The organism is Amycolatopsis sp. lyj-109 (genome assembly GCF_046548995.1).
GTDB lineage: Bacteria > Actinomycetota > Actinomycetes > Mycobacteriales > Pseudonocardiaceae > Amycolatopsis.
In genome coordinates, this window is record NZ_JAJPWR010000032.1 from 54,941 (window position 1) to 105,219 (window position 50,279).

Consider the following 50,279-nt stretch of genomic DNA (forward strand, 5'->3'; position numbering starts at 1 on the left):
GTGACCTCCTTGCCCAGCCGGGACACCGCGAACGGGTCGAAGAGCTGGGCGTCCTCCGGCTCGTCCGGCGCGCCGGAATCCAGCCGGTGCAGGCACATGTAGTTGCGGCGGCCCTTGAGGATCGCGAAGGTCGGTTCGCGACCCAGCGGCTTCTTCAGCGCCTTCGCCAGGCGCGGCAGGTCGCGGTCGACGAGCTGGCGCTGCAGCGCGATCGTCGCCGTGGAGACGACGACCGTGGCTTCTTTCTCGACGGCGTGGCGGATCGCGGGCACGAGGTAGGCCAGTGACTTGCCGGTACCGGTGCCGGCCTGGACGGCCAGGTGCTCACCGGTGCGGATGGCGCGGCCGACGGCGTCGGCCATCTGGACCTGCCCCGGGCGCTCGGCACCACCGACGGACTCCACCGCGTGGGTGAGGAGTTCGAGGACGCCGGGGAAATCGGTTCGGGCGGGCACAGCGACACACATTAGCCGCCACCACCGACAGAGATCGGTGCTCCGTCGCGAACGGGCCACTCGCGTCGCGGGGGACCGCCTGCGCAGGAGGTCCCCCGCGGGCGGTCAGTCTTCGCGGCGGCCGGAGACCAGCTTCCAGGTCAGCGGCAGCAGACCTGCGGCCACGACGATCTTGATCGCGTCCCCGACCAGGAACGGCGTGACGCCCTTGGCGAACGCGGTGGACAGGTCGAACCCGGTCGACGCCATCAGCCACGGCACGCCGAACGCGTAGATCACCAGGTTGCCGAGCACCATGGTGCCCGCGGTGCGCACCGGCGTCCGGTCGCCGCCGCGGCCGGCGAGGGCGCCGACCAGGGCTCCGGCGAAGACGAACCCGACGATGTAACCGGCGCTCGCGCCGGACAGGCCCGAGGTGCCGTGCTGGAACCACGGCACGCCCACGGCGCCGACCAGCAGGTACACGAGCATCGACGCGGCACCGCGCGACATGCCGAGCGACGCGCCGACGAGCAGCGCGGCGAACGTCTGGCCGGTCATCGGCACCGGGCTGCCCGGCACCGGGATCGTCAGCTGCGCGGCGGCGCCGGTGAGCAAGGCACCGCCGGCGACCAGCGCGATGTCCCGGACGAGCGAGCCGGGCACGAGGTCGGCCAGCACGGGCCGCTTGCCGGCGAAGGACAGCGAAGACACGAAACCTCCCGAGAAGAACAGGCGACGCCCGAGGTTAACGCTCGTTACCGTCCCGTGGGCCCGCCGAGTTGCGTTCCTCACCGGCCACTCGTCCGGGTGGACCCGATCAGGGTGGGCGCCGGACCGGCCGATGACGAAGGGCATAGCTGCGATCTGTCACGGAACCGAGGAGGCCGGAGCATGCGGAACACCAGGAAGAGGACATATCGGTTGCTGGCCGTGACGACGCTGGCCGTTCCGCTCCTCGGCGCGGCGGCCCCGGTGACGTCCACCGGATGGGCGTCGTCCGGCTCGGTGGACGTGCTGATCGACAACGAGCACGTCGTCACCGGTGAACTGGCGAAGTGCACCGTCGACGGCCCGTACAAGGGCTGGACGCAGGGCGGCGCCACGGGCGACATCGCCGCGTTCGGGGCCGGCGACACCGGGTGCGGGCGATCCGGCGAGGTGTCGATCGCCCAGGCGGCCGGGCGCCGCTTCCGGGCGACCGTGCTGAAGCGCTACGGCGGCCCGGAACTCAGTGTCCGCACCTACTCGGTGAAGTGCGCGACGACCGCCACCGGCAGCCTCGGCGAGGTGGCCGTCGGCGCCGTCGAAGGGATCGCCGTGCCGGGGGAGATCCCGCCGAACTACCGGATCGTCATCCCCGGCGGCGCCGCCGGTACCGCGCTGGCGACGGTCGTCCTCAACGAGACGGTGACGCCCCAGCCGCCGGACGGCAGCCTGGTGACGCACGCGGTGCACATCAAGCTGTTCCCGCAGGGCGGCCCGGCGAGCGGCGACATCTACCTCGGCACAGCCGCCTGCGACCCCTACGGCAAGAACTAGCGCCCCAAGGCGGCCTTGGTTGCGTCTAGCGCACCGAAGGCCGCCTTGGGTGCGTCTGACGCACCGAAGGCCACATTGGGGCGCTTGGGGGCCGGGTCAGGCGGTGGTGAAGCGAGCGGCGGCGGCGACGAACTCGCCGGCGCGGGTGGCCAGGTCAGGCAGGCTGCCGCCGGAGGACAGCGCGTCGCCCAGCAACGGCGTCGCCGCGGCGACCGCGATCGCGCCCGAGCGCAGGTAACCCTCGACGTCGGCCAGGTGGACGCCGCCGGTCGGCACCAGCGGGACGTCCGGCAGCGGCGCCCGCACCGCGCGCAGGTAGGCGACGCCGCCGACGGCCGCGACCGGGAACACCTTCACCGCGGCCGCGCCCAGCCGCCAGGCCTGGTCGATCTCCGTCGGCGTCAGCGCGCCGCAGATCACCGGGGTGTCCAGGGCCGCGGCGCGCTCGAGGACCGCCGGGTTGACCGTCGGCGTGATCAGGTAAGCGGCACCGGCGTCGACCGCGACGTCCACATCGGACGGTTCGCGGACGCTGCCCGCGCCGATCAGCGCGTCGTCACCCAGCGCCAGGCGCAGCGCGGTGATGGCCGCGGGCGCGCCCGGCGTGGTCAGCGTCGCTTCGAGCAGGCGGATGCCCGCCGCGTGCAGCACCATCGCCGCGTCGGCGAACCGCGACGCATCGGCGGCGCGCAGGATCGCGACGAGCCGGTGTTCCGCCAGCGCCGCCTGCAGGTCCTTCACGCGGCCGGTGGCACGGGAGCGGTGCCGGTGTACGCGACGCCCGCCTCGTCGAAGTCCTTCAGCGTCGCGTCGACGGTCGGCTGCGAGCCGCCGACGGTCAGGTCCAGCAGCACCCGCACGCCGAAGCCCGCCTTCGCCGCGTCGAGGGCCGTCGCGCGGACGCAGAAGTCCGTCGCGATGCCGACGACGTCGACGTCGGTCACGTCGTGCTCACGCAGCCAGGCTTCCAGGGACTTTCCGTCGCGGGCCGCGCCTTCGAAGCCCGAGTACGCGGCGCTGTACTCGCCCTTGGAGAACACCTCGCCGATCGGGACGACGTCGAGCGCCGGGTGGAACGACGCGCCCGGCGTGCCGGCGACGCAGTGCACCGGCCAGCTGTCCTTGAAGTCCGGCGTCTCGCTGAAGTGGTCACCCGGGTCGACGTGGTTGTCCCGGGTGGCCACGACGTGGCTGTACCCGCCCTCGGCGGCCTGCTTCGAGATGCCGGCGGCCGCGGCGGCCCCGCCCGGCAGGCCGAGCGAACCCCCTTCGCAGAAGTCGTTCTGCACGTCCACCACGATCAGCGCGGTACCCATCGGTCGAACTCCCTCTCGGAGACAGCGTCGGTTACAAGAACTGCGTCGGGATAGCGGGTTCGCCGTGCGAGAGCTTGAGGCCCTCCCACGGCAGGCTCACCAGACCGCGGCGCAGCCGCTGCCTGGCGTCGTCGAGCGTAGGCAGGTCAGGCGCCGGGCGGCCAGCACGGATCAGCGGGATCTGCAGCGGCCGGTCGTTCGCCTCCGGCTCCGGCGCGCTCGAACCGGAAGCCCAGACGACCTCCTCGACCGCTGTGCCGGTGCCGCGGTGGCGACGCAGCGCGGACTTGCGCCCGCCGCGGGACTCCTTGTGCGCGCTGCGCTTGGCGACCGGCTTGCCGTCCACCTCGACCAGCTTGTAGACCATCCCGGCGGTCGGCGCGCCGGACCCGGTGACGACCGAGGTGCCGACGCCGTACGCGTCCACCGGCTCCGCGCGCAGTGCCGCGATGGCGTGCTCGTCCAGGTCACCGGACACCACGATCCGGGTGTCCTTGGCGCCGAGGGAGTCCAGCTGTTCACGGGCGCGGCGGGCGAGCGGGCCGACGTCGCCGGAGTCGATCCGGATCGCGCCGAGCTCGGGCCCGGCGACGCGGACCGCGGTCTCGATGCCGGCGGTGATGTCGTAGGTGTCGACCAGCAGGGTCGTGTCCGCGCCCATCTTGTCCACCTGGGCGCGGAAGGCCGCCTCTTCGCTGTCGTGCAGCAGCATGAAGGCGTGTGCGACGGTGCCGCGCGTCGGAATGCCGTAGCGGCGCCCGGCTTCCAGGTTGGACGTCGTCGCGAAGCCGGCCAGGTAGGCGGCGCGCGCGGCCGCGACCGCGGCGTACTCGTGCGTGCGGCGGCCGCCCATCTCGATGATCGGGCGGCCGTGCGCGGCACCCGACATCCGGGCCGCCGCCGACGCGATGGCGCTGTCGTGGTTGAGGATCGACAGCACCAGCGTCTCCAGCAGCACGCATTCGGCGAACGAGCCGGTGACGGTGAGGATCGGCGAGCCCGGGAAGTACAGCTCGCCCTCGGCGTAGCCGTCGATGTCACCCGCGAACTCGTAGTCCGCCAGCCAGGCGAGCGTCGCGTCGTCGACGACCGCGGTGGCCTCCAGCTGTGCCAGTTCGGCGTCGGTGAAGCGGAAGTCCGCGATGGCGTCGATCACCCGCGCGGTACCCGCGACGACTCCGTAGCGCCGCCCGTCCGGCAGTCTCCTGGCGAAAACTTCGAAAACGCAGGGCCGCGCGTGCGTCCCGTCGGCGAGCGCGCTGCCCAGCATGGTCAGCTCGTAGTGGTCGGTGAGCAGCGCAGTGCTGGCCGTGACCGGCTCCGGTGAACCCATGGGGTCAGCCTATTCACCCACATGGCCGGACCTGGCGCGGCGTACCCCGTCACCCCCGTGACACCATGGGGTGCATGTCCACGCCTGTCGCATCCGAACAGACGCAGGTCGAACCGGCCGGTGCGGAAGTCGCCGAGTCGGACACCCCCTGGCGGACCGTGGTCTGGAACGACCCGGTGAACCTGATGTCGTACGTGACGTACGTTTTCCAGAAGCTGTTCGGCTACAGCCGCGACCACGCCACCAAACTGATGCTGGACGTGCACCAGAAGGGCAAGGCGATCGTGTCGTCCGGCAGCAAGGAGAAGGTGGAGACGGACGTGGCGAAACTCCACGCGGCCGGCCTCTGGGCCACCATGGAGCAGCCCTCGTGAACGGTTGGCGGCGCAAGGGCGCGGTGATCCACGCGGGCTTCGAGCAGCAGGAAGCGGCCGTGCTGCGCGGGCTGGTCAGCCAGCTCGAGGACATGCTCACCGCGCGGGCCGAGGAGGCGCCGCAGGACGAGCTCGCCGAGCTCACCGGCATCCGGACCGGGCCCACCGAGTCCCCGGACGACCCGGTCCTGTCGCGGCTGCTCCCGGACTTCCACAAGCTCGACCCGGACAACCCCTCGCGGGAGGACATCGACTCGGTCGCGGCGATGCGGTCGCTGCACGAGCCGGAGCTGCTGGACGTGAAGGTCGGCGTGGCCAAGATCGTGCTCGACACGCTGCCCCGCGACGGCGGCCAGGTCCGGCTGACCGAGGAGCAGGCCGACGCGTGGCTGGGCGCGCTCAACGACGTCCGGCTGGCGCTCGGCACCGCGCTCGACGTCACCGAGGACATGCCCGACGAGCTGCCCGAGGACGACCCGCGGGCGCCCCACCTGGGTGTCTACCACTGGCTGACCTGGGTGCAGGAGACGCTGATCCAGGCGCTGACGGGATGATCACCGACGTGCCGGGTGTCCTGGTCGGGCACCACGAGCGGGTCGGCGACGGCTGGGCCACCGGGACGACGGTGGTGCTGGTGCCCGAGGGCGCGGTCGGCGCGGTGGACCAGCGCGGCGGCGCGCCCGGCACGCGGGAGACGAACCTGCTGGAGCCGGAGAACCTCGTGCAGCGGGTCAACGCGGTGTGCTTGTCGGGCGGGTCGGCGTACGGCCTCGCCGCGGCCGACGGCGTGCTGCGGTGGCTTTCGGAGCGCAACCTGGGCTTCCCGGTGGGCACGCAGCCGTACGAGGTGGTGCCGATCGTGCCCGCGGCCGTGCTGTTCGACCTGCCGCGCAGCGAGTGGGGCAACCGGCCCGACGCGTCCTTCGGCTACGCGGCGTGCGAAGCGGCTTCGGGTTCTTTCGCCCAGGGGACGGTCGGTGCGGGCGCGGGGGCGGCCGTGGGGTCCTTGAAGGGCGGGATCGGGTCAGCGAGCGAAGTCGTGGGCGAGTTCACCGTCGGCGCGCTGGCGGCGGTCAACGCCGCGGGCGAGGCCGTGGACCTCTCGACCGGCCGCGCGTACGCGGCCGACCACGGCGACTTCGGCGTGACGTGGCCTTCGCGGGCCGCTGACCTGCCGTCCCGGCGGACCGACCTCAACACGACCATCGGGGTCGTCGCGGTCGACGCGGCACTGTCGAAGGCCGAAGCGCGGCGGATCGCGGTCGCGGCGCAGGACGGGCTGGCGCGGGCGGTGCGTCCGGCGCACACGATGTTCGACGGCGACACGGTGTTCGCGCTGGCCACGGGCGCGCGGGAGCTGCCGGACGCGAGCGGCCCGTTCGGTGCGGTGGTGCGGCCGATGGCGCTGGACGCGCTGTGTTCGGCGGCGGCGCGGGTGTTCGCACGGGCGATGGTGCACGGGCTGCTGGCGGCGACCACGGCCGGCGGCGTACCTGCGTACCGGGATGTTTGGCCCGAAGCGTACGGCTGACCGCCCTGGTGAGGTGTTTCTCATCATCTGGACCGGCTCTGTCCACCACCTAAGATGTCGGTGTGCTCCGGATCCGCCGTGAACTCGTCGACGAGATCGTCGCCCATGCCCGTCGTGACCACCCCGACGAGGCCTGTGGGGTGATCGCCGGGCCCGAAGGTTCCGATTCCCCCGAGCGGTTCATCCCCATGCTCAACGCGGCCCGGTCGCCGACGTTCTACGAGTTCGACTCCGGCGACCTGCTGAAGCTCTACCGCGAGATGGCCGCGAACGACGAGGTGCCGGTGGTGATCTACCACTCGCACACCGCGACCGAGGCCTACCCGTCGCGGACCGACGCGAACATCGCGGCCGAGCCGGACGCGCACTACGTGCTCGTCTCCACCCGCGACCCCGAAGTGCACGAGTTCCGGTCGTACCGGATCGTGGACGCCGAGATCACCGAGGAGCCGGTCGAGATCGTCGACTGACCCGATCGGAATAAACCGCCGCGCCACCGGCGTCTGCGTTTAAGAACCCACCGGAGGTAAGAACCCATGGCCGTGACCGTCTCCATCCCGACGATCCTGCGCACCCACACCGGCGGCGAGAAGTCCGTCGAGGCCAAGGGCGCGACCGTCCTCGAGGTCATCGACGACGTCGAGTCCCGCCACGCGGGCATCAAGGGCCGCCTGGTGAAGGAGGAGAAGCTGCACCGCTTCATCAACGTCTACGTCAACGACGAGGACGTGCGCTTCGCCGGCGGGCTCGAGGCCGAGGTCAAGGACGGCGACACCCTGACCATCCTCCCCGCCGTGGCCGGTGGCTGATCGATGGCTCGCTTCGAGTCCCTGCTCGACGCGCTCGGCGGCACTCCGCTGGTCGGGCTGCCCCGGCTCTCCCCGACCCACGACGTGCGCCTGTGGGCGAAGCTGGAGGACCGCAACCCGACCGGCTCGATCAAGGACCGGCCCGCGCTGGCCATGATCGAAGCCGCCGAGCGCGAAGGCAAGCTCCGGCGCGGCTCCACGATCCTGGAGCCGACGTCGGGCAACACCGGTATCTCGCTGGCCATGGCCGCCAAGCTCAAGGGCTACGGGCTAGTCTGCGTGATGCCGGAGAACACCTCCACCGAGCGCAAGCAGCTGCTGCAGGCCTACGGCGCGCGGATCGTCTTCTCCCCGGCCGCGGGCGGCTCGAACGAGGCCGTCCGGCGGGCGAAGGAGCTGGCCGAGGCGAACCCCGAGTGGGTGATGCTCTACCAGTACGGCAACCCGGCCAACGCCGACGCGCACTACCGTGGCACCGGGCCCGAGCTGCTCAAGGACCTGCCGACGCTGACGCACTTCGTCGGCGGCCTCGGCACGACCGGGACGCTGGTGGGCGTCGGCCGCTACCTGCACGAGGCGAAGCCGGACGTCCAGATCATCGCGGCCGAGCCCCGCTACGGCGAGCTGGTGTACGGCCTGCGCAACCTCGACGAGGGGTTCGTGCCGGAGCTGTACGACGCTTCGGTGCTCAACGGCCGGTACTCCGTGGGGGCGTACGACGCTTTGCGACGCACCCGGGAGCTGCTGGAGCACGAAGGCATCTTCGCGGGCATCTCGACGGGCGCGGTCCTGCACGCGGCGCTGGCGGTGGCCGAGAAGGCCGCGGCCCGCGGCGAGCCCGCGGACGTCGCGTTCGTCGTGGCTGACGCGGGGTGGAAGTACCTGTCCACCGGGGCCTTCGCGGGGTCGCTCGACGAGGCGGCCGAGCGGCTCGACGGGCAGCTCTGGGCCTGAGCTACTCGAGCTTCCAGAGCTCGGGCAGGGCGAGGTCCACGCCGTCGGCCAGCCGCTCGAAGGTGGCCATGGTGGCGCCCAGGTCGTCGAACGCCTTCGGCAGGACCTTCAGCGGCTTGCTCAGGGGCCGCCAGAACGCGTCCCAGTGCACCGGCCGGACGGTCCGCGCGCCGACCGCCCCGGCGGTCTCCCGCCAGTACCGCTCCCGCCACTCGCCGGTCTGCTTCCCCGCCTGGCCGACGCCGAGGTAGACGACGTCGGCCCGATGGCCGGCCAGCGCGCCGGGCACGAAGTTCGCCGACGCGTGCACCAGCACGCTGCCCGCCGGGTGCGCGATGTGGAACGAGTAGCAGCGGCCGGTCTTGAAGGCTTTCGCCGTGGCCGGCAGCCGGACCGGCTCGGTGATCTCGCCGGGCACCCGGTCACCGGCGCTGTGCCGGGCGTCGATCGGCGTCACGGTGAAGGCGCCGAACTCCGCCGGTGTGCCGGGCACCAGCTCCTCGAAGGGTTCGGCGGCCAGGCCGTAGCCCTCCTGCACCTTCCGGGTCGACGGCGAGCCGGCCAGCGTGGCGCCGGTCAGCCGCGCGACGACCGGCGCGTCGAGTACGTGGTCGACGTGGGAGTGCGCCACCAGGACGGCGTCCAGCTTCGCGACACCGAGGCGCCGCAGGGCCTCGTCGATCCGGCCGCGGTCCGGTGCCACCCGCGTCGCCATCTTCAGCAGGGACGGCCGCGAGAAGAAGCCGTCGACCAGGACGGCCGAGGTGCCGTCGGTGACCAGGACGTTCGACACCCCGGCGAACGCCGTGCGCAATTCGGGCATGCTGTCTCCATGAAAGTCATCGGGCTGCTCGGCGGGATGAGCTGGGAATCCTCGATCGAGTACTACCGGCTCGTCAACGAGCGGGTGAAGGCGGTCCTCGGCGGGTTCCACTCGGCGCACACCGTGCTCTACTCCGTCGACTTCGCCGCCATCGAGCAGATGCAGGCCGAGGGCCGCTGGGACGACGCCGGGGCCGAGCTGAACCGGGCCGCCAAGGCCCTCGAAGCCGCCGGTGCCGACTTCGTCGTGCTCTGCACCAACACCATGCACAAGGTCGCTTCCCAGCTGGAAGCCGGCCTCGGCATCCCGCTGCTGCACCTCGGCGACGCCACCGCCGCGGCCATCAAGGCCGCCGGTGTCCGCCGCGCCGGGCTGCTCGGGACCGGGTTCACCATGGGGCAGCCCTTCTACCGCGACCGCCTCGCCGCGCACGGGCTCGACGTGCTCGTGCCGAGCGCCGAAGACCGCGACCTCGTGCACCGGATCATCTACGACGAGCTGGTGCTCGGCGTCGTGAAGCCCGAGTCCCGCGAGGCCTACCGCGGCGTGATCGCGCGGCTGGCCGAGGCGGGCGCCGAGGGTGTCATCTACGGCTGCACCGAGATCGAACTGCTCGTCGGCCCGGAGGACTGCCCGGTGCCGACGTTCCCCACGACGCGCCTGCACGCCGAGGCGGCGGTGGACTACGCGCTCGGCCGGACCCCGCTCCCGGTCCCGCCGGCCTGACGTCACACGCTGACCACCGCCTCGCCACCCGTGTGGGCTTCGTGCTGCGCGACGACCTGCCGCCACAGCCGCTCGCGCTCCTGCTCGGTGAACAGCGCCCGCGGGATGCCGAACACGTCCTCCGCCGCCGTCCACCAGTCCGCCGGTGACTCGACCAGCTCCTTGACGCCGTGGACGTTCAAGGTCAGCGCCCGCAGCGTGTCGACGCCGGCCGCGTCCCGCCGCTGGAGCACGCAGACCCGCACGAACCCGGACTCCGGCGCCGTCGACAGCCACGCGTGCTTCCCGGCGAAGTCGGCCATCTCCGCGGGGCCGGGCGCGAAGTCGAAGCCCGTGAAGCTGCCCGAAGGGTCGTGGTCGAAGCGCCAGCCGCCCGGCGCCACCTCCGACGGCCGGAGCCGGTAGGTGTGCGGGCCCTGGACGTAGGTGCCTTCCCGTAAGGGCAGCGGTTCGTGGATGCCGTCACCCAGCCCGGTATCCACCAGCCAGCTCGCCGCCGGGTCCTCGGGCAGGCCGGTGACGGTGAGAGCCAGGTGGTTGCGGTCGACGTTCGGCGCGTCCGCCGGGCTGCCCTGCACCCCACCGAGGTGGCGCGTGACCTGGTAGCCGAGCTCGCGCAGCAACGCCGAGAACGCCCCGTTCAGGTGGTAGCAGTACCCGCCGCGACCCTGCAGGATCCGCCCCAGCGAGGCCGGCGGTTCGAGCGGTGTCGTGCGCCCGAGCTGGATCTCCAGTGCCTCGTACGGCACCCGCTCCAGGTGTGCCGCGTGCAGCCGCCGCAGGGCGGCCGCACTCGGCGGCTCCGCGCCGAGGCCGAGCCGCTGCAGGTATCCGGTGACGTCGAAGTTCCCCATGCCCGCCACGCTAGCCGCGACCCCCGACAAAACCGCCGGATCAGGGATTTCACCCGAGGTGGAGGGCGCCGGCCCGTCGTAGCCTCGAAAGCGTGAGCACTGTGCACCCCGCCCCGGAAACCGACGCCGCCAAGCGCGTGCTGCCGCCGAAACCGGTGGCGGCCGCGATCGTCGCGCTGTCGTTCACCCTGCTGCTGTACCTGGTCGAGCTGGTCGACGTCATCCTCCCCGGTGACCTCGACCAGGGCGGCATCCACTCGCGGTCGCTGTCCGGGCTGGACGGCGTGCTGTTCGCGCCGGTCCTGCACGCCGGCTGGTCGCACCTGTTCGCGAACACCGTCCCGGTGCTGCTGTTCTCCTTCCTCGCGATGGCCGCAGGCATCGGCCGGTTCGCGCTGGTCACGGCCGTCATCTGGGTGGTCTCCGGGCTCGGCGTGTGGCTGATCGGGCCGGCGGACGGCGTCACCGTCGGCGCGTCCGGGCTGGCCTTCGGCTGGCTCGCCTACCTGCTGGTCCGCGGCCTGTTCAACCGCGCGGCCGGGCAGATCGTGGTCGCCGTCGTCCTGCTCGGCGTGTGGAGCGGCATGCTGGCCGGGCTGCTGCCGGGCAACCCCGGCGTGTCCTGGCAGGGCCACGTCTTCGGCGCGCTGGCCGGCGTCCTCGCGGCCTGGCTGACCACCCGGCGGTCCCGCAAGGCGGTCCCGGCGGCGCCGGGTAACCTCGAAGTGTGACGTCTCCGCCCGCTGATGCCCCGATCGGCGTGTTCGATTCCGGCGTCGGCGGGCTGACGGTCGCGAGGGCGATCCTCGAGCAGCTGCCCGCCGAGCAGCTCCGCTACGTCGGCGACACGGCGCACAACCCGTACGGCCCGCTCCCGATCGCCACCGCCCGCCGGTACGCCCTCGCGGCGCTCGACGAGCTGGTGGAGAGCGGCGTGAAGGCACTGGTGATCGCCTGCAACACGGCGTCCGCGGCCTGCCTGCGCGACGCCCGGGAGCGCTACGACGTCCCGGTGATCGAGGTCGTCCTGCCGGCCGCGCGCCGCGCCGTCGTGGCGACGCACACCCGCCGCGTCGGCGTGATCGGCACCGAGGGCACCGTGCGGTCGCGGGCCTACGAAGACGCCTTCGCCGCGGCGCCGGACATCACGCTCACCAGCGTCGCCTGCCCGCGGTTCGTCGACTTCGTCGAGCGCGGCATCACGACCGGGCGCCAGGTGCTCGGGCTGGCGCAGGGCTACCTCCAGCCGCTGCTCGACGCCCAGGTCGACACCCTCGTGCTCGGCTGCACGCACTACCCGCTGCTGCAGGGCGTGCTGCAGATCGTGATGGGCCAGGAAGTCACCCTGGTGAGCAGCGCCGAGGAGACCGCCAAGGACCTCGTCCGGGTGCTCACCGAGCGGGACCTGCTGACCACGCGGGACACGCCACCGCGGCACGAGTTCGTCGCCACCGGCTCGGCGGAACCGTTCACCCGGCTCGCCCAGCGGTTCATGGGGTTCGCGCCGGGTGTCCTCGCTCCCACCACCGCGTGATCGCGGCGGTGGACGCTTAGGGTGTCGTCGTGCGACTGACCATCCTCGGGTGCTCCGGCAGCATCCCCGGGCCGAACGCCGCCGCGTCCGGTTACCTGATCGAGGCCGAGGGCTTCCTGCTCGGCCTCGAACTCGGCAACGGCACGCTCGCGCAGCTGCAGGCCGTGGCCGACCCGTTCGACCTGGACGCGCTCGTGCTCACGCACCTGCACCCCGACCACTGCGCCGACGTCAGCGCGCTCACCGTCCTGCGGCGCTACCACCCGGCGCCGCCGTACCCGGCGCGCCCGCGGCTGCTGCCGCTGTACGCCCCGCCGGACGCCCCGACGCGCTTGGCGAACGCGTACGCGCCCAACGAGACCGAGCGGGCCGTCACCGACCTCACCGACGTCTACGCCTTCCACCCGCTGCGGCCCGAGCCGTTCCGGATCGGGCCGTTCGAGGTCGTCGCGGTCGAGGTCGACCACCCGACCCCGGCGTACGGCCTGCGCATCTCCTACGGTGGCCGGATCCTGGCGTTCACCGGCGACACCGGGCCGTGCTCGGCGCTGAACGAGCTGGCCGACGGCGTCGACCTGCTGCTCGCCGAGGCGTCCTGGACGGACTCGGCCGAACGCCCAGTCGGCGTGCACCTGTCCGGCAAGCAGGCGGGCGAGCTGGCGCGCGACGCCGGTGTCGGGCGGCTGCTGCTGACGCACATCGCGCCGTGGACCGACGCCGGTGCGGTGCTGGCCGAGGCCTCGGCGGGGTTCCCCGGCGCCGAGGTCGTCAAGCAGGGTGCCGTCTACGACGTCTGAGCGGGCGGTCATAGAGTGCACCTGTGGCTCGTAAAGATGGCAGGAACGACGACCAGCTCCGCGACATCAAGATCACCCGGGGGTTTCAGCAGTGGCCGGCCGGGTCGGTGCTGATCGAATTCGGCAACACGCGGGTGCTGTGCGCGGCCAGCGTCACCGAAGGGGTGCCGCGCTGGCGGGCCGGCTCCGGCCTCGGCTGGGTGACGGCCGAGTACGCGATGCTGCCGTCCGCGACCAACACGCGCGGCGACCGCGAGTCGGTGAAGGGCCGGATCGGCGGCCGCACGCACGAGATCTCCCGGCTGATCGGCCGGTCCCTGCGTGCCTGCATCGACCTGGCGGCGCTGGGCGAGAACACGATCGTCATCGACTGCGACGTCATCCAGGCCGACGGCGGCACCCGCACGGCCGCGGTGACCGGTGGTTACGTGGCCCTGGCGGACGCGATCACCTGGCTGAGCGCGGCGAACCGGCTGAACGACCCGCAGCCGCTGTCCTCCTCGGTGGCGGCGGTGAGCGTCGGCGTGGTCGACGGCCGTGTCCGGCTCGACCTGCCGTACGAAGAGGACTCGCGCGCCGAGGTCGACATGAACGTGGTGGCCACGGACGCGGGCACCCTGATCGAGGTCCAGGGCACCGGCGAGGGCGCGACCTTCGCGCGGTCCACTTTGGACACCATGCTGGACATGGCGCTGGCGGGCTGCGAGGAACTGACCCGCCTGCAGAACGAGGCCCTGGCGCTGCCGTACCCGGGCGAGCTGCCGGAGCCGCGTCCGGACAAGAAGAAAGGCTCGAAGTGACGAAGCTGCTGCTGGCGACGCGCAACGCGAAGAAGCTCGGCGAGCTGCGGCGGATCGTTGCGGCAGAAGGCCTTTCCGGCCTCGAGGTGATCGGTCTCGCCGACGTGCCTGCGTTCCCCGAGGCGCCCGAGACGGCGCCGGACTTCGAGGGCAACGCCGTGGCGAAGGCCCGCGACGCGGTGGCGGCGACGGGGTTGCCGTCCATTGCGGACGACTCGGGGATCGCGGTCGATGCGTTGAACGGGATGCCGGGCGTGCTGTCGGCTCGGTGGTCCGGCCGTCATGGGGACGACGACGCGAACCTCGACTTGGTGCTGGGGCAGCTTTCCGACGTGCCGGACGAGCGGCGCGGGGCACAGTTCGTGTGCGTGGCGGCGTTGGTGCTGCCGTCCGGGGAGGAGACGCTGGTGCGAGGCGAGTGGCGCGGGACCCTCGTGCGGGAGCGGCGTGGGGTGAACGGGTTCGGGTACGACCCGATCTTCCGGCCGGATGGGGAGAGCCGGACGTCGGCGGAGATGGAGCCGGCGGAGAAGGACGCCGTTTCGCACCGGGGGCTGGCTTTGCGGGCGCTGCTGCCGGCCCTGCGAGACTTGGCTTGACGGCTGGTCGTGAGTGGTAATTAGGGTTAGAACCCTAATTACCACTCACGACCAGCCGGCCACGGCAGACGGTGACTTTGTCAGGAAGCCAGGCCGAGGTCCCGGATCAGCTTCGCCACGTGGCCGGCCGCGCGGACGTTGTAGAAGGCGTGGGCGATCTTGCCGTCGGCGTCGACGACGAACGTCGAGCGGATCACGCCCATGTACGTCTTGCCGTAGTTCTTCTTCTCGCCGTACGCGGCCCACGCTTCGATGACGCCCTTGTCGGGGTCGCCGAGCAGCGGGAACGTGAGGCCTTCCTTTTCGACGAACTTGGCGAGCTTCGCCTGCTTGTCCGGCGAGATGCCGACGACCTGGTAGCCGGCGTCGTTCAGCTCGGCGAGGTTGTCGCGGAAGTCGCAGGCCTGCTTGGTGCAGCCCGGCGTGCTCGCCGCCGGGTAGAAGTACACGACGACGGACCGGCCGCGGAAGTCGCGCAGCGACACTTCCTTGCCCTCGCTGTCGGGCAGGGTGAAGTCCGGGGCTTCGTCACCGGGGGAAAGGCGCTCGGTCATGCCCCGAGCCTAACGTCACGCGGGGCCGCAGTAGGTGACCGCGACACCTTCCGTTGTGCTCGGCCGGATCTGCAACCGCAACTGCGTCTGCTCGCGCGGTACCGCGAAAGCCAGCGTGATGTGCACCGAACGTCCCGGGAGCACGTCCTTGCCCGCGTCGGTGATTCCGGTGAAGCCCTGGGTGGTGTCCACGACCTGCTTGACCGCGGTGCCGCCCGTGGTGGCGGTGACGTTGAGCCCCGAGAGCTTGTACGTCGTCGGGCCGTTGTTGACCAGTTGGACGTCGAAAGCCGCGCCGCGCGGGCTTTGGGGGTACGCCGACGTGCTGGGGCGGAACGACTGCGGGGAGCCAACCGAGATGGTGAGGCCGCTGGCGAACCGGTGGTCGGCGCCGAACCGGAGGTCGTTGGCGGCCGGTGCGGCCGAGGCGCCGGCGCCCGCGGGGGAGCCGGCCGCGCCGAGGGCCGCGGTGCCGTCGTGAGTCGAAGGGACCCCGCAGGCCACCGCCAGGCCGAGCAGTCCTGCGGTGAACATGATCTTGCGGGTGCGCGCGAGCGCCATTGCGGGTACTCCAGTCGGCGGGTCGGGTGCCGTCGGCAACGGGGGATTGCCGGGAACCCGCTCCACTCTGGCCGTGATCGCGCGCGGTTACGAGGCGCCACCGGGGGTTGTCGCGCACCTGGTGCCACCCCGTGGCCAATCCGTGACCGGAACGGCACGGCTGGTGACAATCTCTGGCCACATGCCACTTAAACCGCGAGCGCGAACAACAGGATGAAGATCGCGACGCCGGCCACCCACGCCGCCATCAGCCAGCCGAAATCCCGGACCGGATCGACCGCGCGGCTCTCCTCGCCGGGGACGTAGACGCCGCGTTCCTCGAACCAGTCCGCCCAGCGGGCGATCCAGCGCAACGGGTTGCGCGACGCCATACTTCACCTCCGGGGGCCGGTTTTCCCGTCACAGTACGCGTTCGGTCACGCACGCCGGAAGGTGCGGGCGGCCGTCCACTCCCGACACGCCACGGTCGGGTGAATCTCGGTGCCGGTCGTGTAGAAACTCAGGCGAGACCGTGACGGCGCAGGATCGCCACGGCACGGACTGTCGCGTAACCACGCCACTCCAGCGCCGCGGCGGGCGAGAAGCTCGCGAAATCCACCCGCCAGCCGCCGTCCTCCTGTTGCGCGGCCGCGAGCCGCCGCAGTTCGGCGTCGACGACGTCGCCGGCGAACAACGCGCGCGCCGGGCGGTCCGGCAGCGGGGCGAAGTCCAGGGCGCGGAGGGTCTCGCCGTCCGACCCACCGTCCACCGGGGCCAGTCCGTCGGCCGGGACGAACGCGGCGAGGTGGTCCAGGAGCGCGGGCGCCTCCTCGTGGAGTTCGTGCGCCGCGTCGGCGAACTGCACCGCGAAGGACAACGCGATCGCGTGCGGCGGCTCGGAAAGCTCACGGATGGCGCGGAAGCAGTACCGCGTCGCCGCGGCCAGCCACGGGTGCGCGCGCACGGCCCGGTCGTGCCGGGCAACGCGCAGGGCCACGCCGGCGGTGAACGCGGTGCTCTGCAGGGTGGCCGCCGCCGGATCGGCCTGGACCCAGAAGGGCGCGCACCCGGCCGGGTCCGCCACGGGCAGCGCGAACGGCAGCCCACCGTCCGGACGGGACGCCGTGGCCAGCCAGTCGCAGAGCTTCACCGCGTGCGGTGTCGTCCGCGGGGCGATCTCCTCGAACACCTCGAAGGCGTGCAGAGCGCCGCCGGGCTGGCTTTCCGGTGCCCGCAGGTCCGGCTCGAGGCCCCAGCCGTAGCCGCCGTCGGGATTGCGGTAGCCGTCGACGGCGGCCAGCACCGCGTCGGTGCCGGTGGCGCCGTCGAGCAGTGCGAAGCGGCGACGATCCAGGAGGCGGGCGTGCGTCGCCATGAAGGACGCCGCCGCGGGAAGGTTCACGGACATGCCACCAGCGTCGCACCCGGCGCGGCCGGCCGTCTTGAACGGATCGGACCTCACGGCAGCTGGGGCCCGGCGGAGGCGGCCTCACGCAGCCGCGCCGCGTCCTGCCCGGGCGGGGCGCCGAACAGGCGGCGGTACTCGCGGTTGAACTGCGACGGGCTGTCGTAGCCGACGAGGTGCCCGATCCGCGCGACGTCACCCGCGTCGGCCAGCAGCAGCGAGCGGGCTTCCTGCAGCCGGATGCGCTTCTGGAACTGCAGCGGGCTCATCGCCGTGACCGCGCGGAAGTGGCGGTGGAACGCCGACGCGCTCAGCCCGCTCAGCCGCGCGAGTTCCTCGACCCGCATCGGCTCGGCGTAGTTGTCCCTGATCCAGTGGATCGCGCGGCCGACGTGGGCGGCGCCGCTGTCGGCCAGGCCGATCCGGCGGACCAGGCCGCCGTGCGGGCCGGTCAGCAGCCGCCAGAGGATCTCCCGCTCGATCAGGGGCACGAGCACGGGCGCGTCGGCCGGGTGGTCGAGCAGCCGGAGCAGGCGCAGCGCCGCGTCGAGCAGCTCCGGGCCGGCGTCGCCGATGGCGATGGGGGACGCCGGCGGTGTGCGGGGCGGCGCCTCGAGCAGCAGCGGGGCGATCGCCGCCGGGCGCAGGGCGAGGCCGAGGCCCAGCGCCGGCGTCCGCGGGGTGGCGCCGACGAAGTGGCCGGTCACCGGCAGGTCGGTGCCGACCAGCAGGTACTGCCCGGCGCGGTACTCGTGCACCTGCTCGCCGAGCAGCAGGCGCTTGCCGCCCTGGGCCATGACGACCAGCAGCGGCTCGGCGAGCGAGTGGTGCGGCTCGCTCGTTTCCACTTTGGACAGCAGCAGGCCGGCCACCGGCGTGCGCAGGTCGGTTTGCGCGTGCCGGGTGACGAGGTCGCGAAGTTCTTCGAGCACGCGTCCAGGGAACCGCGACGGAGAGGATTGTGCAAGAGGTCGCGGCGATCGGTCTACCGATGAGCAGGTCATTTGCGGTTTCCTGAGTGCAGTCGATTCGCTACGCAAGGAGAGTTTCGTGTCACTCGATCACTACGTCACCCTCGGCCGCTCCGGTCTCCGCGTCAGCCCGTTCGCGCTCGGCGCGATGACCTTCGGGGAAGACCCCGGTGGCGCCGGCTGCGGCGTCGAGGAGTCCAAGAAGATCCTCGCGACCTACCTCGAGCGCGGCGGCAACTTCGTCGACACGGCGAACTTCTACACGAACGGGCATTCGGAGAAGATCCTCGGCGACTTCTTCGCCGCCCACCCGGGCCGGCGCGCGCGGGTCGTGCTCGCGTCGAAGTTCTTCGGCAACATGTTCCCCGGCGACCCCAACGGCGGCGGCGCCGGCCGGGCGTCGATCATCGCCCAGCTCGACGAGACGCTCCGGCGGCTGCGGACGGACTACCTCGACCTGTACTGGCTGCACAACTGGGACCGCGGCACGCCGATCGAGGAGACCATGCGGACCCTCGACGACCTGGTGCGCGCGGGCAAGATCCGGTACGTCGGGTTCTCCAACACCCCGGCGTGGGTCACCGCGCAGGCGCAGACGACGGCGTCGCTGCGCGGCTGGACACCGTTGATCGCGCTGCAGGTCGAGTACTCGCTGCTGGCGCGGACGGTCGAGGGCGAGCTGGCGCCGCTCGCGCTGGACCAGGGCCTGGCGCTGGTGCCGTGGAGCCCGCTGAAGAACGGGTTCCTGTCCGGCAAGTACCGGCGCGGCGCTTCGACGCCGGATTCCGCCCGCGCGGCCTTCGTCGGCGGTCCGTCCGAACCGGAGTTCGCGGTCATCGACGCGGTGGCGGCGGTGGCCGGCGAGGTGGGGTCGACGTCCGCGGCGGTGGCCCTGGCGTGGTTGCGGGCGCGGCGCGGAACGGTCGTCCCGATCATCGGCGCGCGACGGCTGGAGCACTTGACCGGCAACCTCGCCGGGCTCGAGGTGACGCTGACGCCGGCGCAACTGGCCCGGCTGGACGAGATTTCGGTGCCGGCGCTGGACTATCCGGCCCCGATGCACGGTGCCCAGCGGGCGATGCTGCAGTTCGCGGGCGCGACGGTCGACGGCGAACCGTCCACTGTGTACCCGGCGTTGCTGGGGAGCGACGTCCGCTACTGATCGGGGGCGTGGCCGAGTTCGCCGACGCTTTCCCTAGCTCGCCTCCACCGTGATGTGCGGCGCCAGCGCCCGCAGGAAGTCGGCCGCGTCGAACATCTCGCCGGCCGTCGCGACGCCCTTCACCTTCGTCCGGCCGGTCAGGATCCGGTCCACCGCCTCGACGGCCAGCGGCGCGCTGACGGCGTAGATGTCCTCGCCGCGGGCGACGATCCGGCGTTCGTCGTCCCCGGCCCGCACCACGACGTCCACCACGAACGTCTCGGCCGCGTCGCGCTCGCCGGCCGCCGCGAGGCCCTGCGCCGCGTCGACGGTCATGTAGCTGGTGACGTCACAGACCTGCAGGTGCCGCGGGATGGTGACGATGTCGGCCATCGAGAACTCGCCGAAGACGGGCCGGGCGCCGAACGGCTCGGGGAACGCCCACTCGCGCGTCGGCAGGGCGTCGTCGCGGTACTCCAGCCGGCCGCCCGCGTAGCGGATGCGCTTGCCGGCACGGCGTTCCCGGGACACCCGGCCCGCGGCGAGGGTCCCGGGCGTCGGGCGCCAGCCGCTGAGCCCGTAGGCGACGTGCACCTCGTCGGCCGCCGTCCAGTCACCCATCGCCGCGGTGGCCAGCAGGTCGGCCAGGCCGCCGAAGAACGCCATCGCCGGCACCACCGCGGTGTCGGCGGTCAGGGCGAGGGTGTCGATGTTCGCCTCGATCTCGGCGGCGACGTCGACGTACGGGACGCCGGCGCGGATGGCCGCCTCGATGAGCGGGAAAGCCGTCTCGGCGAACGGGCCGGCGCAGTTGATCACCGCGTCGACGCCGTCGAATGCGCGGTCGAGGGCCGCCGGGTCGTCGGCCGACGCCGGGCGCCCGCCCGGCAGCTTCGCCGCGTTCCGTCCGGAGAGGACCACGTCGTAGCCGCGTTCCTGCAGCTCAGCCACCACGAAGCGGCCAGTGTGCCCGTATGCGCCGTAAACCAGTACCGAAGTCATGGGGTAATCCTGACGCCGGCCGAGCGCCGTCACCAGTGTCCGGAACGACGCGATGCGTACACTTTCGGACATGCACGCAGTCGCTCTCGCCGCCACCGACGGGATGTTGTCGTTCGAGCTGACGATCGCCACCGAGGTGTTCGGCGACGACCCCCGGTACGCGTTCGCGGTCTGCGGCTCGGCCCCGGTCCGGGTGGGCCGGTTCCTGCTGGAGCCGGACCACGATCTCGACCACCTGGCGCGCGCGGACACGGTGATCGTCCCGGGCTGGGCCGATGTCGACGCGCCCCCACCGCCCGACCTGGTCGGCGCGATCCGCGCGGCCCACGCCCGCGGCGCCCGGCTGGCATCGCTGTGCACGGGCGCGTTCGTGCTGGCGGCCGCCGGCCTGCTGGACGGCTTGCGCGCGACCACGCACTGGGCCCACACCGATGTCCTCGCCGCCCGCTACCCGGGCGTGACGGTGGATCCCGGCGTGCTCTACGTCGACAACGGCCAGATCCTCACCTCGGCGGGCAAAGCGGCGGCGATGGACCTGTGCCTCCACCTGGTCCGCGCCGACCACGGCCCGGCGGCGGCCAACGCGATCGCCCGCCTCCTGGTGGTGCCCCCGCACCGGGCGGGCGGCCAGGCCCAGTTCGTCCCGACACCGGTCCCGAGCCGCGACGACCACCCGCTGGCCGCGCTGCTCCCGTGGATCACGGCCCGCCTCGACCGGCCGCTGACGGTCGAGGACCTGGCTCGCGAGGCGAACATGAGCAGCCGGCACCTCGGCCGCCACTTCCGTTCGGCGACGGGCACGACACCGTTGCAGTGGTTGCTGAACCAGCGCATCCGCCGGGCGCAGGAACTGCTGGAGAACACGGCCGCGAGCATCGACGCGGTCGCGGAGGCGGTCGGCATGGGGACGGCGACGACGTTGCGGCGGCACTTCAACCGGACGGTCGGGGTGCCGCCGGACACCTACCGCCGCACGTTCCGCAGTTGAGGGTCGTCGGCAAGCTGGACCACGGCGGGGGTCCGGGGGCGGAGCCCGCCGGGCGGGGTCTGGGGGTTGCACCCCCGGAAGACACGACGAGGGATATCGGCGAGCGCTCTCCGCGAGCAGACCTCGCCCAATCCCGAGTGGGCCCGGAGAGACTCGAACTCTCACTGGCACGGACCTAAACCGTGTGCCTCTGCCAATTGGGCTACGGGCCCCCGGCACTCGGCAGCCTAGCGTGCGGCGTGGCCGGTGCGGACGCGGCGGGGCGGTCGACTAAGTTGGGTCTCGGAAGTCCCATGCGGCGAGGAGGACATGTGGCCCGCGATCCCGAGACGATCGAGCGTGAGATCGAGCAGGCTAGGACCGCCCTGGCGGCGACGCTCGACCAGCTGACCGTCAAGGCCGACCCGAAGAAGCTCGCCGACGCGGCCAAGGACGGCGTGCGTGCCAAGCTGGACAACCCGAAGGTCAAGTTCCCGTTGATCGGCGCGGGCGTCCTGGTGCTGGTCCTGCTGGTGCGCAAGCTCCTCAAGTAGCTCAGGCCTGTTTCGCCGGCGCCTTGCTCTCGGCAGCGGGCGCCGGCGCCGCCGGGCTCTTGCGGTCCTCGACCGCCTTCGAGAGCTGCTTGCTCGGCGGCAGCTGCGGCTTCTTGTCCGCGGCGGCCGGGGTCTGCTGCTTCGGCACGCTGCCGGGCGGCGGGACCTCGAGCGGCGGCAGCTTCGGGAGCGTCAGCCGGGCCGTCATGTACGCGCTGGTGAAGTCCAGCGCACTGCCGTTGAGCAGGTGGACCACCGTCGTCCTGACGTCGCCGGCGAGCTCCTCGACCAGCTGATCCGCCCGGTCGCGCGCGGCGATGATGCCGGGCTCGCGGGCGGTCAGTTCCTTGCCGCGGCCGCTGACCGTGATCGCCCAGTCGGCGTCTTCCTGGACGTACGTTGCCGTGATCATTTCCAGCATCTGCCTCACACCCCTCTCCCTCACCAGCATCCTTACACAACCGTGACGCAGTCACCGCGCTTTCGTGACGCGGCTCCCGTGCCCCTCCTTCGGCCGTGAAGCTCCAGCACACTTTCTACCGTGTCGTCTGAACAGTAGAGCAACTCTGTGTTACAGGACACGATTGCTCTGAGTAGTCACCAGGTGGCCTAATGCACGCGCAAGTTAACGTGCACGTTCTCGCAGGCCGCTCCACAGCACGTCCATGGCATATCCGGTGGCCATTTCGGGGCTCACTTCGTCGTGCCGCTCGCACCAGATCGCGAGCCGTTCGCAGGCCCCGACCACGAATTCCGCGGCCGCTTCGGCCCGCAGGTCGTCCCCGTTGTCGAAGTGGCCGCTCATCAGCGCGGCGATGAGGTCGGTCTGCTGGCGGCGGGTCTCCTCGACCTCGTCGGCGGCCGGCGTGCCGATCAGCGCCATCTCGTGCCGCAGCAGGGACCACGCCTGGCGCCGTTCCCGGATGAAGACGAAGAAGGCCAGCAGGCCGCGGCGCAGCGCGTCCTCGGCGTCGGTCGCGCCGATCGTCGCCTGCTCGGTGACCTCCCGCAGTACCGCCCGCGACTCCCGGATGCAGGCCAGCAGCAGGCCTTCCTTCGAGTTGAAGTACTCGTAGAGCATCGGCTTCGATACGCCCACCAGTTCGGCGATCTCGTCCATCGACGCCGCCGCGTAGCCGCGTGCCGAAAAGACCCGCTCGGCGACCTCGATCATCTGCCGCATCCGGTCGGCTCGTGGCATGCGCTTGCGCTTCGCGGTGGTCACGGGTAACACTCTACCGCTGGTAACCTACTCTCAGTAAGTTGGACGACGAGTAACAGGAACCCGGAGGGCGTCATGGGCAACCGCACGGAGACCGGGGTCGTCATCGTCGGGACCGGGTTCTCCGGTCTCGGCATGGCGATCCAGCTGCGCAAGGAGGGCCGGGAGGACTTCGTCATCCTCGAAAAGGCGCACGACGTCGGCGGCACCTGGCGGGACAACAGCTACCCGGGCTGCGCCTGCGACATCCCGTCCCACATGTACTCGTTCTCCTTCGCGCAGAACCCGGGCTGGTCACGGGCCTACTCGCCGCAACCGGAGATCTGGCGCTACCTGCGCGAGGTCGCCGACAAGCACGACCTGCGCCGGTTCATCCGGTTCGGCCAGGAGCTGACCGGCGCCCGCTGGGACGCCGAGGAGAACCGGTGGCACGTCGCCACGAGGGGCGGCGACGAATTCACCGCGGCCGCGCTGGTCGCCGGGGTCGGCGCGCTCCACCTGCCGATGATCCCCGAACTGCCGGGGATCGAGCGGTTCGAGGGCCCGGCCTACCACTCCGCGCGGTGGCGGCACGACGTCGACCTCGCGGGCAAGAAGGTCGCCGTCATCGGCACCGGCGCCAGCGCGGTCCAGTTCGTGCCGAAGATCGCGCCCGAGGTGGCGGAGCTGACGCTGTTCCAGCGGACGCCGCCGTGGATCATGCCGAAGGCCGACCACGAGATGTCCGGCCGCACGCGCGCGCTGTTCAAGGCGTTCCCGCCGGCCCAGCGCGCCTACCGCACCCTGCTCTACTGGCTGCTCGAAGCGCGGGCGATCGGCTTCAACGGCCAGTCGTGGGTGATGAAGCTCGGGCAGCGGATCGCCCGGCGCCACATCGACCGCGCGATCAAGGACCCGCAGCTGCGGCGCAAGGTCACCCCGGACTACACGATGGGCTGCAAGCGCGTGCTTGTCTCCAACGACTACTACCCGGCACTGGCGCGCGACAACGTCGACGTCGTGACCGAGGGCGTGCGGGAGGTGCGCGAGCGCAGCGTCGTCGACGCCGCGGGCGTCGAGCACGAGGCCGACGTCATCGTCTACGGCACCGGCTTCCACGTCACCGACGCCTTCGACGACCTGGAGATCGTCGGCCGTGACGGGCGCAACCTCGGCAAGGAGTGGGCGACCGAGGGGATGCGGACGCACCTCGGCATCACCGTCGCCGGGTTCCCGAACCTGTTCTTCCTGCTCGGCCCGAACACCGGCCTCGGGCACAACTCCGTCGTGTTCATGATCGAGGCCCAGATCTCCTACGTCGCCGAAGCGCTGCGGCTGGCCCGCGGCCGGGCGATCGAGCCGAAGCCCGAGGTGCAGGAGCGGTTCAACGCGCAGATCCAGCGCAAGCTCGCGAAGGGCATCTGGACCCGCGGCGGCTGCAAGAGCTGGTACCTGGACGCGAAGGGCGTCAACCGGACGATCTGGCCCGGCTTCACCTGGCGGTACTGGCTGGACACGCGGAAGGTGCGGCGCGAGGACTTCCAGGTCGGCTGAGGCCTCGTGAGTGGTAATTCGGGTTAGAACCCGAATTACCACTCACGAGCGGCGGGATCAGCGGGAGGTGTAGCGGCGGAGGCGGGCGATCAGGTCGACGGTCGGCAGCCGGCACAGCTCGGCCATGCGCTCGAGCGCGGGCAGGTCGAGGGCGATCTCGCCGCCACCCTGCTCGCCAGTCTGCCGCAGGCGGTCCTCGGCCCAGCGGCGCAGCGGCAGCAGGTCGGCCGGGGCATCGGCGACGACCTTGCGCAGGTCGACGCGGACCCGCCCGGGCTCGTCGAGGAACACCCGGCGGTGCACCTTGGCCAGCAGGTCCTGGGGCAATTCGTCCATCGCGACGCACAGCTCGACCAGGCGCACGACGGAGCACTGTCTGGTGCCCAGCTCGTAGGTGGCCAGCGTCTGCAGCGAGATCTCGCTCTGCAAGTGCTGGTTCAGCTCCTTGCGCGTCCACCCTCGGCTGCGCCGGAGCTTGCGGAGCTCGTCTCCGAGGATCCGCTGGTACTCCACAGCGTCGATCAGCACATCAATGTCCCCTGCCGTGCGCTCCCACGGCACCGCACGGGCGTGATAATTCCCGTGCAGGTGCACCCTCACGTGTATGTAAGTGCGCTGGGGCCCGTCCCTTACGCGATTTCGGGCATGTCTTTGATACCGATTGCGCGAGTTAGGCCGAACGGGTTAACGCCGGCTCGCTGACCGGCTCAGTTCACGCAGGGAACGCCCTCGGCGGTGATCGGCTTCTGCTCGTCGGCGGCGGCCGGCGGAGGCGCCGCGGCCTGCGACGTCGCGCCCGCGGCGCCGGAGCCCGAACCCGCGTCGGAGGTCGTGCCCTGGTAGTCGGCGCCGAGGAACACCGTCACGTGGCCCGCCGCCACGCTCTTGTCCTCTTGGACCGTCGGCGAGCCGCCCAGCGCGTCCGCGACGGCCTGGCCCTTGTCCTTGCCGCCCTTCGGCACCCAGATCACCGTGGTCTTGCGCGCGGTCGCGTTGGCCGTCTCGCCGGAGGTGAAGCCCTTGCCGTCGAGGGTCTTGGCGACGCTCGCCGCGAGACCGGTGCGGCCGGAGGCGTTGCGGACGTCGACCGTGGTCGCCTTGTTGGCGGGGTCGGCCTCCTGGGCGGGCGGGGCCGACTCGCCCGGCTGCGGCCCGGCGAGCCCCTGCACGAACTGCTTCACCTCGGCGGGGTCGACCTGGATGGCCGAGCCGTCTTCGGGGGTCTTGTAATCGACGTTCTTCACCGGGATGGTGCGGAACTCGAGCTGGCCGCCGGTCAGGCCCTTCATCTGCTGGGCGAACCCGAAGATGTCCCAGTTCTGGTTGAGCACGACCGATTTCTTGATCGCCTCGATCAGGTCGTTGAGCTTGGCCGGGTTGGTCAGCGTGCCGGCCGAGAGCACCTTGCGCGCCATGCCGGCCATGAACACCTGCTGGCGCACGACGCGGTCGAGGTCGCCGTTGGGCAGGCCGTGGCGCTGCCGGACGAATTCGAGGGCCTCGACGCCGGAGATCGTGTGCTGGCCCTTGGTGAAGTTCGCGCCGGAGTACTGGTCCTTGACGGTGTTGTTCAGGCAGACGTCGACGCCGCCGATGGCCTTGGTGATCTCGCTGAAGCCGAGCAGGTTGACCGCAGCGTAGTTGTCGATGGTCGACCCGGTGAGCTTCTCGATGGTCTCGATGAGCTCCTTCGCCCCGGCCTGGTTGGCCTTGACGTCGAGCTCCTTCGGGTCGGTCACGCCCTGCTTCTGCAGGTCCTTGCGGGCGGCCAGCATCGCTCGCGCGTACGCCGAGTTGATCTTGTGCTTGCCGTAGCCGGGGATGTCGACGTAGGAGTCGCGCGGCAGGGACATCGCGACGGCCTTGCTGCCGTCGTTCGGGATGTGCACGAAGATCAGCGAGTCGGTGTTGAGCTCGCCGTCGGCGTCGCCGGCGCGCAGCTCGTCGAGCACCTCGCGCGGCAGCGGGTTGCCCTGGGCGTCGGTGCGGCTGTCGAGGCCGACCAGCAGGATGTCGCGGGCGCCGTCGGCGGGCTTCTCGCCACCGCCGCCGTCGCTGAGCACGTTCGTGTAGTTGAGCCCGTTGACCAGGCCCTGCATGGCCGCCCAGGCGTACCCGGTCAGGCCCATCACCAGCAGCGAGACGACGGTCAGCGCGATCTTCGCGCCGCGGAAGGAGTTGCGGCGGGCGCGCGGGGCCGGGCGGGGCTGCGGACGCCGGGACGGCGGCGGAGCCGCGCGGCGGTCGTCCGCCGGCTCGCGGCGGGGTGCGGGCCGGCGAGGCGGCGGGGTGCCGCGCCGTGCGTCGTCCCGGCCTGGCTCGTCCGGCCAGGGGCGGGCGGGGCGGCGGCCGCCTTGCCCGTTCCGAGGCGGGTGATCCACGCGGGCGACTCCTCACTCCATCGATCGGGTGGTGCTACGGGATGGGACGCATGGTGCCTGCCCCGGGTTGCTGCAGCGTTACACATCCCCCCACGGATGTGTCATGCACCACCCAGTTTCCCGTACGTTCGACGGTTTCGCCTGGTCAGGACGTCACGTTCGCCGGAGACCGGGCCGGGAGGAGGGTTCCCGCGGCGGCCAGCAGGGCAAATCCGGCCGTGACGGCGTGGAGCGTGACGCCGAGGAAGCCGGGCGTGCTGCCGTCGGCGGCGAACAGCAGCGACGGCGCGCAGGCGAGTGCGGTGGCCAGCCACGTCCCGGTCGCCGCGCCGGCCCCGATCCGGATCGTGTGCAGCAGGAAGACCCCGAGCAGCAGGTGCACCAGGCTCTGGATCGGGTCGAGCCGCAGGCCGAGCAGGTCGGCGTCGGCGGCGACCCCGCCGAAGCGGGTCAGCGCGAAGCCGAACACACCCAGCGTCGCGTAGCCGATCCCGAGCCCGGCCGCGGCCCGGGTGAGCACCGCCGTCCGGCGGCCGGGGTGGTCGGCCGCGCGCGGCTGCCGGACGCCGTGGCCGTGCCGTTCGAACCACCAGAAGACCACGGTCGCGGGCACGGCCAGCAACCCGACCGCGACCAGCGTGCGCGGGCGGATCAGCCAGCTGAGCCCGTCGGCGATCCGGCCGGGCAGGTACACGACCGCGACCAGCAGCAGCATCGCGGCGAGGAACGCCAGGTAGAGGCTCATCGGCGCGCGCAGGACGAACCGGCAGGCGCGGGCGAGACCCGGCCGGTCGCCGAGCCTGCCGAGCGGGCGGGCCAGCAGCCCGAGCACGCCCAGCTGGACCAGGCCGAGCAGCAGGACGCCCCACGGCGGGGCCGAGAACGCGCCGGGGGCGCCCGGGCTGCCGAGCAGGACGGGTGGCCCGTCCCGCAGGACGCTCATCCCGGCGAGGCCCGCGACCCCGGCCGCAGCGGTCGCGGCGAGCAGCCGTCGTGCCGGGCGGACACCGTCGGCGTGCGCGAAGGCGAGCTGCTGGGCGAGCAGGGCGATGGCGAACGTCGCCGCGTAGCGGGGCAACGGCGAACCGGACCAGCTCGCGGCCAGCTCACCGCCGGCGACCAGGGCGAGCAGGCCGGCGGCCGCGCTCACCGGCGCCCGGCGGTGCAGGGCCAGCAATGGCGGCGCGCAGACGATGGTCAGCAGGTAGACGCCGAGCAGCCAGAGCGGGTGCAGCGCGATCCGCATCACCGTCGCGGTGGTCCCCGCCGGGCTGCCGAGCAGTTCGAGCGCGAGCGGCGTCAGCAGGGCGACGACGGCGAAGATCAACGCCGGTCGCAGCAACGGGCTCGCGCGTTCGGCCAGGTAGTGGCGGTACCCGCCGCCCGCCGCCTGCTCGGCGCGCCAGCCGGCCGCGTTGGCGTGGCCGCCGGCGAAGTAGATCAGCGGGGCGAGCTGGGCCAGCCAGGTCAGCGGCCAGAGCGCCGGCTCGGGAGCTCCGGCCCAGTGCGCGAGCGCCGTCACCGATTCGCCGAGCAGCAGCAGGACGACCCCGCCGGCCCCGAGCAGCGCCCACCGGCTGACCGCCGCGGGATCGGCGAGGGGCACGGGCACCCGCGGCTCGCGGCGGGCCCGCAGCCACCCGCGCAGCCGGAAGACCAGCAGGCAGCCGATCACCAGCACGCCCGCCACCATCGGGCCGATCGGGTCGCCGACCGGCGGGCCCCAGCGCTGGTGCCACGAATTGACCACCAGCCCCGCCGAGTAGAGAGAGGCGACGGCCCGGCAGCTGAGGGCCGAGTTCATCGGGTTGAGGTCGCAGGCGTGGTGCATGTCGTAGGACAGCCGGTCGTCCAGGGCCTCCCGGGCCTCCGGGCCGAGCGGGTGGCCCTTGCGGTCGGCGTACCGCAGCAGGTCGTAGCCGAGGTCGTGGGCCTTGCACGGCACGGCGTAGTCCCACTTCGTGTTGTCGTCGCCCCACGGCGTCGAGCAGCCGCCGTCGACGTGCACGGCGCGGACGGTGCCGTCGCGGGCCGGCATCGCGCCCGGGGTGACGCCGCTGAGCGCGGTGAAGTCCGCCGGCAGCCGGGCGAGCGCGTCGGGGTGCGGGCCGGGGTGGACCAGCGCCTCGACGGCGTTCTGCGCGGCCAGCACGTCACCGGTGGGCGGCCCCTGGTTCGGCGGGGACGGCGGCCGCGAAGCGATCAGGCCGAACGCGAAGACGACCAGCAGGACCAGCAGCAGCCAGCCCGACGTCGACCAGGGTCGGCGGGTGCGGGTCGGATCGGTCGGTGCCGGCATGGGGTCAAGGGTGCCAGCCCCGGCGCGGGGCCGACATGGGGATAACCACAGGATTGCCTTGCGGTTTCCCGCAGGCTGCCCGGACGGCTGCCCGTTCCTCCCTTCCGCGCCGGGAAGGTCCTGGTGAGACTGGGGACGGGGACGCGGCGAACAGGAGGCAGCAGTGCGCTCGACCGAGCTCCCCGTGCCCGTCGAGGACACCGTCCACGCGCTGCGCCGGCTCGCTCCCGGCGCCCGCCTGCACCGACCTCGCACGCCGGAGTTGCGGGTGGTCGCCGGGGCGTTGCGGAACTGTGCGCCGGCGGAGCTGGCCCGGACCCGTCCTGAGCCGGTCGTCCAGGTGGTGCTGGCCGCCCAGCTGCGCGCGCTGGACCGCGCGATGACGGGGTTCTTCGACACCGGTGTTCCGGAGGCCGCCCGGCTGGTCAGGGCCGCGCGGTTCGGCAGAGTCCGGCCGGGGCGGCCGCTGCTCGATCGGCTGGCCACCGAGCCGGGCCTGCGGACGGCGGCGCTGGCCTGGGCGGACGCGCTCGGGCACCGCATCCTGGCGGGAGAGTTGCGCGGGGTGACCGAGGCGCCGGCGGAAGAGGACGGCCGGCTGGCGGCGGAGCTCGCGGTGGCGGCGCTGCTGCCGCGAGCCGAGGCCGGGACGGGTGGGCGGGAGGTCCTGCTGCGCCGGCCGGACGAGGGTTCCGCTCAGGGTGCGCCGCCGGGGGCCGGGGAGGGCGGTCGGTCCGGCTCGCCGCGGGAACCGGGTGGTGCGCCCGCCGGCCCGGGTGGCAGCGCCTTCCTGCACGTCCGCTCGGTGCGCGTCACCGACGACGGCTTCCGGGTCGACGTGGCCGCCGACCCGCCCGTCGAGCTCCTCCGCGACGGCGACGGCCTCACCCTCCGTGCCCTCTGGTGGACCGGCCTGGGCCGGGTCGCCGACGACCTCGGGTACGAGTACCTCCTGCTCGCCAAGGACCCGGCCGGGACCGGGACCGTGCGGCATTGGTGCCATCCCTGTCCGGCGCCCGGCGCGCGCGTGCTGCGGCTGGAGTCCGCCGGCTACCGGGGCGAGCGGCTGCGGCTGGATCCCGCGTCGGCCGGGACGTCCGCCGAAGTGCTGGTCAAGCTCGAACTCACCGTTCGGCTGGGGGCCTGACGCCGTCCGGCGCGAAGCAGACCTGGTCGCGGCCGTTCTCCTTCGCCACGTAGACGGCGGCGTCGGCGGACTGGAGCAGGCGCTCGAGCGTGTCGCCGTGACGCGGGTGGCGGGCCACGCCGATCGACGTCGTCCGATCGGCGATGGTCGCCGGATCGCCGCGCTTGTCCGTGGTCACCGTGTGCAGCTTGGCGATTGCCGTCCGGATGCGTTCGGCGGCGTCCCAGGTTGCTTCTTCGTCTATGTCCGGCAACAGAATGAGGAATTCCTCACCGCCGAAACGGCCGACCAAGTCGGTCGGTCTCGTCACTTCGACGAGGGTTTGCGCAACGGCGCGGAGCACGTCGTCACCCGCCGGATGTCCATAGGTGTCGTTAATCCACTTGAAGTGGTCTAGATCGACCATCAGCAGTGCCAGTTGATCACCCGATCGAGCGGTACGTTCGAGTGCTCGCTCCGCCGACTCCGACCAGCCGCGCATGTTGAGAATGCCCGTTTTCGGGTCCGTGCGGACGTCGTTCTGGAGTTGATCGAGTTCCGCGAGGCGATTGAAGACCACGGTGGCCACCGCCATCACGACGACCATGGGCGGGACGACGGCGAGCAGGATCGCGGTCACCGCGCCGAGGCCGATGGTGACCGCTTCGAGCAGGTTGTCGGCCGGGCTGCCCAGAACGTTACGCAGGGTCGGCTCGGACGAGAGTCCCAGCGCCAGTGCGCCGCCGACGTAGAGGATCTGAATGGCTTCGTAGACGACGCCGGTGAGCACGATGGTGCCCGCCTCGTGCCAGAAGCCGCCCCACCCAGGCTGTCCGAGCAGGTGCGGCCCGAGTGCCACGTACGTCAGGTGGGCGACCGCACCCGCCAGGCCGTGGGTGATCGACGAGAAAATGAAGTTGTGGGCCGGCCTGCGAGCGATGAACCAGTGCTGCAGGCGGATGAGGAAAACGACGAGCAGGGTCAGCGGTACCGGCAGGATCAATGCGGCGGAAAAAGTCCAGACGGCAGTGAGGTCGATCAGTACTTTTTTGGTGCGGTTGCGGCGGCGTTCTTCCTGGCGTTGGGTCAGTTGAATGTGGACGGTCGCGCCGCCCGCGAGGATCCCGAAATTGATCCAGTCGCGATTTCCGGGAACCACGGAATGGACGAAGGAAATCGTCAGCACGGCGACGGCGAGGGCCTCGAGGCCGAGCATGAACGCGATCAGCACCGGCGGGCGGCGCCAGAGCGCCCAGTTGCGGGGCCGGTACGGATGGTCGCGCCCGGCCGGGCTGCCTGCCGCTTCGGCGTGCTCGGTCACCGGCGGGCGCTGGGCCGGTCCCCGCGCCCGCCGGGCGGCCGCCTCGCCGGTGGCGGCGGACGGGTCGTCGTCTGGTCCGGGATGCAATTGGTCACCTCCTTTCCAGCCTAGTCCTGTGCTTGAGTAATCTCATCGGTACCTGGCAGAGTGTTGACGCATTCCGCGGCCGGGTACCATCCTTCAGCAACAGAACCTCCGCGTTCCCGGCCGAACTGACCGGGAACGCGGCTCAATCGCTTGTTCATGCTTCGCTTGACGGAGGTGGCGACCCGATGTCGAACCGCGACGGCTGACTCGGACGCGAATTGCTCGCCGTCCCCAGCTGAATGTCATTCATGATCTTGCCCTGTACGGAGAGGTGGCGACCGATGTCGAACCGTGACGGCTGAATCCCGGTGGAAATCCGTTCATGACGACCCCGGCTCCGGTTCCGCACTCCAGACCCGGCGCCAGGACAACGCGACCGGGACGGCCACGAGCAGTCCCACCGCCCCCGCGAGTGCAATGGTGGTGTTCGCCGAACCGACCCACTGCGCGACCAGCCCGCCGACCCCCACGCCCACGCCCTGCGCGACCCGCAGCCCCGTCCGGTAGAGCCCGCCGGCGCTGCCCCGGATGTCGTTGGGCACCCACGTGATGAACGTGGCCGTCACCGTGATGACGTACGCGCCGGTCGCCCCGGCCAGCGCGAGCAGGACCAGCGCGACCGCCAGGTTCGGGTTCAGCGCGAAGGCCGCGAGCGCGGCCAGCGGCAGTGCGGCCAGCACGCCCAGCAGCTTGCGGCGGTGCTCGGTCGTGACGAACCGCGACAGCAGGAACGTCCCCACGACGAAGCCCAGCGGGTCGGCGGCCAGCAGCCAGCCGACCGCCTGGTCGCCCGCGCCCAGTTGTGCGGCGAGCGGCGCGGCGAGGCCCTCCGGGATCACCGCCAGGCCGACGAGCCAGGACAGGTAGAGCAGCACCCGCAGCCGTTCGTCGCCGAAAACCTGCCGGACGGCGCCGAACCACGGGGCGCCGCCGTTGCCGGCCGCCGGCCGCCGCAGCACCAGCAGCCGCACGGCGACGGCGGCGACCACGAACGTCAGTGCGTCGATCGCCAGCGCCCACGACGTGCCGATGTTCGTCACGAGCAGGCCGCCGGCGGCGAGGCCGGCCAGCATCGCGGTGTTGTTGGTGATCCCGCGCAGGTCCTGGCTCTGCAGGTAGACGTCGTCGGCGGCGAAGATCTCCCGGCCGAGCGCGTTCTGCGCCGCGTTGCACGGTGCGTTCGCCAGCCGGGCGAAGACGAAGAGGACGAACAGCCAGCCCATCGGCATCCCGGGCACGGCCATCAGCCCGATCAGCATGGCCTGCGCCAACGAGCCGGTCACCAGCACCGCGCGCCGCGGGAACCGGTCCGCGAGCTGGGACAACCCGAGCCCGCCGGCGAGCGCGGGCAGGAACGTCAGCGAGTAGACGACCGCCGACAGCAGCGGTGACCCGGTCCGGTCGAAGATCAGGATGGCCAGCGCGACGATGGTCAGCTGGTCACCCAGCATCGACTGCGTCTCGGCGAACCACAGCGCGCGGAACTCGCGGTTGGCCAGGACGGCCCGGAACCGGGGTGTCGCGCGCGTCGTCACCTCGTAACCACCGTCCCCCGATCGAGTGAACATGGACCGTCCGCATTGTGCCTCTCCGGTGACGACCCCATCCGGGGGAGTCACGGTCGATCACCGGGAAGCACCCACAGTATGCCGCCGGTTACGCCCCGATGTCGCCGGAACGCCCGCCAGTCACCCCCTCGTGACCGGCCCGCGGGTACGTCCGGACTGATCGATCCGGACTCGCTCGGCGCAGGGCGGCGGCCGCTCGTCGTGCGCCGATGCCGCGTTGGACCGAATGGGCCAAGACTGGAGACAGAGCCGGCCGGGGTGGGCGGGACCGCTGCGCCGCCGGCGCCGCAGATCGGGGAGAAGACGATGGACGGGTTGATGCAGGGCAAGGCCGTCGTGGTCACCGGCGCCGGCCGAGGCCTGGGCGAAGCGTTCGCGGTGCACGTCGCGCGCGCGGGCGGGGCGGTGGTCGTCAACGACGTGGACGCCGAGCTGGCGGAGCGGACGGCGGAGAACATCCGGGCGCACGGCGGCCGTGCCGTCGCGAGCGGGCACAGCGTGGCCGAGGCGGGCGAGGCGCAGGAGATCGTCGACCTGTGCGTCAAGGAGTTCGGGGGGATCGACGGGCTGGTCAACAACGCGGGGCTGAACTACGAGGCACTGCCCTGGGAGGACGACGCCGAGCAGGCGCGGGAGCTCGTCGCGGTCAACGTCCTGGGCGTGGTGAACACCGGCCTGGCCGCGATCAAGGCGATGGTCGACGCGGGCACCGGTGGCTCGATCGTCAACATCTCCTCGGGCGCCTCGCTCGGGCAGCGCAAGCTCGGCGTGTACGCGGCGAGCAAGGGCGCGGTCGCGTCCCTGACCTACTCCTGGGCCCTCGACCTCGAGGACGTCGGGATCCGGGTCAACGCCGTCTGCCCGCTCGCGCACACCCGGATGGTGTGGAAGTCCGAACGCTCGCTGCGCGCCTGCCCGCCGGACCGCACGCCGGCGCGGATCGCGCCGGTCGTGCTGTTCCTGCTCGGCGAGGGTTCGCACGGCATCACCGGCCAGATGATCCGGTGCAACGGCCCGCAGCTGCACGTCATGGGCCAGCCGTTCCTCAAGCAGCCCATCCTCGAGCGCCCGGTGTGGGACACCGAGACCGTGCAGAAGGCGTTCGACGAGGTCTTCGCCGCCCACCTGGAGAACTACGGCCTGGAGAAGCGCGTCCCGCCGCGGCTGCGCAAGTGGACGGAGACAACCTCGCCCCGCACCGCCTGACCCGACCGCCCGCCCGGTCGTGAGTGGTAATTCGGGTTAGAACCCTAATTACCACTCACGACGGGGCCGGCAGGCTTAGGAACCTGCGGCCGGCTCCGGGTCGCGGGTGGCTGTGTAGAGGGCCTCGATGTCGGCTGAGTAGCGGTCGTTGATGACCCGGCGCTTGAGCTTGAGCGTCGGGGTCAGCTCGCCGGATTCGGGCGTCCAGGCCTTCGGCAGCACGTGGTAGCGCTTGATCTGCTCGATCCGCGCGAGCCTGCTGTTCGCCGACTCGACCGCGCGTTCCAGCTCGGCCTGCACCGCCGGGTGGTCCGCCAGGTCTTCGGGGGCGGCCTCGACGCCGTTCGCCGCGGCCCAGCCGGGGGCGATCTCGTCGTCGAGCACGATCAGCGCCGTCACGTACGGGCGGTCGTCGCCGATCGCGACGGCCTGGCCGATCAGCGGGTGCTCCTTGAGCAGGCCCTCGACGCGGGTCGGCGCGATGTTCTTGCCGCTCGAGGTGATGATCAGTTCCTTCTTGCGGTCGGTGATCGTCACGAAGCCGTCTTCGTCGACCGTGCCGATGTCGCCGGTCGGCAGCCAGCCGTCGGCGTCGGTGGCGTCGGCGATCGTGCCGTCCTCCTGGAGGTAGCCCAGGAACACGATCGGGCCGCGCACCAGCAGCTCGCCGTCCTCGGCGACCTTCACCTCGACGCCGTCCAGCGGCTTGCCGACGGTGCCCGCGCGGAACGCCGCGCCGGAGTTGGACGTCGCCGCTCCCGTCGTCTCGGACAGGCCCCAGACCTCGCAGATCTCGATGCCGAGCCCGGCCAGGAAGTAGATGATCTCGACCGGGATGGCAGCCGCGCCGCTGGAGGCGACGAGCACCTTGTCGAGCCCGAGCAGCGCGCGCACCGGCGCCAATGCGGCTTCGTCGGTCTGCCGGATCTTCTCGGCCAGCTCCGCGGGCACCGGCTGCCCGGCGCTGCGCAGCTTGTAGCCCTGCTGCAGCAGCTCGTTCGCCTGCAGCAGCGCGGTGCGCCGGTCCTCGGGCACGCCGCCGAGCATGTTCTTGAGCCCGGCGACCATCTTCTCCCACACGCGCGGGACGCCGAAGAAGCTCTGCGGATGCACCTTGCCGAGGGCGCCGACGACCCCCGTCGGGTCGGCCAGGGTGTGCACGTGCCCCGCCCAGACGATCGGCAGGTAGATCGACAGCTCCCGCTCGGCGATGTGCGCGAGCGGCAGGTACGCGATGTTCGTCGCGTGCATCGGCGGGTGGTGCAGCTCGGTGACCGCGTACGCCTGGTGGATCGCGTTGCGGTGCGAAAGCACGACACCCTTCGGGTCACCGGTGGTGCCGGAGGTGTAGATCATGGACAGCGGGTCGTCCGGCTTGATCTCCGGCCAGGACCGTTCGAAGGAGTCCGGGTCGGCGGCAAGCGCTTCCCGGCCCCGGGCGCGCAGATCGGCGAAGGAGAGGAAGCGGTCGTCGCCGGCGGGGAGCGCGGTCTCGTCCATGACGACGACGTGCCGCAGGGCCGGGAGGTCGTCGAGCACCGGCCGCCAGCGCGCCAGCTCGCTTTCCCCGCCGAGCACCACGACCGGCGCCGCGCTGTGCCGCGCGACGAACCGGATCTGGTCCGGGCTGAGGGTGGCGTAGGCGGTGCAGGGGATCGCGGACAGGTGCGTCGCGGCGAGGTCGGCGACGATGTGGTCCGGGCAGCCGGGCGCCATGATCAGCATGCGGTCGCGCGGGGCGAGCCCGAGCCCGGCCAGCCCGCGGGAGACCTCGGCGATCGCGGTGCGGAACTCCGCCCACGTCAGCGTCGGCTGTCCTTCGATGTCGAGCGAGGTGATCGCCGGCAGATCCGGGTACTCGACCGCGTTGCGGTGCAGCAGCCGCGGGATCGTCTGGCCTTCGGTCTGCTCGGCGACGGACGGGGTGGTCAACGCTGGCCTCCTCGGTGCTGCGGATGGCCACACTGTAAGGGCTCCCGGGGCAGGTGGATAGAGAATCGCGGCCACGTGAAGCGGCACCGTCGAAACGGACATAGCGGTCAGATTCCCACGGCTGTCCACTGTGTACACGGGCGTCCGCGCGGAAACCGCGCTTCAATGGAAGGACTGCTTCGGTGGGGGACGGACGCCAGGGGGAACCGATGACGCGGTCGGCTCGTGAGCTGCTCGTGAAGATCCAGGCCGAACTCGCGCCGCGCGACGACGACAACCGGCTCGTACCGCTGATCACCGCGGGCCGGGCGCCGCGTGCGGTGTTCGCCGCGCTCGCCGCGGAGGAGAAGCTGATCACCCTCAGCGATTGGCGGAGCTTCCACGAGCTGGCCGCCCGGGCCGGCGAGCCGAACGCGCGCACCTTCTTCGGCGGGCTGGCGCCGGGCGAGCAGCAGGCGAACGGGATGCTGGACGCGTTGCTGGCGGCGACTGGTCCGGACCATGGGGAGGAACGCCCGCGCGCGGGCTGTCAGGTCTACCCGGCCTACGTCGCCTGGCTCGCGCTGAACGGCGAGTCGTCGGCGACCGCGGCGGGGATCTTCGCCAACTTCGCCGCCTTCGGCCGGTACTGCCGGGACGTCGCCGCCGGCATGCGCGAGCACTACGGCTTCACCGACGAGCAGTGCGCGTTTTTCGACTTTTTCGCGGCGGACGTTCCGGAAATTGAAGAACAAGCGCTGGCCGCGATCCAGGCCGGCCTCGACGCGCATCGGCTCGACGAACGCGAGGCGCACCGCTGCGCGCGGCTGTTCCAGAGCTACGAACTGCTCTTCTGGAACACGCTGGCCGACGAGTTCCCGGGCTGACGGGATCGCCGGCGCCGCGGAACCGGTACCGGACCGGCGCAGCGGGAGCACTCGGCTGCGGTTGCGGAATAACGGGAATTCCGGCTTCCGGCCCGGGGAATCCGCGGTCGCGCTCGTGAATCCTGCCCATTCCGCGCTCTCCGGGCCGTCCACTCCGGACGATCACGGTCGTCGGGGATGCCGGCGCGGGTCCGTGATGTTCGTCACCGAACGATTCGGTGCTGTTGTACGTAGTGGGGCCCGGCCGAGACGTGCGGAGGGTCCGGGAGCGCTTCCGGTGCTCACATTCGTACGGGGAACGAAAGCCGCCGTGCGACGAAGGTCACGACTTACGGTGGTGGACTTTCCAAGCGCAGGCAGCGAGTGTGGACGGATCACCGATCCAAGATCACGTTATCGCCACGGACTTGACGCGCCCTGGAGCGCTGCCTAACGTCGTCGCGGGCGAAGCAGACCACGGTGATGTTGATCCGGCTGGTCGGAATCCGGGTGTTGACCGCCTCGGGCGACCCGAAACCATGTACTGCCGGAAGGAAAACGGACCCAGGTGAAGCAGATTTCTCTTCGACGCAACCGGGGATCCTCGATTCGGAAGCGCGTCCTCACGATCGCGCTCGTCCCCAGTGTCGCGCTGTTGCTGGTCGGCGTGGTCCTCGCGGGCTACCTGATCTACGACGCCGTCACCGGCCGGGATTACACGAACCGCATCCGGGGGTCGGAAGCCCCGTCGATCCCGTTCCTCGCCTCGCTGCAGCAGGAGCGCCAGGCCACCCTGACCCTGCTCGCGGGTCAGAGCAACCAGCGCACCGTGCTCGCGGCCGTTCGGCCGAAGACGGACGAGAACGCCGCGAAGACGGTCCAGTACCTCAGGGACAACTTCGCCGACTACGACGACACCCCGCCGAGCGTGCTGAAGAACATCACCACCTTCTTCGGGTTGTTCCAGCAGCTGCCGCAGAACCGGCAGGCGATCGACAGCGGCCAGATGCAGCTCAACCAGGCCTTTGCCTATTACAACAAGATGATCGACCAGTTCATCGACGGCGTGGCCGGGCTGGCCCAGAACGCGCGTGGCGCCCAGAACGCGTTCGACCGGCTGACCGCCATCCCGCTGTTCACCGCGGCCGACGGGATGCAGCGCAGTGACGCGCTCGCCGCCGCCGGGCTGGCCGCGGGCGGGCTGAGCAACGACGACTTCCGGACCTACGTCGGCCAGGTCGGTGCCTACCACGTCCAACTCGACTCGTCGGCGCCGAAGCTGATCCCCGAGGTCAAAGCCAAGTACGACGAGCTGCTGGCCAGCCAGCCGTGGCAGACGGTGAACCAGGTCGAGACCGCGTTCCTGCGCGGTGACCTGTCGAAGCTGCCGGTGCCGCAGGACCAGTGGCGCGCCGCGGCCCGCCAGGTCGGTGCCGCGCTGATGGGCATCTTCATCCTGCAGAGCTCGAACGCGAGCCAGGCCGCGATCAACGACGCGGACTCGACGTTCACCGAGTCGCTGATCGCCGGCGTGATCGCCGTCCTGTTCGCGATCTTCGTGGTCTTCGTCGCCGTCCGGCTGTCGAACCGGCTCATCGGCCGGCTGCACCGGCTGCGTGAGGACACCCTCGACGCGGCCGAGGTCCGGCTGCCCGAACTGGTCGCGCGTGTCCAGGCCGGCGAGCCCGTCGACCTCGAAGAGGGCGGGCACTTCCTCGACCACGGCACCGACGAGATCGGCCAGGTCGCCGACGCCTTCAACAAGGCGCAGCAGACCGCCATCGCGGCCGCCATCAACGAGGCGAAGACCAGGGAGGGCACCAAGACGGTGTTCCTCAACATCGCCCACCGCAGCCAGGTCATCGTGCACCGCCAGCTCAAGGTGCTCGACCAGGCCGAGCGCAAGCAGGAGGACCCGGAGCAGCTGGACACGCTGTTCCAGCTCGACCACCTCTCCACCCGCGCCCGCCGCAACGCCGAGAACCTGATCATCCTCGGCGGCGGGCAGCCGGGCCGCCAGTGGCGCAACCCGGTCGGGCTGGCCGAGCTGGTCCGCGGCGCGTCCGCCGAGACCGAGGACTTCGCCAGGGTCAAGGCGGCGGTGCTGCCGCAGATCGCCGTCCGCGGCCCGGTCGTCGGCGACCTCGTGCACCTGCTCGCCGAGCTGATCGACAACGCGACGGCGTTCTCGCCGCCGCAGTCGCGGGTCGAGATCCGCGGCAACGTGGTCGGCAAGGGCGTCGTGATCGAGGTCGAGGACCAGGGCCTCGGGCTCGAGCCGGACCAGACCGAAGAGATCAACACGATGCTGTCCGACCCGCCGGACTTCGGGATCATGGCGCTGTCGGACGAGCCCCGCCTGGGCCTGTTCGTGGTCGCGCGGCTGGCCGCCCGCCACGGCATCCAGGTGCACCTGCGGGAGTCCGCCTACGGCGGCACCCGGGCCATCGTGCTGGTGCGCACCGACCTGTTGGCTCCCTTGGCGGAGTCCGAGCCGGAGCAGCCGATCACCCCGCCGAAGCCGGAGCTCGTGCCGAACCTGGCCGAGCCGGAGACCACGGCCAACGACGAGGTCGCGCCGCTCAAGCGGCCGGTGCGCCGCCCGGCCCGGCACCGCACCGAGCCGGCCGCACCGCCGGCGCCCCCGACGGCTCCCGCGGCCGTGACCCAGCCGCCCACGCCGGTGCCGCCGATGGCCGTCCCGCCGGCCCCGGTCCAGCCGCCGGTCTCCCAGCCTTCGCCGGCCCAGCCGCCGTCCGCGCCGACGCCGGTCCCGGTCGGGTCCGTGTCGGAGCCGATGAGCCAGCCGACCCAGGCTCAGCCGGTGGCCGCGGTCCGCCCGCCCGCCCCGCCCGTCCGGACTTCGCGCCCGGCGCGTCCGGCCGCGCAGCAGCCGGCGTGGCCGCCGCAGGAACCGCGTGCCGCGGCGACGCCGGAAAGCCGCCCGCAACAGCCGCGCCGCCCGGAGGCGCCCGGCCGGCCGCCGCTGCCGCAGCGGCGACGTCAGCAGAGCCTCGTGCCCCAGCTGCGGGAGGACAAGCCCGCGACGCAGGAACGCGAAGAGGTCCGGCTGGACTCGCCGGAGGCCGCCCGCAGCAGGCTCTCCGCCTTCCAGCAAGGCACCCGGCGGGCCCGAGACGAAGACTTTTCCGAGAACGACGACAGGTACGGAGAGCGCGAGTAATGGTCAACTCAGGCGCCCACGAGCTCGACTGGCTGCTGGACGACCTCGTCAAGCGGGTCGCCGGGGCGGACCGGGCGGTGGTGCTGTCCTCGGACGGCCTGCTCATCGGAAGGTCGGGAAACCTTTCCGAGGAGGACGCCGAACACCTGTCCGCGGTGGCTTCGGCGTTCCAGAGCCTGGCCCGCGGCACCGGGCGGCACTTCGGCGGCGGCAACGTCCGTCAGACGATGGTCGAGATGGACCACGCGTTCCTGTTCGTGACGGCGGCCGGGCGAGGCGCCTGCCTCGCCCTGCTGGCCCGTGAAGACGCGGACATGGGGCTGGTCGCGTACGAAATGAACCTGATGGTGAAGCGGGTCGGCCAGGTGCTCACCTCGGCCCCGCGGACCGCCGGCGCGCAGCCCACTGCCCCATGAGCGCACGGCACGAAGCCTGGTTCGACGACGAGGCCGGCCCGCTGGTCCGGTCCTACGCGGTCACGGGCGGCCGCACCCGGTCGGACACGCTCGGGCTCGACCTCATCACGCTCGTGGTCGCGCTGCGCACCGCGCACGAGGCAGGCATGCTCGAACCGGAGTACGCCCGCATCATCGCCTTGTGCCAGCGGCCGGTCTCGGTGGCCGAGGTGGCCGCCCGGGTCGATCTCCCGCTGCCCGTGGTGAAGGTGATGCTGAGCGACCTCATCGAGCAGAACCTGGTGCTGTTCCGTACCGCGGCACCGGCACAGGAATCCCCCAACCGACACGTATTGCAGGCGGTCCTTGATGGCATCCGGAAACTCTGACCCCCGGCGGAACCTGACCGCGACCGCGGTCAAGGTACTCATCGCCGGCGGGTTCGGGGTCGGCAAGACCACGATGGTCGGTTCGGTGAGCGAAGTGCCGCCACTGCGAACCGAAGAGGTCATCACGACTGCGTCCGAGGGTGTCGACGACCTCTCCGGTGTCGAGCAGAAGACCACCACGACGGTCGCGCTCGACTTCGGCCGCATCACGATCAACCCGGACCTGATCCTGTACCTGTTCGGCACGCCGGGGCAGGACCGGTTCTGGTTCATGTGGGACGAGCTGGCCGAGGGCGCGCTCGGCGCCGTCGTGCTGGCCGACACGCGCCGGCTCGACAGCTGCTTCGCCGCGGTGGACTTCTTCGAGCGCCGCAACCTGCCGTTCGTCGTCGGCGTGAACTGCTTCGACGGGGCGTACCGCTACGGCACGGAGGAGGTCCGGCAGGCGCTCGACGTCGGCATGGACGTCCCGCTGCTGCTGTGCGACGCGCGTGAGCGGGACTCGACGAAGCAGGTGCTGACCAGCCTGATGGAACACGTGATGGCGCGGTCCGACCTCGCGGCCGCCCAGGGCGGCTACTGACCGGAAAGCTCGTGAAGGCCACCTTGAGGAACTTGTAGTTCCTCAAGGTGGCCTTCACGAGCTTTGGGGGTTCAGCGGCGTCGCTTGAGCAGGTTGTCGAGCGCGAACCGGCCCGGGCCGATCGCGGCGAACAGCAGGAAGACCCACGCGTAGACCGCCGACGGCTCGCCCATGTTCTGCAGCGGCAGCAGTCCCATCGGTGCGTGCACGGTGAAGTAGGCGTAGGCCATCACGCCGGAGAGCAGGATCGCGGCCGGCCTGCTGGCGAGCCCGGTCAGCAGCAGGACGGCGCCGGCGAGTTCGAGCACGCTGCCCCACCAGCCGGGCCAGGAGCCGAACGGGACGCCGCCGCCCTGGCCGTCGATCCCGCCGAAGAAGCCGAATCCCTGCAGGCCGTGGAAGCCGAACAGGAACGAGATCACGATCCGGCTCGCGCCGACCACGATGCCGGTGACCTGGGTCTTGGCCGGGGCGTCGGTGGTCCGGGTTTCGCGGGCGATGGTGGCGGTCATGGTGGGTTCCTTCCCTGGGTTCTGCTTGCCTTCTGCCCATGCGTCGAGCGGACCCCGGCCGGATTCGACACCCTCGTGAAAAAATCTTGGAAGAGTTTCGGGAGACTGTCCCCATGGCGGGCAAACAGAGTGCCGGGCTCCTGCTCTACCGCGGCCGCGGCGAAAACGTCGAGGTGCTGCTCGGGCACATGGGCGGGCCGTTCTGGGCGAAGAAGGACGCGGGCGCGTGGTCGCTGCCCAAGGGCGAGCTCGACCCGGACGAGTCGCCTGAGGAGGCGGCCCGGCGGGAGTTCGAGGAGGAGCTGGGGCTGCCCGCGCCCGAGGGCGAGTACACCGGGCTGGGCGTGGTGAAGCAGTCGGGCGGCAAGGTCGTCACGGCGTGGGCGGTCGAGGCCGACCTCGACCCGGCCTCCGTGGTGCCCGGGACATTCTCCATGGAGTGGCCGCCCCGCTCGGGCCGGCAGCAGGAGTTCCCCGAGGTCGACCGGGTCGCGTGGTTCTCCCTCGCGGACGCCCGGGAGAAGCTGGTGAAGGGCCAGGTGCCGTTCCTGGACCGGCTGCTGGCCCTGGTCAGCGGCTGAGCAGCGCCTCGAGCGGCTTGGCGGTGAACGACGGCAGCACGACGTCCGCCTGCCCGAAGTCCAGGCTCCGGGTGATCGCGTTCGGCACGGCGACGCAGGTCAGGCCGGCGGCCTTGGCGGAGGTGACGCCGTGCGGGGTGTCCTCGAAGGCGATGGCGTCTTCGGCTTCCGTTCCGAGCGCATCGAGGGCCGCGAGGTAGAGGTCGGGGTCGGGCTTGGCCTTGTGGAGGTCCCCGGTGAGCACCGCGTCGAAGTAGCCGTCGATGCCGAGCCGTTCGAGGTGCGGGTTCACCCAGGCGCCGGACGAACTGGACGCGACGGCCAGCTTGAGGCCCTGCTCGCGCGCGGCGTCGAGGTAGGTCCGGACCCCTTCGCGCGGACCGAGGTTTTCGAGGAGCCGGAGGACGTGCGCCCGGGTCTTGGGCCGCAGCGCTTCCGGATCGATGCCGGGGACGTGTTCGGCGAGCAGAGCGAACATGGCGGGCGTGGTGTGCTGCGTACCGATGACGGCGTACCAGGCGTCGAGCGGCAGTTCGGTCCCGTGCTCGCGGAAGACGGCCTGCCAGGACTGCAGGACGGCGGACTCGGTGTCGGCGAGGGTGCCGTCGAAGTCGAAGACCAGGGCGCGGGTGGGCACGCCTGCACCCTGCCCGGTCGGTGATCGACCGGGCAAGGGAGTTGTGACGAGGTCCTACGGGTGGACGGTCAGCCGGTACAGGCGTTCACCGATCTTGTAGTACAGGTCGTCGAACCGGTCGGCCGTCAGGTCCTCCATACCCGCCTTGGTCAGCAGGACCGTGACCGCCTTGGTGGCCTTGTCGATCTTGAAGATCCGGTCGCCCTGGGTGCCGTACACGTGGTCCGGGTCCTTCGGCACCGTCAGCAGCACGCCGTCGCGCCACGCCATCGTCGACTTCGCGTCGTAGTCCGGGTCCGGGAACAGCCGCTGCGTCTTCATCGCTCCCGGCGAGGCCGGGTCGAACGTGAGCAGGGATCCACCGGCCAGGCCCCAGATCTGGCCGTCCACCTCGGTCAGTGCGGTGACCGCCCTGGTGGAGGGGAGCGGGTACCGCGTCACCGCGCCGTTCGCCGGGTCGTAGGCGAACACCTCGGCCGACGCGCCCGGCGCGAACACCGGGCTGACGCCCAGCGCGCCCCGCGTCGACGTGCCGCCGAAGACCTTGCCGCCCGCGTACGCCAGGGAGACCACCGCCTGGTCGGGGACGACGCACACGGTCCGGCCCGGCGTGCCGTCCTTCCAGATGCTCAGCGCGCCGCTGCGCTTGCCGTACTTCGGCACCGTTCCCACGTAGACGGTCCCGTCGGGCGCGCCGGCCAGTGCGTAGGGGCGGTCCTGCGGGGGCGGGCCTTCGCCCGCGCGGCAGTCGGCGGCCTTGTCGCCCGCGGCGCCGCCGGTGTACTGCAGCTTCGGCGGCCACTCGCCGCCCGGCTCGTAGCTGTACAGCCTGGCCGACGGGTAGACGCCGATGTAGAGCTTCCCGTCGTGGGCCAGCAGGCTGTCGGTCTGGTTGAGGCCGGTGAGGGTCTTCGTGTCCGGGTGGTTGTCGTCGGCGTTGCCGTGCAGCGGGTCGTACACGCCGGTGCCGCCGGTGAGGTACCCGCCGGTGTAGATCTTGCCGTCCGGGCCGGTGCCGAGCGCGTTGATCGCGGCGGGCAGCACCGGGGTGCCGGTGACGAGCCGGGTGCTCGACGCGCCGGTCGCCGGGCGGTACTTGAAGATCCGGGTGCCGTCCGGTCCCGCGCCGAGGCCGGCGAGCGTGCCGTCCTCCCAGCTGTAGCCGGTGACGTCGAGGTCGGGCCGGACGGCCGTCGCCTGCACCGCCTTGGTGGCGATGTCGTAGGACTGCAGGAGCCCGTCCTTGACGAACCAGACCTTCCCGTCCGCGGCCGGGGAGTGGTGCAGGTCGGTGTCGGTGATCGCCGCGTCGACCACCGAGCGGTACGAGCCGTCGGCGTCCTTGACGACCTGCAGCACGAGCAGCGTCCGGTCGAACCAGGCGAACAGCCGGCCGCCGGTCCAGGTCAGCCCGCCCACCATGGAGTTGTGCGCGTACTCGGCGGGCAGCAGGCTGTCGGTCCGCCCGGTGACGTTGTCGTAGCGCACCAGCGAAGCGTTCGTCCCGGTGCCGAGGTAGGTCGCGTTGGCGGCCGGGTCGTGGGCGATGCTGCGCACGTACTCCGCGCCGGCGACGATCGGGGTGGCGCCGATCGTGGTGAACGTGCCGTTGTCGTACTTGAAGTAGCGGCCGTTGTTGTAGGTGCCGCCGTAGACCTTGCCGTTCGCGCCGGCTTCGAGGTCCCAGATGAACGAGTACCCGCTTTCGGCGCGGCCGAGATCGGTCAGCGTGGTGCTGCCCGGCACGTGGCGGTACAGCTTCGAGTTCGGATAGGTGCCCAGGTAGACGCTGCCGTCGGTGGCCGTGGTGGCGGCCCAGCCGCCGACGGTGGGGGTGTCGGCGGTGTCCGGGAAGGTGAGCTTCGAGGTGACCTTTTCGGTGGCGACGTCGATGACCGCCAGCTGGGGGTTGCTGTCGGCGGTGCCGGTGTAGACCGCGTAGGCCTTGCCGCCGGCGAAGGTGGTGGCGTTGGGGACGCTGCTTTCCAGCTGGACGCCGAGGTCGGTGTCGTCCTTGCCGATCACCACCTCGTCCCAGTACGCGGTGCCGACGTTGCCGACGCCCGAGTAGACGAGCGCCGAGACGGTGGTGGTGCCCGCGGGCGCCACACCGGAAGCCGTGGCGGTGTTCCACTTGCGGCCGGAGACCGGACCGCCGGTCACGCTGCCGAGCAGCTGCCCGCCGGCGTCGCGGAACCGCAGGTAGAGGTCGGCCGTGCCGCTCTCGGTCCAGACCTGGGCGTAGGCGGTGTACCGGACACCGGCGGTGGCGGGTAGCCCCGGCTGGCTCTCCCGGCCGTAGGCGTTGTCCGGGGACGTGTCGTCCACGCGCGCCGCGGTGCGCCCGTCCCACGTCACGGCGGTGAACCCGCCGGGACTGTGCGACCCGCTCCAGCCGGTCAGGCCCTGGTCGAACCCGCCGTTGGGAATCCGGAGATCGGCCGCGCCCGCCGGCGTGGCGGCGGCGAGCAGTCCGGTGGCCAGGGCGGCGGCGAGCGTGGCGGACAGCAGGCGTCTCATGGCCGCCACGATCGGGCGCGGCCGTACAAAACGGGTACAAGCGCCACCTAGGCGAGGAAGAACTCCTTCAGCACCGGGGCCAGTGCCGCCGCCTTCACGATGTGCGTCTGGCCCGGCAGCGTCCGGTACTCCGCCGACGGCAGGACCTTCGCCAGCGAGGCCACGCCGTTGCGCATCCAGTCCGGGCTGCGGCCGCCGTCGATGACCAGTGCCGGGATCTTCACCTCCGGCCAGGCCGCCGGCAGGGGCTCGCCCGCCTGGTGGTCGATCACCATCGCCGTGTCGTACGGGATCGTGTGGGCCACCCGCTTGAGCTTGGGCCAGAACGGCATGATCCGCATCATCGCCACCATCACGCCGCCCAGGCCGACGCCTTCGGTCATGAACATCTTCACCGCCTTGCCGCGCTTGCCCTCCTTCAGCGCCTGGTCGAGCCGGGCCACGTAGTCCTCCGGGACCCGGCGACGGGTGCCGTCGACGATGAACGGTGGCTCGTACAGCGCCAGTTTCCGGACTGCCAGCCGAGGAGCCGCTTCGAGAGCCAAGGCGACACCCGACGAAATGCCGAACAGGAACGCCTCGCCGCCCGCCTCCTTGACGACCGCGGCGAGGTCCTCGACTTCGCGCCGGACCTCGTACGGCCCGGCGTCCCCGCTCTCGCCCCGGCCGCGGCGGTCGTAGGTGTACACGGTGAAGTGCGTGGCCAGTTCCTTCGCCAGCGCGTCGTTGGGAGACGAGCCGCGGTAGCACAGCGCGCCGTCCACGAGGACGAGCGCGGGGCCGGACCCGGCGCGGGTGTAAGCGATCCGGGTGCCGTCAGCAGAGGTTGTCGTCGTCATGCGGACAAGCCTGACTCCGACGCATCCATCTGTCAAGACAAAAAAATTTGTCGGTGAGCCCGGCTCGGAGGATCCCGGGGCGAACCTCAGGCCGAACGCAAGGTCAGGAGCGTGATCTCGCTGGGCGCGAAGATCCGGAACGGCGGGCCCCAGAACCCCGTGCCGCGGCTGTTGTACAGCTGCGTCTCCCCGTGCCGGGTCAGGCCGGACAGCGTCGGCTGGTCGAACCGCACCAGGAAGTGGAACGGCCAGATCTGCCCGCCGTGCGTGTGCCCGGAGATCTGCAGGTCGACGCCCGCCTCGCGCGCTTCGCGGACCTGCTTCGGCTGGTGCGCCAGCAGCACCACCGGGACGTCGGCGGGCCGGCCGGTCAGCGCCGCGGCCAGGTCGGGGCCGTGGCCGGGCAGGCCGGACGCCGTGCCGGTCGGGTCGTCGATGCCGGCGAAGAGGATCCGGTCGCCGGCCCGCTCGAGCAGCGTCGAACGGTTGTGCAGCGTGTCCCAGCCGAGCCCCTCCATGTGGTCGAGCCACGCCTGGGCCTCGCCGAAGTACTCGTGGTTGCCGGTGATGTAGAACCGCCCGAGCCCGGCCTGGACGCCGCCGAGCGGGTCGACCTGCTTGCGGCGCTTGGCCACCGCGCCGTCGGCGAGGTCGCCGGCGTGGCAGACGACGTCCGCCTCGAGCGCGTTGACCGCCGCGACGACCTTCTCCGACCACTTCGTCCGGTCGATCGGCCCGAAGTGGGTGTCGGTCAGCACGGCGACGCGCAGGCCGTCGAGCCCCGGCCCGAGCCGCGGGATGACGACGTCGACCGCCTTCACCGGCGGCACGCGCATGGCGACGCGGTTGCCGTGCACCAGCAGCCCGGCCGCGATCAGCGCGGTCGCACCCGCGACGATCCGCGACCGCGCCGGGTCGTCGACGCCGAGCAGCGCGACCCGCAGCACCAGGCTCAGGACGGACCAGCTGAACAGCACCCAGATCACGGCGAGCAGCGAGTCACCGAGCCGCGCGGCGCCGTCGCGCTGGCGGCGCCCGTGGCCGCGAACCATGGCGACCGGCATCGTCACCAGGCCCAGCGCGAACAGCGCTGTCCCGGCGAGCGTGCCGGCGGTGCCCCACTCAGGCGCGAGAACCAGCGTCCACCAGGGGACGGTGAACAGCAGGAGCAGCGCCAGGAGCGGCACGGCGAGTTGGGGGCCTCTCATCGAACCAGGTTACAGCCCATCGGGCTCTTAGCATTTTCGCTACGCTGGAGAGGACGGAAGGGGGGCGCTGTGACCACGTTGCTGGAGCTGGCGTTCCCCGCACTGGCCGGCCCGGTCGCGCTGGTCGCCTTCGCTTCCCTCGCCGCCGCGAGCCTCTTGGTCGTCCTGCTGGTCGGCAGTACGCACCGCGCCGAACTCGCGCTGTGGTCGGTGCCGGTCCGCAGCCGCGCCACGGCCTTGCGCCGCCGGGCCCGGCTCGCCGAGTCGATCCGGCTCCGTGACCCCGGCCGGCCCGGTCGCAGCAGGCCACGAGCACCCGGTTCTCGCAGCACGGCTGCGTAGGAACCTCTTCGACGCAGCCATTCCGCTCACCCACCCCCCTTCCACTCATGCGGAGTGCTGCCCATGTTCGGCTTTCTCGACGTGCCCGTCGAAGGCGCGTACCACCTGATCCACGCCCTGACCGGCCCGCTCTCGACGGCGCTGGCGATCGTCGTCTTCACCCTCGCCGTGCGGCTGTTGCTGCACCCGCTCGCCCGATCGGCGGCCCGCGGCGAACGAGCCCGGGCCGTCCTGCTGCCGGAGATCCGGGCGCTGCAGGAGAAGCACGGCGGCGACCGCGAACGGCTGGCCGCGGAGATGACGAAGCTGCAGCAGGAGTCCGGGACGTCGCTGTTCGTCGGCTGCCTGCCGATGCTGCTGCAGCTGCCGTTCTTCACGGTCATGTACCGGCTGTTCACCACGGCCACGATCGGCGGCGAACCCAACTCGCTGCTCGGCGCGACGCTGCTGGGGACGCCGCTGGGCGCGCACGGCCTCGGCGGCAGCCCGCTCGTGTTCGTGATCGCGGCCGGGCTCGCCGTCGTCGCGTGGTTTTCGGTGCGTCTCCAAGCCGTCACGGCCGAGGTTCCCGGCGGCAAGCTGCTGCGGCTGCTGCCCTACGGCACCGTGCTCGCGACGCTCGTCGTGCCACAGGCCGCCGGGATCTACCTGCTCACCACGACCGCGTGGAGTGCGGCGGAGCGGGCGTTGCTACGACGCGGCTCGTGAGCGCCGCCAGTCCTCGACCACCGCTTCGACGTCCACCAGCGCCACCGTGAGCGGCGGCCCGGTGTGGTGGTTGAGGTAGGCCTGGCGGATCCGGGTGTTGAGATCCTCGACGACGTCCCGGACCTGCCGTTCGGTCCGCTCCCCGGCGAGCCGCTCCGGCAGGTCCTGGACTTCGCGCTTGAGTGCGAGCGACGGCGGCAGCAGCGCCTTCGTGTCGTGCCCGCCCTTCCGGACTTCGCGGAGCACCCAGTCGGTCGCGGCGTCGTTGCCGGTGGGCCTCGGCAGCGGCTTGCCGGTGCCGGGCAGGTCGTCGAACTCGCCGCGCTCCCGCGCCTGGGCGATCTGCCGGTCGACCCACCAGCGAAAAGACACCTTGGGTGGTTTGCGTGCGGTCATCTCCTCACACCCCCTCCGTCCGCTTCCAGGGTAATCTCCGGACGACAAGCGAGGGGACCGCATGACCGTCGAACGCAGTGGCGCCGAGGACGTCGACCGGACGCTCGCGTTGCTCTGGCGCGCCCGCGGCGCCGCCGCCGAACCGACCAGGGGCCGCCGCCCGACGCTGACGATCGAGCGGATCGTCGCGGCCGCCGTCACGGTCGCGGACGCCGACGGGCTGGCCGCCGCGTCGATGCACCGCGTCGCCAAGGAGCTCGGCGCGGGCACGATGACGCTCTACACCTACGTGCCCGGCAAGGCCGAGCTGGTGGACCTGATGGTCGACGACGTGCTCGTCGGGCGGCGGCTGCCCGGGCCGGGTGAGCCGCGCCGCGAGGACTGGCGTGCGCAGGTGGCGCTCTACGCCGAGCGGACCCGGCAGGCCTACCGCGACCACCCGTGGCTGTGCGAGGTCTCGCGCGTCCGGCCGCCGCTGGGCCCCGGCCAGCTGGCGGGCCAGGAGTACCTGCTGTCGATCATGGACGAGCTGGGACTGCCGCCGCGCCAGGCCGTCGCGGCGGCCAACGGGATCGGCACGTACATCGACGCGAACGCCGCGCTCGACGCGGAGAACACCCGGCTGGAGCGCAGCACCGGCCAGTCGACCGAGGCGTGGTGGCACCAGCGGTCGTCGTTCTGGGAGAACTACTTCGTCGTCGACGCGCACCCGGCGATGAACCGCGTCTGGCTCGGCGGCGGCTTCGACGAGGGCGCGAAAGCGCAGGGGGACACGGCGTACGAGTTCGGCCTGAACCGGATGCTCGACGGCATCCAGGCCCTGGTGGACTAGTGTCTGCCGCAGCTGGTCGTGAGTGGTAATTCGGGTTAGAACCCGAATTACCACTCCCGACCCCCCGCCACGG

Annotated in this window: 55 protein-coding genes and 1 tRNA gene (1 of these 56 cut by a window edge); 28 read left to right on the forward strand and 28 right to left on the reverse strand. The window is 71.7% G+C overall.

Features of this window, described 5'->3' with window-relative positions:
- Positions 1 to 455 carry the 5' portion of an ATP-dependent DNA helicase gene (locus tag ACLJQF_RS42860; protein WP_410616051.1) on the reverse strand. 1,594 nt of this gene lie to the left of the window's left edge, so only the first 455 of its 2,049 coding nucleotides appear in the window; its start codon is at positions 453 to 455; its stop codon lies off the left edge, out of view.
- Between the two features lie 105 nt (positions 456 to 560).
- On the reverse strand, positions 561 to 1,148 hold the full coding sequence (locus tag ACLJQF_RS42865; RefSeq protein WP_410616052.1) for a biotin transporter BioY: 588 nt from the start codon (positions 1,146 to 1,148) through the stop codon (positions 561 to 563).
- Between the two features lie 210 nt (positions 1,149 to 1,358).
- Between ACLJQF_RS42865 and ACLJQF_RS42870 the strand changes: the two genes are divergently transcribed.
- Positions 1,359 to 1,976: a choice-of-anchor P family protein gene (locus ACLJQF_RS42870; RefSeq protein ID WP_410616099.1), complete on the forward strand. Its 618-nt coding sequence runs from the start codon at positions 1,359 to 1,361 to the stop codon at positions 1,974 to 1,976.
- A gap of 96 nt (positions 1,977 to 2,072) precedes the next feature.
- On the opposite strand, the gene ACLJQF_RS42875 is transcribed toward ACLJQF_RS42870, so the two are convergent.
- From ACLJQF_RS42875 to ACLJQF_RS42885, 3 genes are read right to left on the reverse strand one after another with little or no spacing between them, the layout of a single operon-like run.
- On the reverse strand, positions 2,073 to 2,717 hold the full coding sequence (locus ACLJQF_RS42875) for a bifunctional 4-hydroxy-2-oxoglutarate aldolase/2-dehydro-3-deoxy-phosphogluconate aldolase (RefSeq protein WP_410616053.1): 645 nt from the start codon (positions 2,715 to 2,717) through the stop codon (positions 2,073 to 2,075).
- Entirely contained in the window at positions 2,714 to 3,292 is a 579-nt protein-coding gene (locus tag ACLJQF_RS42880) for an isochorismatase family protein (protein WP_410616054.1), read from the reverse strand. The genes ACLJQF_RS42875 and ACLJQF_RS42880 overlap by 4 nt, the downstream gene beginning before the upstream one ends.
- A 31-nt stretch (positions 3,293 to 3,323) precedes the next feature.
- Positions 3,324 to 4,625 carry a nicotinate phosphoribosyltransferase gene (locus tag ACLJQF_RS42885; protein WP_410616055.1) on the reverse strand — a complete coding sequence of 434 codons (1,302 nt, stop codon included), beginning with the start codon at positions 4,623 to 4,625 and terminating at the stop codon, positions 3,324 to 3,326.
- A gap of 74 nt (positions 4,626 to 4,699) precedes the next feature.
- Here ACLJQF_RS42885 and clpS point away from each other — a divergent pair, with 74 nt between their 5' ends.
- From clpS to ACLJQF_RS42915, 6 genes are all read left to right on the forward strand, one after another.
- Complete coding sequence (gene clpS / locus ACLJQF_RS42890; protein WP_013229464.1) at positions 4,700 to 4,999, forward strand: ATP-dependent Clp protease adapter ClpS; 300 nt, start codon at positions 4,700 to 4,702, stop codon at positions 4,997 to 4,999.
- The gene (locus tag ACLJQF_RS42895) at positions 4,996 to 5,553 is read left to right on the forward strand and encodes a DUF2017 domain-containing protein (RefSeq protein WP_410616056.1); all 558 of its coding nucleotides are present in this window, start codon (positions 4,996 to 4,998) and stop codon (positions 5,551 to 5,553) included. Before clpS ends, ACLJQF_RS42895 begins: the two co-directional genes overlap by 4 nt.
- Positions 5,550 to 6,530 (forward strand): P1 family peptidase, encoded by a 981-nt coding sequence (locus tag ACLJQF_RS42900; protein ID WP_410616057.1) that lies wholly within the window; start codon positions 5,550 to 5,552, stop codon positions 6,528 to 6,530. The genes ACLJQF_RS42895 and ACLJQF_RS42900 overlap by 4 nt, the downstream gene beginning before the upstream one ends.
- A 62-nt stretch (positions 6,531 to 6,592) precedes the next feature.
- Positions 6,593 to 7,000: a Mov34/MPN/PAD-1 family protein gene (locus tag ACLJQF_RS42905; protein WP_043776741.1), complete on the forward strand. Its 408-nt coding sequence runs from the start codon at positions 6,593 to 6,595 to the stop codon at positions 6,998 to 7,000.
- Positions 7,001 to 7,066: 66 nt separating this feature from the next.
- Complete coding sequence (locus tag ACLJQF_RS42910) at positions 7,067 to 7,339, forward strand: MoaD/ThiS family protein (RefSeq protein WP_086679767.1); 273 nt, start codon at positions 7,067 to 7,069, stop codon at positions 7,337 to 7,339.
- A 3-nt stretch (positions 7,340 to 7,342) separates the two neighbouring features.
- Complete coding sequence (locus ACLJQF_RS42915) at positions 7,343 to 8,293, forward strand: PLP-dependent cysteine synthase family protein (RefSeq protein WP_410616058.1); 951 nt, start codon at positions 7,343 to 7,345, stop codon at positions 8,291 to 8,293.
- Position 8,294: 1 nt separating this feature from the next.
- Here ACLJQF_RS42915 and ACLJQF_RS42920 read toward each other — a convergent pair whose 3' ends face one another.
- Complete coding sequence (locus ACLJQF_RS42920; RefSeq protein ID WP_410616059.1) at positions 8,295 to 9,116, reverse strand: MBL fold metallo-hydrolase; 822 nt, start codon at positions 9,114 to 9,116, stop codon at positions 8,295 to 8,297.
- 9 nt (positions 9,117 to 9,125) lie between these two features.
- Here ACLJQF_RS42920 and ACLJQF_RS42925 point away from each other — a divergent pair, with 9 nt between their 5' ends.
- The gene (locus ACLJQF_RS42925) at positions 9,126 to 9,842 is read left to right on the forward strand and encodes an aspartate/glutamate racemase family protein (RefSeq protein WP_410616060.1); all 717 of its coding nucleotides are present in this window, start codon (positions 9,126 to 9,128) and stop codon (positions 9,840 to 9,842) included.
- Positions 9,843 to 9,844: 2 nt separating this feature from the next.
- On the opposite strand, the gene ACLJQF_RS42930 is transcribed toward ACLJQF_RS42925, so the two are convergent.
- A complete protein-coding gene (locus tag ACLJQF_RS42930; protein WP_410616061.1) occupies positions 9,845 to 10,696 on the reverse strand; it encodes an arylamine N-acetyltransferase family protein in 852 nt (283 codons plus the stop codon).
- A gap of 92 nt (positions 10,697 to 10,788) precedes the next feature.
- Between ACLJQF_RS42930 and ACLJQF_RS42935 the strand changes: the two genes are divergently transcribed.
- The 5 genes from ACLJQF_RS42935 to rdgB are packed head-to-tail and all read left to right on the forward strand — an operon-like array spanning position 10,789 to position 14,426.
- Entirely contained in the window at positions 10,789 to 11,427 is a 639-nt protein-coding gene (locus ACLJQF_RS42935) for a rhomboid family intramembrane serine protease (RefSeq protein WP_410616062.1), read from the forward strand.
- Positions 11,424 to 12,230 carry a glutamate racemase gene (gene murI / locus ACLJQF_RS42940; protein WP_410616063.1) on the forward strand — a complete coding sequence of 269 codons (807 nt, stop codon included), beginning with the start codon at positions 11,424 to 11,426 and terminating at the stop codon, positions 12,228 to 12,230. Before ACLJQF_RS42935 ends, murI begins: the two co-directional genes overlap by 4 nt.
- Before the next feature lie 29 nt (positions 12,231 to 12,259).
- Positions 12,260 to 13,027 (forward strand): MBL fold metallo-hydrolase, encoded by a 768-nt coding sequence (locus ACLJQF_RS42945; RefSeq protein WP_410616064.1) that lies wholly within the window; start codon positions 12,260 to 12,262, stop codon positions 13,025 to 13,027.
- A gap of 23 nt (positions 13,028 to 13,050) precedes the next feature.
- Positions 13,051 to 13,827: a ribonuclease PH gene (gene rph / locus ACLJQF_RS42950; RefSeq protein ID WP_410616065.1), complete on the forward strand. Its 777-nt coding sequence runs from the start codon at positions 13,051 to 13,053 to the stop codon at positions 13,825 to 13,827.
- The gene (gene rdgB, locus ACLJQF_RS42955) at positions 13,824 to 14,426 is read left to right on the forward strand and encodes an RdgB/HAM1 family non-canonical purine NTP pyrophosphatase (protein WP_410616066.1); all 603 of its coding nucleotides are present in this window, start codon (positions 13,824 to 13,826) and stop codon (positions 14,424 to 14,426) included. The genes rph and rdgB overlap by 4 nt, the downstream gene beginning before the upstream one ends.
- A gap of 80 nt (positions 14,427 to 14,506) precedes the next feature.
- On the opposite strand, the gene bcp is transcribed toward rdgB, so the two are convergent.
- From bcp to ACLJQF_RS42980, 5 genes are all read right to left on the reverse strand, one after another.
- A complete protein-coding gene (gene bcp, locus ACLJQF_RS42960) occupies positions 14,507 to 14,980 on the reverse strand; it encodes a thioredoxin-dependent thiol peroxidase (protein WP_410616067.1) in 474 nt (157 codons plus the stop codon).
- Between the two features lie 15 nt (positions 14,981 to 14,995).
- Positions 14,996 to 15,541: a hypothetical protein gene (locus tag ACLJQF_RS42965; protein WP_410616068.1), complete on the reverse strand. Its 546-nt coding sequence runs from the start codon at positions 15,539 to 15,541 to the stop codon at positions 14,996 to 14,998.
- Between the two features lie 188 nt (positions 15,542 to 15,729).
- Positions 15,730 to 15,912, reverse strand: coding sequence for a hypothetical protein (locus tag ACLJQF_RS42970; protein WP_410616069.1), 183 nt, complete (start codon positions 15,910 to 15,912; stop codon positions 15,730 to 15,732).
- 128 nt (positions 15,913 to 16,040) lie between these two features.
- Positions 16,041 to 16,928 (reverse strand): hypothetical protein, encoded by an 888-nt coding sequence (locus tag ACLJQF_RS42975; RefSeq protein WP_410616070.1) that lies wholly within the window; start codon positions 16,926 to 16,928, stop codon positions 16,041 to 16,043.
- A gap of 50 nt (positions 16,929 to 16,978) precedes the next feature.
- Positions 16,979 to 17,857: an AraC family transcriptional regulator N-terminal domain-containing protein gene (locus ACLJQF_RS42980; RefSeq protein WP_410616071.1), complete on the reverse strand. Its 879-nt coding sequence runs from the start codon at positions 17,855 to 17,857 to the stop codon at positions 16,979 to 16,981.
- A 118-nt stretch (positions 17,858 to 17,975) separates the two neighbouring features.
- Here ACLJQF_RS42980 and ACLJQF_RS42985 point away from each other — a divergent pair, with 118 nt between their 5' ends.
- Complete coding sequence (locus tag ACLJQF_RS42985; protein WP_410616072.1) at positions 17,976 to 19,058, forward strand: aldo/keto reductase; 1,083 nt, start codon at positions 17,976 to 17,978, stop codon at positions 19,056 to 19,058.
- A gap of 33 nt (positions 19,059 to 19,091) precedes the next feature.
- On the opposite strand, the gene ACLJQF_RS42990 is transcribed toward ACLJQF_RS42985, so the two are convergent.
- Positions 19,092 to 20,039, reverse strand: a complete 948-nt coding sequence (locus ACLJQF_RS42990) for a saccharopine dehydrogenase NADP-binding domain-containing protein (RefSeq protein WP_410616073.1) — start codon at positions 20,037 to 20,039, stop codon at positions 19,092 to 19,094.
- A gap of 70 nt (positions 20,040 to 20,109) precedes the next feature.
- Between ACLJQF_RS42990 and ACLJQF_RS42995 the strand changes: the two genes are divergently transcribed.
- The gene (locus ACLJQF_RS42995; RefSeq protein WP_410616074.1) at positions 20,110 to 21,027 is read left to right on the forward strand and encodes a helix-turn-helix domain-containing protein; all 918 of its coding nucleotides are present in this window, start codon (positions 20,110 to 20,112) and stop codon (positions 21,025 to 21,027) included.
- 138 nt (positions 21,028 to 21,165) lie between these two features.
- On the opposite strand, the gene ACLJQF_RS43000 is transcribed toward ACLJQF_RS42995, so the two are convergent.
- Positions 21,166 to 21,239, reverse strand: a tRNA-Leu gene (locus tag ACLJQF_RS43000).
- Between the two features lie 99 nt (positions 21,240 to 21,338).
- Here ACLJQF_RS43000 and ACLJQF_RS43005 point away from each other — a divergent pair.
- Positions 21,339 to 21,560 carry a DUF3618 domain-containing protein gene (locus ACLJQF_RS43005; protein WP_004559246.1) on the forward strand — a complete coding sequence of 74 codons (222 nt, stop codon included), beginning with the start codon at positions 21,339 to 21,341 and terminating at the stop codon, positions 21,558 to 21,560.
- Position 21,561: 1 nt separating this feature from the next.
- On the opposite strand, the gene ACLJQF_RS43010 is transcribed toward ACLJQF_RS43005, so the two are convergent.
- Positions 21,562 to 21,981, reverse strand: a complete 420-nt coding sequence (locus ACLJQF_RS43010) for a hypothetical protein (RefSeq protein WP_410616100.1) — start codon at positions 21,979 to 21,981, stop codon at positions 21,562 to 21,564.
- Between the two features lie 204 nt (positions 21,982 to 22,185).
- Positions 22,186 to 22,743 carry a TetR/AcrR family transcriptional regulator gene (locus ACLJQF_RS43015; protein WP_410616101.1) on the reverse strand — a complete coding sequence of 186 codons (558 nt, stop codon included), beginning with the start codon at positions 22,741 to 22,743 and terminating at the stop codon, positions 22,186 to 22,188.
- A 114-nt stretch (positions 22,744 to 22,857) separates the two neighbouring features.
- On the opposite strand from ACLJQF_RS43015, the gene ACLJQF_RS43020 reads away from it, so the two are divergent.
- A complete protein-coding gene (locus ACLJQF_RS43020) occupies positions 22,858 to 24,315 on the forward strand; it encodes a flavin-containing monooxygenase (RefSeq protein ID WP_410616075.1) in 1,458 nt (485 codons plus the stop codon).
- Between the two features lie 57 nt (positions 24,316 to 24,372).
- Here ACLJQF_RS43020 and ACLJQF_RS43025 read toward each other — a convergent pair whose 3' ends face one another.
- From ACLJQF_RS43025 to ACLJQF_RS43035, 3 genes are all read right to left on the reverse strand, one after another.
- Positions 24,373 to 24,843, reverse strand: coding sequence for a helix-turn-helix domain-containing protein (locus tag ACLJQF_RS43025; RefSeq protein WP_410616076.1), 471 nt, complete (start codon positions 24,841 to 24,843; stop codon positions 24,373 to 24,375).
- Positions 24,844 to 25,022: 179 nt separating this feature from the next.
- Positions 25,023 to 26,696, reverse strand: coding sequence for an LCP family protein (locus ACLJQF_RS43030; protein ID WP_410616077.1), 1,674 nt, complete (start codon positions 26,694 to 26,696; stop codon positions 25,023 to 25,025).
- Positions 26,697 to 26,841: 145 nt separating this feature from the next.
- A complete protein-coding gene (locus tag ACLJQF_RS43035; RefSeq protein WP_410616078.1) occupies positions 26,842 to 28,995 on the reverse strand; it encodes a phospholipase A2 in 2,154 nt (717 codons plus the stop codon).
- 163 nt (positions 28,996 to 29,158) lie between these two features.
- On the opposite strand from ACLJQF_RS43035, the gene ACLJQF_RS43040 reads away from it, so the two are divergent.
- Positions 29,159 to 30,142, forward strand: a complete 984-nt coding sequence (locus tag ACLJQF_RS43040) for a hypothetical protein (protein ID WP_410616079.1) — start codon at positions 29,159 to 29,161, stop codon at positions 30,140 to 30,142.
- On the opposite strand, the gene ACLJQF_RS43045 is transcribed toward ACLJQF_RS43040, so the two are convergent.
- Positions 30,120 to 31,529, reverse strand: a complete 1,410-nt coding sequence (locus ACLJQF_RS43045; RefSeq protein WP_410616080.1) for a GGDEF domain-containing protein — start codon at positions 31,527 to 31,529, stop codon at positions 30,120 to 30,122. The two genes, ACLJQF_RS43040 and ACLJQF_RS43045, sit on opposite strands and share 23 nt — an antisense overlap.
- Before the next feature lie 320 nt (positions 31,530 to 31,849).
- A complete protein-coding gene (locus tag ACLJQF_RS43050) occupies positions 31,850 to 33,097 on the reverse strand; it encodes an MFS transporter (protein WP_410616081.1) in 1,248 nt (415 codons plus the stop codon).
- Positions 33,098 to 33,403: 306 nt separating this feature from the next.
- On the opposite strand from ACLJQF_RS43050, the gene ACLJQF_RS43055 reads away from it, so the two are divergent.
- Positions 33,404 to 34,303 (forward strand): SDR family NAD(P)-dependent oxidoreductase, encoded by a 900-nt coding sequence (locus ACLJQF_RS43055; RefSeq protein ID WP_410616082.1) that lies wholly within the window; start codon positions 33,404 to 33,406, stop codon positions 34,301 to 34,303.
- Positions 34,304 to 34,378: 75 nt separating this feature from the next.
- Here ACLJQF_RS43055 and ACLJQF_RS43060 read toward each other — a convergent pair whose 3' ends face one another.
- Positions 34,379 to 36,235 carry an AMP-dependent synthetase/ligase gene (locus ACLJQF_RS43060; protein WP_410616083.1) on the reverse strand — a complete coding sequence of 619 codons (1,857 nt, stop codon included), beginning with the start codon at positions 36,233 to 36,235 and terminating at the stop codon, positions 34,379 to 34,381.
- A 209-nt stretch (positions 36,236 to 36,444) separates the two neighbouring features.
- Here ACLJQF_RS43060 and ACLJQF_RS43065 point away from each other — a divergent pair, with 209 nt between their 5' ends.
- From ACLJQF_RS43065 to ACLJQF_RS43085, 5 genes are all read left to right on the forward strand, one after another.
- A complete protein-coding gene (locus tag ACLJQF_RS43065) occupies positions 36,445 to 37,101 on the forward strand; it encodes a transcriptional regulator (protein ID WP_410616084.1) in 657 nt (218 codons plus the stop codon).
- A 547-nt stretch (positions 37,102 to 37,648) separates the two neighbouring features.
- Positions 37,649 to 40,264, forward strand: a complete 2,616-nt coding sequence (locus ACLJQF_RS43070) for a nitrate- and nitrite sensing domain-containing protein (RefSeq protein WP_410616085.1) — start codon at positions 37,649 to 37,651, stop codon at positions 40,262 to 40,264.
- Positions 40,264 to 40,680: a roadblock/LC7 domain-containing protein gene (locus tag ACLJQF_RS43075; RefSeq protein ID WP_043776694.1), complete on the forward strand. Its 417-nt coding sequence runs from the start codon at positions 40,264 to 40,266 to the stop codon at positions 40,678 to 40,680. Before ACLJQF_RS43070 ends, ACLJQF_RS43075 begins: the two co-directional genes overlap by 1 nt.
- Positions 40,677 to 41,048, forward strand: a complete 372-nt coding sequence (locus ACLJQF_RS43080) for a DUF742 domain-containing protein (protein WP_020640886.1) — start codon at positions 40,677 to 40,679, stop codon at positions 41,046 to 41,048. Before ACLJQF_RS43075 ends, ACLJQF_RS43080 begins: the two co-directional genes overlap by 4 nt.
- The gene (locus ACLJQF_RS43085; RefSeq protein WP_103344348.1) at positions 41,029 to 41,631 is read left to right on the forward strand and encodes a GTP-binding protein; all 603 of its coding nucleotides are present in this window, start codon (positions 41,029 to 41,031) and stop codon (positions 41,629 to 41,631) included. The genes ACLJQF_RS43080 and ACLJQF_RS43085 overlap by 20 nt, the downstream gene beginning before the upstream one ends.
- 71 nt (positions 41,632 to 41,702) lie before the next feature.
- Here ACLJQF_RS43085 and ACLJQF_RS43090 read toward each other — a convergent pair whose 3' ends face one another.
- On the reverse strand, positions 41,703 to 42,143 hold the full coding sequence (locus tag ACLJQF_RS43090; protein ID WP_410616086.1) for a DoxX family protein: 441 nt from the start codon (positions 42,141 to 42,143) through the stop codon (positions 41,703 to 41,705).
- A gap of 113 nt (positions 42,144 to 42,256) precedes the next feature.
- Here ACLJQF_RS43090 and ACLJQF_RS43095 point away from each other — a divergent pair, with 113 nt between their 5' ends.
- Positions 42,257 to 42,724: an NUDIX domain-containing protein gene (locus ACLJQF_RS43095; protein ID WP_410616087.1), complete on the forward strand. Its 468-nt coding sequence runs from the start codon at positions 42,257 to 42,259 to the stop codon at positions 42,722 to 42,724.
- Here ACLJQF_RS43095 and ACLJQF_RS43100 read toward each other — a convergent pair.
- The 4 genes from ACLJQF_RS43100 to ACLJQF_RS43115 all read right to left on the reverse strand — a co-directional run bounded on the left by ACLJQF_RS43100 (position 42,714) and on the right by ACLJQF_RS43115 (position 47,928).
- Positions 42,714 to 43,361, reverse strand: a complete 648-nt coding sequence (locus tag ACLJQF_RS43100; RefSeq protein WP_410616088.1) for an HAD family hydrolase — start codon at positions 43,359 to 43,361, stop codon at positions 42,714 to 42,716. The genes ACLJQF_RS43095 and ACLJQF_RS43100 overlap by 11 nt on opposite strands.
- 54 nt (positions 43,362 to 43,415) lie before the next feature.
- Positions 43,416 to 45,881 carry a hypothetical protein gene (locus tag ACLJQF_RS43105; protein ID WP_410616089.1) on the reverse strand — a complete coding sequence of 822 codons (2,466 nt, stop codon included), beginning with the start codon at positions 45,879 to 45,881 and terminating at the stop codon, positions 43,416 to 43,418.
- A 47-nt stretch (positions 45,882 to 45,928) separates the two neighbouring features.
- Complete coding sequence (locus ACLJQF_RS43110) at positions 45,929 to 46,720, reverse strand: alpha/beta fold hydrolase (protein ID WP_410616090.1); 792 nt, start codon at positions 46,718 to 46,720, stop codon at positions 45,929 to 45,931.
- Positions 46,721 to 46,806: 86 nt separating this feature from the next.
- A complete protein-coding gene (locus ACLJQF_RS43115) occupies positions 46,807 to 47,928 on the reverse strand; it encodes a metallophosphoesterase (RefSeq protein WP_410616091.1) in 1,122 nt (373 codons plus the stop codon).
- Between the two features lie 69 nt (positions 47,929 to 47,997).
- Here ACLJQF_RS43115 and ACLJQF_RS43120 point away from each other — a divergent pair, with 69 nt between their 5' ends.
- Both ACLJQF_RS43120 and ACLJQF_RS43125 read left to right on the forward strand, forming a co-directional pair.
- On the forward strand, positions 47,998 to 48,270 hold the full coding sequence (locus ACLJQF_RS43120) for a DUF6412 domain-containing protein (RefSeq protein WP_410616092.1): 273 nt from the start codon (positions 47,998 to 48,000) through the stop codon (positions 48,268 to 48,270).
- 63 nt (positions 48,271 to 48,333) lie between these two features.
- Complete coding sequence (locus ACLJQF_RS43125; RefSeq protein ID WP_410616093.1) at positions 48,334 to 48,978, forward strand: YidC/Oxa1 family membrane protein insertase; 645 nt, start codon at positions 48,334 to 48,336, stop codon at positions 48,976 to 48,978.
- On the opposite strand, the gene ACLJQF_RS43130 is transcribed toward ACLJQF_RS43125, so the two are convergent.
- Positions 48,961 to 49,374, reverse strand: a complete 414-nt coding sequence (locus ACLJQF_RS43130; RefSeq protein ID WP_410616094.1) for a DUF1992 domain-containing protein — start codon at positions 49,372 to 49,374, stop codon at positions 48,961 to 48,963. The genes ACLJQF_RS43125 and ACLJQF_RS43130 overlap by 18 nt on opposite strands.
- 61 nt (positions 49,375 to 49,435) lie before the next feature.
- Here ACLJQF_RS43130 and ACLJQF_RS43135 point away from each other — a divergent pair, with 61 nt between their 5' ends.
- Positions 49,436 to 50,206, forward strand: a complete 771-nt coding sequence (locus tag ACLJQF_RS43135) for a TetR/AcrR family transcriptional regulator (protein ID WP_410616095.1) — start codon at positions 49,436 to 49,438, stop codon at positions 50,204 to 50,206.
- Positions 50,207 to 50,279: the final 73 nt, after the last annotated feature.

Bases quoted from the DNA above. Each gene is read 5' to 3' on its own strand.
- ACLJQF_RS43105 (WP_410616089.1), bottom strand. From the start codon at position 45,881: ATGAGACGCCTGCTGTCCGCCACGCTCGCCGCCGCCCTGGCCACCGGA.
- ACLJQF_RS43085 (WP_103344348.1), top strand. From the start codon at position 41,029: ATGGCATCCGGAAACTCTGACCCCCGGCGGAACCTGACCGCGACCGCG.
- ACLJQF_RS43110 (WP_410616090.1), bottom strand. From the start codon at position 46,720: ATGACGACGACAACCTCTGCTGACGGCACCCGGATCGCTTACACCCGC.
- ACLJQF_RS42915 (WP_410616058.1), top strand. From the start codon at position 7,343: ATGGCTCGCTTCGAGTCCCTGCTCGACGCGCTCGGCGGCACTCCGCTG.
- ACLJQF_RS42885 (WP_410616055.1), bottom strand. From the start codon at position 4,625: ATGGGTTCACCGGAGCCGGTCACGGCCAGCACTGCGCTGCTCACCGAC.
- bcp (WP_410616067.1), bottom strand. From the start codon at position 14,980: ATGACCGAGCGCCTTTCCCCCGGTGACGAAGCCCCGGACTTCACCCTG.
- ACLJQF_RS43090 (WP_410616086.1), bottom strand. From the start codon at position 42,143: ATGACCGCCACCATCGCCCGCGAAACCCGGACCACCGACGCCCCGGCC.
- ACLJQF_RS43055 (WP_410616082.1), top strand. From the start codon at position 33,404: ATGGACGGGTTGATGCAGGGCAAGGCCGTCGTGGTCACCGGCGCCGGC.
- ACLJQF_RS43050 (WP_410616081.1), bottom strand. From the start codon at position 33,097: ATGTTCACTCGATCGGGGGACGGTGGTTACGAGGTGACGACGCGCGCG.
- ACLJQF_RS42880 (WP_410616054.1), bottom strand. From the start codon at position 3,292: ATGGGTACCGCGCTGATCGTGGTGGACGTGCAGAACGACTTCTGCGAA.
- ACLJQF_RS43135 (WP_410616095.1), top strand. From the start codon at position 49,436: ATGACCGTCGAACGCAGTGGCGCCGAGGACGTCGACCGGACGCTCGCG.
- ACLJQF_RS42965 (WP_410616068.1), bottom strand. From the start codon at position 15,541: ATGGCGCTCGCGCGCACCCGCAAGATCATGTTCACCGCAGGACTGCTC.
- ACLJQF_RS43015 (WP_410616101.1), bottom strand. From the start codon at position 22,743: ATGCGGCAGATGATCGAGGTCGCCGAGCGGGTCTTTTCGGCACGCGGC.
- ACLJQF_RS43115 (WP_410616091.1), bottom strand. From the start codon at position 47,928: ATGAGAGGCCCCCAACTCGCCGTGCCGCTCCTGGCGCTGCTCCTGCTG.
- ACLJQF_RS43080 (WP_020640886.1), top strand. From the start codon at position 40,677: ATGAGCGCACGGCACGAAGCCTGGTTCGACGACGAGGCCGGCCCGCTG.
- ACLJQF_RS42990 (WP_410616073.1), bottom strand. From the start codon at position 20,039: ATGACTTCGGTACTGGTTTACGGCGCATACGGGCACACTGGCCGCTTC.
- ACLJQF_RS43075 (WP_043776694.1), top strand. From the start codon at position 40,264: ATGGTCAACTCAGGCGCCCACGAGCTCGACTGGCTGCTGGACGACCTC.
- ACLJQF_RS43095 (WP_410616087.1), top strand. From the start codon at position 42,257: ATGGCGGGCAAACAGAGTGCCGGGCTCCTGCTCTACCGCGGCCGCGGC.
- ACLJQF_RS43065 (WP_410616084.1), top strand. From the start codon at position 36,445: ATGACGCGGTCGGCTCGTGAGCTGCTCGTGAAGATCCAGGCCGAACTC.
- ACLJQF_RS42995 (WP_410616074.1), top strand. From the start codon at position 20,110: ATGCACGCAGTCGCTCTCGCCGCCACCGACGGGATGTTGTCGTTCGAG.
- clpS (WP_013229464.1), top strand. From the start codon at position 4,700: ATGTCCACGCCTGTCGCATCCGAACAGACGCAGGTCGAACCGGCCGGT.
- ACLJQF_RS43020 (WP_410616075.1), top strand. From the start codon at position 22,858: ATGGGCAACCGCACGGAGACCGGGGTCGTCATCGTCGGGACCGGGTTC.
- ACLJQF_RS43125 (WP_410616093.1), top strand. From the start codon at position 48,334: ATGTTCGGCTTTCTCGACGTGCCCGTCGAAGGCGCGTACCACCTGATC.
- ACLJQF_RS43035 (WP_410616078.1), bottom strand. From the start codon at position 28,995: ATGCCGGCACCGACCGATCCGACCCGCACCCGCCGACCCTGGTCGACG.
- ACLJQF_RS43130 (WP_410616094.1), bottom strand. From the start codon at position 49,374: ATGACCGCACGCAAACCACCCAAGGTGTCTTTTCGCTGGTGGGTCGAC.
- ACLJQF_RS42900 (WP_410616057.1), top strand. From the start codon at position 5,550: ATGATCACCGACGTGCCGGGTGTCCTGGTCGGGCACCACGAGCGGGTC.
- ACLJQF_RS42925 (WP_410616060.1), top strand. From the start codon at position 9,126: ATGAAAGTCATCGGGCTGCTCGGCGGGATGAGCTGGGAATCCTCGATC.
- ACLJQF_RS42910 (WP_086679767.1), top strand. From the start codon at position 7,067: ATGGCCGTGACCGTCTCCATCCCGACGATCCTGCGCACCCACACCGGC.
- ACLJQF_RS42970 (WP_410616069.1), bottom strand. From the start codon at position 15,912: ATGGCGTCGCGCAACCCGTTGCGCTGGATCGCCCGCTGGGCGGACTGG.
- ACLJQF_RS42975 (WP_410616070.1), bottom strand. From the start codon at position 16,928: ATGTCCGTGAACCTTCCCGCGGCGGCGTCCTTCATGGCGACGCACGCC.
- ACLJQF_RS43010 (WP_410616100.1), bottom strand. From the start codon at position 21,981: ATGCTGGAAATGATCACGGCAACGTACGTCCAGGAAGACGCCGACTGG.
- ACLJQF_RS42930 (WP_410616061.1), bottom strand. From the start codon at position 10,696: ATGGGGAACTTCGACGTCACCGGATACCTGCAGCGGCTCGGCCTCGGC.
- ACLJQF_RS42920 (WP_410616059.1), bottom strand. From the start codon at position 9,116: ATGCCCGAATTGCGCACGGCGTTCGCCGGGGTGTCGAACGTCCTGGTC.